Below are 57,671 nucleotides of genomic sequence, written 5' to 3'. Positions count from 1 at the left end.
CCGCGCCCCACTCTTTCACCGGAAACTCCTCTTCGGATGGGAACAATTCCTTCCATGTAGTGATGCCATAACCTTTCAAAGCTTCTTTTTCCTCATCAGAATAACTTTGCTGAATCTGTTCAGGATAATTCGTTGTATAATAGTTATCCGTTGAATCTTTGACGCCATCCCCGTAGTGAGCACCAAAAATGTAATACAAGCCTACTCCGGTTTCTTTGGTGAATGTGTTATTGTCTTTGTTTTTACGTTCCTGTACATCGGCCGGGATGGTGCGAGCACCGTCTTCCACGTTATATTGCTCGCCTTCAACGCCCCAGTTTCTCAATACTTGCCCTTCTTCAGAAGACATCCAATCCAAAAATTTAATAGCACGGACAGGATCTTCACAATCTACCGTTATGCCAATGCCATAACCGTCAAAGCCAATATTCTGGAAATCTTTACGCTGAAAGTTGTCATCTAGCGTGACCGGATAGAATCCGTAGGTCATGTCGTCTTTCCCTGCACTTTTCAAAGCATTTTCCGCATCACTGAATCCCCAGCTTGGATCAAGCAAGGATAACACGCGACCACTGGCGATTTTGGACTTATACTGGTCATCCTTCTGAACAAAACTGTCCTTGTCCAGCAAGCCTTCATTGTACATCTTGTTCAACCAGCGGAAATATTCCTTTTCATCTGAGCGTTTGTAATGCAGAACGGCTTCATATGTGTCAGGATCGATGAAATACTCGCCATCTCCCGGGCCACCCGTTGACATGGCAGCGGGGTCAGTCACCGTAATCATGCGTCTCCAGCCATCCGCACTAAGCGTTAGTGGAATCGTTGGCTGCCCATCCTCTGTTGTCGGATGCTTCTCGTAAAAGTCACGTAGCACATTTTCTAAATCGTTTAAGGTTTTGATCTCAGGATACCCGAGTTCCTTGACTACACGATGTTGAATGGCAGTACCATTCGTCGCATCAAAGCTGACCTGATCGATTGCACCATTCGTTGGAATCCAATAGATTGAAGGATCGTCATTACTATATTTCAACCGATTGAAGTGCTCACCGTAGATCTTTTTCAAGTTGGGGGCGTGTTCTTCGATCAGATCCGTCAAATCAATCATTGCCCCGGCATCAACGAGTCTGGTCAAGTTACCTTTGGGGAAAATCAAATCCGGATAATCGCCGCTGGCAGCCATCAGGGAAATGCGGTCGTTTCCGCCTCCGCTCGAAATATCGAATTCTGCATCAATACTTACACCGGTTTCTTCCGTAATTTTCTTCCCTACAGCATCCTGCATTTTGTTCCAGTTGGGACTTGCATCTGCGCCGAAGAAGGTAAATGTGATCGGGCTGTTGAGGTCACTCGTATTTGATTCGGAATTCTCTCCAGCGTTTCCGCAACCGGCGGAAACTAACACAACACTTGTTACGAGACATGCTCCTAGCATTTTTGAAATGGCTCTCATTATTTTTCTGCCCCCTAAATGATGTTAGTCGTAATAACCAATCCAGACATTACGATGGTTCACTTTGAAATAGTATACGCTTACATGTTCAACCGTTAGTAAACGACTACAATCCTGCCTACCCTATTCCATGTTTAAAGTATAAGGAAGTCTAATCACCCCAACCTTGATTATTAAGCCATGAAAATAGCATGATCTAGACATGAGTCTCAGTAAAAATGTAAAGACCAAAAAAGCGATGGTTGCCCATCGCCTCATAAAGCCAAAGCTACTTTTCAATAATATAATTCCAACGTAAATCCTAGGACCTCCCCTTCAACTTCCCGCAACAATTCCATTAGTTGGTCAGCGTAATCTCCAAGAATCTCTTTGCTTTTCTCAAAACCAATCCATTGAACAGTAAGCGGCATGCTTACAGCCCCAGTTAAGACATCCCATAGTGCGTCCAAATTGCCTCCATAGCTCTCGTCTAACTCAAGCTGGTTCTGCAAAATTTGATGAAACTCTTCCTTGCTGTGAAAGTCGTTTCCGTTAATCTGAATGATGCTCATATCATTTCCTCCGTTTATTTTAACTGTTCAAATGACTTGTAATGATCTGTCGTCTGGTAGATTAAACCGTCATTCGAGTATAGAATTCGGTCGCTTCCGCGCCGTCCTCCTGAGTAATTTATATCGGCTTCGTACCAGATCCGGCCTTTTTTGTTGGGGAGTATTCCTTCCCGGTTCCTGAACACGTCGCCGCCGATGCTTTTGCCTGGAGCGACTTCTCGCAGGTTACCTTCACTTGGTTCCCAGCCCAGTTCTCTGGCCTCTTTCTTGGTAATGTAATTTGGTGGGAGTTCATTGTGCTCCGAGATATAGTCGGCAATCTCATCAAATCCCATATCCTCCGAAACTTGAGGTGATCCAAGATCACGCAAAGACTCTGACGTACAACCTGAGAACAATAATGCAGCGAGGATGATCACTAACGTGTAAGCAAATTTTCTGAAAAACATAATCTTTTCTCCTTTTGATGTTCTTGCTCTTGCTGTCTTCCGTTTTGGTGCTATTTCGATGACAATGCTTCTAATGTTAACGATTTGTGGTAAACAAAGCAATTCTGTAAGCCTATTATGGAGTTGAAATTCAATCAATAAAAACTGTTACCCTGCTCCATTGAAGCATTATTTTTATTCTACAACAAAAAAAGCCGCTAAAATAGCGACTTTAATCGTACCACGATCATTACCATTCAACACATTCATTTAGTACATTATTTTAATTTACTCATCCAGTTCTCTAGGGCTATAACTACCTCTTCCAACTGCTTTTCTTCTGTAATTGCAGGTTGATTATCTCCTTTTTGCATGCCATATGAGCCAAATTGACCGTGATTTCCACCCTCAATACTCACATATGTCGTGTCTTCCGGAAGATTTGCTTTGGAGTTCTCCCAGTCTTCCCAGTTAAGCACTCCGTCATCCAAACCTGTAATCTGTAAGATAGACAAGTCCGTATTCTTCAAGCTCCCCCCTTCATCTGCATAGGAAGCCAAGAAAAAGACGCCTTCCAAATTCGCATTGTGCTCCGCAGCATATCGTGATGCAAATGATCCTCCCAATGAATGGCCGCCAATTACAAATGCTTCGTCAGGATGTTCCTCGATAAAGGAATCAGCCTTGTTTTGACCGAAAATCGCCAAGTTTATTGGCATGTTTGCGATATATACGCGGTGACCCTGTTCTGCCATTTCTCTGGCAAGTGGAGAATAACTTTCAGGTTCAACCAGACCGCCTGGATAAAAAATAATATTCAGTTTGGTTATCTCTGTACCCACGGGTTCAAATCGGTAACCGTCCTTAATCTTGGCGACATTAACCTGAGCATCACTTGTCATCGCCGTTTCAGCTCGCTCAGAGGGACTATACGTAACCGAATTAATATATACGTAAACGCCGGCCACGATGATAACAATGGACAAGATGGTCCACATAATTATTTTCTTCCATTTGTTAGTACGTTGTGCTGTTTTCAACCTTAAAACCACCTTAGTATGAGGATAATGATATGCCTTTTTTAACTCTTCATAATTATACTTACCGGTAAGTATAATTACAAGATGATTTTGCTTACTATCGTTATTTGTCATAAAATATTCATGGAGGGAAGTTCAATGACAGAAAAAAAACACAAACGTTTGCCTGGAAGACCCAAACATGGCAACGACGATATCTCAATTCAGCAAACCATTATTCAAACTGCTTCACAGTTATTCATGGAGTATGGCTACGAAACAGTCACGCTTCAGCAAATTGGCAAAACATGTAGCGTGTCAAAGCCAACCATTTATTATCATTTCACCAGCAAACCAGAGCTTTTTAAGGTTGCCTTTACAACGATGTTACAGAATGTGAGCCGGTTAACCTCGCATATCCTTGATCAAGCCGAGAATCTGGAGTCGGGGCTTGTTCGTCTGGCAGAGGCCAGACTGGGAAATCCACATGCGGAGATTGAAACCATGCTGAGAGAAGCTGAACCTTTTCTTGAACCAGCACAAATTCAGGATATACGCAACGCGGAGCATCAGATTCACGAAGTGTTAGCCTCCCATTTCCAACGGGCAATGGATGAAAACAGACTGCGAACGGACGATCCATTTTTCCTCGCAGAGACTTTCTCGACATTGATGTTAATGGGTAACCGGGAAGATAACCTGCATAAATATGGTTCCAACTTTTCTCTAGGCCAGAAGCTAGTAGATATTTTCATTCGCGGAGCGCAGTAAAAATTCAGGGCAACAAGGAGAGTTGACATGAATATCCCTAAAGGAACCTATGGGTTTCGATTTGCGGAAGACAAGGAGCTCCAACTGTGTGTACTGTATGCGGCTGGATGTGATTCAATAACCGATCCTTCTTATCATTGGGATGGACTCGAACGTTCGGACGGGCCTCTCCTGTTATTCCAATATACAATCTCGGGTGAAGGTGTATTTGAGTCGAATAATCGCATTCATCATGTTGCCGCAGGACAAGCTTTTTTGGCAGAAATTCCAGGGCCACATCGCTATTACTACCATTCAGCATCAAAAGAACCTTGGGAGTTTCTGTTCCTGCTGTTCAGGCCCACTCTTATTCTGCCCCATTGGCGAAAATTCCTTCGGGAAGCTGGAGAAGTTCCCTATCTTCCCGCTGATTGCACACCCATCCGACTGTTGCGGATGATCGTGACTGATGCGGCGGCAGGCAGAATCACTGATCCTATGATCGCATCATCCAGCGTATATCAGTTCATGACAGAATTGACACGATTACAGAAAACAACATTGCGCAACAGGGAGATTTGGTCTGAAAACATTCAAATAGCCGTTGAATACATAGAAAACAACTACTCCACGATGATCAGTATTGATCACCTTGCGGAGCATGTTTCCCTTTCCAAATATCACTTTATACGTCGCTTTTCCGCAAGTACGGGCTTGACGCCAGGTGTTTACCTGACCCGTGTACGTACCGAGAAAGCAATGGAACTGCTGCGCGGAACTACTCTTAGCATAGAAGTCATCGCCGAGCAAGTCGGATATTCCAGCGGAAGTTATTTTATCAAAGCCTTTCGCAGCATAACCGGCGTTACCCCAGGTGAATTTCGCAGTGGCGGAGAAAGCCTTGTGTACCGTAAATTGTTCTTCGATTAACCGCAATATTTTACTATTCCACACTCAACATTACTGTAGATATTAATAAAATCCTTTATTATGATGAATTGAGCGAGAGCAATAATTAATCCATAAAGGAGCATTCCCATGAATCATACGCTTGCAGCATCAACTCCACCACTTGGCTGGAACAGCTGGGATTGTTACGGCGCAGCCGTTACGGAAGAAGAAATTCGTGGCAACGCCGAGTACATGGCAGAACATCTTAAAGACTTCGGCTGGAGCTATATTACGGTTGACATTCAATGGTACGAGCCTTTGGCCAATTCTTCGCAATATCGTCCGTTCGTTCCACTAATCATGGATGAATATTCCCGGCTTATGCCTGCCGAGAATCGGTTTCCCTCCGCTGCAGGTGGACAGGGATTTAAGCCATTAGCCGACTACGTTCATAGTCTTGGGCTGCAATTCGGCATTCACATCATGCGTGGTATTCCACGTCAAGCTGCACATGCGGCTACTCCGATTCTGGGTACAACCGCCACTGCACGCGATATTGCTCATCCGAACTCCATCTGCCCCTGGAATACAGATATGTATGGTGTCGATAGCTCGAAAGAAGGCGCACAAGCCTACTACGATTCGCTTTTTGAACTGTATGCACAATGGGGCGTTGACTTGGTGAAGGTCGACGATATTGCTGCTTCAAGGCTCTATGACACCCATCAGCCAGAGATCGAAATGATATCCAAAGCGATTGAACGCTCTGGTCGGCCCATGGTACTGAGTCTCTCTCCTGGCCCTGCCCCGGTGGAATACTCAGAATTCTTGGCTGATCATGCCAACATGTGGCGTGTCACGGACGATTTCTGGGACCTCTGGCCGTTGTTATTGGATATGTTCGACCGCTGCCGGACGTGGCAGGGCATTCCCAAAGCAGGCTGCTGGCCAGACTGTGATATGTTGCCTTTGGGTCATATCGGTATTCGTTCTGTAGACGGTGGTGGAGCAGATCGCTGGACTCGGTTCACACCAGACGAGCAGCTGACGATGATGTCGCTGTGGAGCATCTTCCGATCCCCTCTCATCTTTGGTGGTGAACTGCGAGATAACGATGACTGGACACTATCCCTGCTAACTAATCGTGAGGTTCTGCGAATGCATCGCGAGAGTTACGGAGCCAGAGAAGCCTTACGCAAAGGAGATCTTATTGTATGGAAAGCTCAAAGTAATGAAGGCTCCTCCTACGTCGCTGTATTCAACATTGGGGAGAATCCTCTCCAAGTGGATCTGATTATTGAAGAGATTGGCCTGTCGAATATTACCGAAGGTATCGAATTGTGGAGCGGAGAAGTAGCTGATTTCACAGAGAATGCCTTACATACAACTGTGCCAACGCATGGTGTACGCCTCTATCGGTTTTCTTAAACTTACAAATGAAAGAGAGGTTTGTCATGAATAGACAGACCTCTCTTTCATTTCATGTTCATCGTCAAGATGGACCTGATTGATTCGAATTTTTAATGGTAACGACGGCTTTTCCTTTTACACGACCTTCTCCAAGATCTCGAATTGCCTGAGCCGCTTCACTTAACGTGTACTCCCGATCAACAATAGGTACGACTTGACCTGATTCTACAAGCTCTTTCCATACTTCCTGGTCCGCATGGTTTGGTTTATGGACGAGAATGATTATTTTTTTGCGTTCAAGCCCGGCAACTAACGGTGCCCACATCAGATTGACAAGGATGCGCGGCATAGGGCCTCCGATCATTACATACTTGCCACCACTCACTAATGCGCGCTTCAAAGAAAAAACCGACTGCTTGCCGATGACATCAAGAATCAGGTCGTATTGCTCTCCTCTTGCAGTGAAGTCCTCTTTTCTATAATCCAACACATGGTCAGCTCCCAAAGCCAGTAGCATATCCAGCTTCTCGTCGCTGTCAACGCCTGTCACTTCAGCTCCATGCAATTTCGCATACTGGATGGCAAATGTTCCGACTCCGCCACCGGCGCCATTAATAAGAACACGTTGCCCCTGTTGCAGCCCTCCTCGATCACGAAGGCCTTGCAACGCCAGAACGGCTGCTTGAGGGATGGCCGCTGCCTGCACAAAATTGATACCAGCAGGCTTTGATGTCAGGGCATTCTCGGCGGCACATACATATTCCGCGAATCCTCCCCAGTTGCAACCGGAAAGATCCCCGAACACTTCGTCTCCTGGTTTGAATCGTTTGGCAGAAGCTCCAACCGTAATTACCCGCCCTGCTATATCTGCCCCAAGAATCCGATATCGAGGCTGCCGAAACGCGCCGATGCGTGTAACGAAAGGTTTCCCACGAAGAAGGTCCCAATCCCAGGAATTTACCGAAGTGGCATGGATCTCAATTAACACTTCATGATCCTTGGGTACAGGGATGGGTACTGTTTCAATTCGAAGCACTTCTGGTGTTCCGTAGGTATCATACACCATCGCATTCATTGTGTGATTGCCCCACTCGCCGGGTAATTCAGCATGATTCATTTGTTCTCCCATGATCATTCTCCATTCGATAAACGTATGTGTATCCATATCCTGTATCCCGCTTAGGAAGTATTTGTTTCCATTGAAACTACGCATCCAGCCTTTCCCGTCAAACAACTGATACGTTTTACATATTCAGCGGTTTCAATAGATATAGCCGATTGTAGTAGCTGGTATAACCGAGCATTTGCCGTGGGATTGGATTAACTTGAAGAATTTTCTCAGGAATATACCTATTTTGAATAATTAAGCGGACTATAGATAGATTGTTATAGGAAACAAGCGTTTATAGAGAATTGCATTATGCCTACAATGATATGCTCCCCATATAGTAGACAGGTGAAATAATAAAAACCTGTTGCTATATGAGGAGCATATCAGTTTCTTTTTGTTTTACAATTTGTCGTCCAGCTTAGAAAGCTTCTGCGAAATCAAAATAAGTCTCCATATTATGAGTTTTGCTGATGTCTTGATTCGTCTTTGATTTCTTCACGGAATCCGGAAATGCTATGTTTACGGCGTTCGTTTTTTTCCCCGTAATCTTATGTTAGTGATACTCAGCAATGAATGAAATCTGCGCATAGTTATCATAATAATCAATGTACCCTTAAAAGCAAATTGAATCGGTAATTGGAGGCTTGGATCATCTTGCGAGAATTCATTCTTTCTCTTGTGCTCTTTGTACTTAGTGTTTGCTTTGTTATAATTATGGATCTGCTAATTGGATTGCCCTTCCATGTTTCCCTTACAAATATCATTTCTCCTTTCACATTCATGACGCCCCAGGAGTTGACCATCATTTCCCTCGTTATGCTTTATGTAATAACAAAACCGATCGTTCTTCATTTCATGGAAAAAAAGTAACTCAAACAACGTGCATCACCGACCAGATTTGAAGCGTCTCCGTAATCCACCAACCATCAATAAAACGAATGGGATAATCACTCCAAACAAAATAAAAACTGTCTGCAACGCTGCATTCCCCTCCTCTATATGTTCGGCAAAACTGCTGGTGATCATCATTGAATTAAGTAAAATGAGAAGACCCATGGGCAGAATGAGCTTTCGGTGGTCTCGGATCTGAAACACATCTGCAGCTGCCATCACTCCAGCATAAAAAAAGATAGCAACTTTAAAAAAATCTCCGATAATCAATGTCAAAACTACAAAAACGTCCAGTCTCTGAATGAACTCACCGATATTGATCAAACTTATCATATTCAACATAGGGAAAGTGGCACGTCCGACGAGATCAGTGCCGAGCACGGCGATATTCAGCGCACTGGAATAGGAGAGAATGAATCCACTAATCAATACAGCGGTGAACCCTGCTCGAACCCCCTTTTTCGATTGATTCAAATAAGGCAACAGCATAGTGAAACAAATCACTTCACTGTGAGGGAATTGTATAGTTTGTTTCAATGTTGTTTTAATCACGGGGCCCCAACCATCGCCCAATACTGGAAAAAGTCGATTCATCTCAATTGCATCGGAAAAAAGCAAGAGTACGTTGCTCAGTAGTCCGACTATCCCCAAAATAACCAAAAATATTTGGGCCGTTCTTGCCAATACTTCAATCCCTTTATTCAAGACATATGCGACTGACATGATCATAACAGCGCTGATCACAATGATCGGAGTTTGATCTAACACTGAACTGACTAGCAAATCTGCGCCATCCCGTACATCCCTTGACGCTCCATAGAGAAAGAAGAGAATATAAAGCAGCCCTAATGTCAAGCCGATCCATTTGCCCAAAATCTCTCTTATGTAACCGGTAAGTGGAAGCTTTGGATAAAGACGAAAAAGGGCGGTGTATACAAAATAAAGGAGTAATCCTCCGCCAGTCCCCAACAGTATGGCCAACCAAGCGTCTTTTTCCGACTTTATTCCCAAACTGACCACCAGCGCAGTCCCCATGTCAAACAATATAATTAATGAGAACAATTGTCCTGGACTAATTCGCGGTTTTCCCAATCTGATTCACCTCCGTTTCGACTTTGTATTATTCCCTTTTCAAACGTACTAATATTTACGATCAGATTCGAATTTTCTGCGCACCTTTGCTGCCACCAATAAGATAATCGGGATGCCCACTCCAAACATCAAAAAAACGGTAACTAATAAAATGTCTCCTTCTTCGATTTGCTCCGCAAAGTTGCCGGAAAGCATCATGGATATCAATAAAATAATGATCCCGATCGGGTGAACGAGCTTTCGATAGTCCCGAATTTGAAACATATCTGAAGCCGCCATCACTCCAGCGTAAAAAAAGATAGCGACTTTAAAAAAATCCCCGACAATTAACGTCAGCACAACAAATACATCCATTCTCTGAATAAACTCACCGATATTGATCAAGCTGACCGTATGCAACAGAGGGAAGGTGGTTCGTCCGGCAATATCAGTCCCGAGTACAGCGATATTCGTTGCACTGGAGTAACTGAGAATAAGTCCGCTAATCAACACCGCCCCAAATCCTGCCCGAATCCCCATATTTGATTGATTCATGTAAGGCAGAAGCATGGTGAAACAAATCAATTCCTCATAAGGGAACTCAATCGTTTGTTTAAAAGTCATTTTTAAAACGGGACCCCAGCCATTTCCCAAAACCGGAAGCAGTCGGTCAATCTCGATTATTCCGGAAAAAAACATGAGTAAGTTACTTGCCAGCGCCAATATCGCCAAAATGACCAAAAATATTTGGGCTGTTCTTGCTAACACTTCAATTCCTTTGTTCAGGACGTACCCAATCGACATGATCATCACAACATTGACTACTAAAACCGGAGTTTGGTCCAACACTGAACTTATAAGCAAGTCTCCCCCTTCACGCAGATCTCTTGCTGCTCCATGGATAAAAAAAAGAATGTATAATAAACCCACGGGCCAGCCGAGCCATTTGCCCAAAATCACTCGAATGTAACCGGTGAGTGGAAGCCTGGGATATAAACGATAAAGTGAGGTGTATACAAAAAATATAACCATCCCCCCTAACGAACCAAGCAGAATGGCAAGCCAGGCATCATTTTCCGCTTTTGTGGCCAGAACGCGTATGATCGCGGTTCCCATGTCAAACAATACGATCAACGTAAACAATTTTCCTGGACTGATTTTCGCTTTTTCCATGCTCTATCCACCACCACTTTACTTCTCATCCTTCTTTAGGTCGAATAAATAAGGCTTGGTTATCTCCCCTGAACGCCGTATCTGCGATTCGACTTTCACCTCTACTTCGCATGTCGTGAAAATTTTGCTCCATTCCTTCTCCATCTTCTTCCACGCCTTCGGGTTCGCCCTTTCAACCGCTTCCCCAAAACCCAGAACATCTGTCTTCAGATCTTGTGCCTTACTGATTGCCCTTACCACTTCATCCTTCACCTTTTCATTCCACTGCTGTTCCAGTTTCCTGAGCTCTTCTGATTTTGATGGATCAATCGCACACATAACTTCCCCCACAGCACCCGTTTCACGAATATTTACGTATATTAGTGGTTGTTCCCCCTTAACTACTGCTTTGATTTTGGTTTTAGAGCTAGTGATTTCAATCGCAATGGTCTCTTTTTTCTCTTTGCAGTCGAGGTTAACAATCGTATTCTTCACTTTATTGTTAATCCATGAGACCCCTCGGGCTTCACCGTTTTTTAGCCACCCCACAAGTTTGCCCTCTTTAAAAAGGGCCATACCGCTGACAACCAATTCAGCAGGAACATCGGAGCGATCCAACATCGATTTATCATGTCCGAGTTGAGTCTCTCCGTTGAGTTTTATTCCACTGATTACCGGCCCTCCTCCTTTGGTTAGTAGCCCGTGGATGACATCATTGATCTCTACTTCGTAATTCTCTGCCAATACTTTTCCTGTTGTTTTTAGTTTCCCAAGGATCGCATTGGCTGGAATATTTTCAAGTGGAGTGAGCGTTTTCAAGATCGTTTCAGCGTCTGAGTCTCTTGCGATAAAAACTCTCGTCGTTAAGCGTGGTTCAGGATCCCGTTCCATCAGATCAAATACTTCATTCATTCCTTCTCTTGCCAATTCTTCACCTATGATCAAATCCCTCACATGTTGAACATTGATCCTGCGAGGCACTTTTTTCGATGCTCTTCTGAGTGCTTCCAGTAAGTTCTTTCCTGTGCCGGAGTATACAATAACCGGTACAGTTCCACCAGCTTTATCTCCCGCGATTTCTCTGGCGTTTACAATCTGAAACGAGAAGCGGTATTCGTTTTTATCCGGTACTTTATCAACTCCCATAGCCAAGGGTAACGCCAAGTCGTTTAGCTCCCGGTAATTCCAGCAACCTGCCAGAAAAAACATGCAAATAATCATTAGAGAAAGGACCCACGTTCTGGTTATCATGACGTTTCATCCCCTCCTTCTCATGTATTATCGTTTTGATCAGATAAAAGGATCTCATCCTTGAGTAAGGAAGACTGTTTAGAGTCCATTAAATGAGGACGCGTAATCGCCGATTTAAAAGGCGAGCGCCAAATCGTATCCTTTTGGCGACTTAGACCAAACGGTGCAAATGGTGACAGATACGGGATTCCAAAAGATCGTAAACTGGCCATGTGAGCCACGAGCATAATCATGGCTATGATAATCCCGTAAAAACCCAAGATGGACGCTGCAAGTATCATAGGAAACCGAATCAATCTGGCTGCGGTAGTGAGGGTATAACCCGGTATGGCAAAACTGGCAATACCGGTTAAGGAAACGATGATTACCATCATTGCAGTCACAACACCTGCTTGGACCGCTGCTTGCCCCAATACTACGGCCCCTACGATAGCAACCGCTTGTCCTACGGCCCGAGGCATGCGAATGCCAGCCTCCCGCATAATTTCAAATGCAAGTTCCATCAGTAATGCTTCGATCAATACAGGAAACGGAACCCCTTCGCGCTGGGCCAATAAGTTAATCACCAGAGGAGTCGGAATCATTTCGTGATGATATGCAGTCACCGCAATATATATGGATGGCACCAATATCACAATAAAAAAACTTATATAGCGTATCATTCTCATAAATATAGCCAAATCGAACCTTTGGTAGTAATCCTCCGCTGATTTAAAAAATTGCGAAAAGGTAGTTGGTAAAATCAAGGCGTTTGGAGTCCCGTCAACCAACACCACAATCCGCCCCTCAAGTAAACTCCCGGCCACTACATCTGGCCGCTCCGAATTAAAAACAGTCGGAAAGGGTGTATACGTTTGATCCTGAACCAACTCTTCGATATATCCCGATTCCAGGATGGCATCGATTCTGATGTCTTTTAAGCGTCGTCTGATTTCTTCCACAAGCTGATCTCCTGCAATCCCCTTAAGGTACATGATGGCAACTTCGGTCTGTGAAATATTACCGATATGCATTGATTCTAACCAAAGATTTGGGCTTTTCATTCTCCGTCGGATTAGAGAAATATTGGTTCCAATGGATTCAGTAAAGCTATCTTTTGGACCCCGAATATTTATTTCGGTTTCGGGTGGCGATATGCTTCTTTGCTCGCCGCCGCGAAGATTTCCGATGATGCAACTGTTGAGACCATGGAATAAAATGATGATGTCTCCCGATAAAATGGCATACATCATGCTATTCCAGTCACTTTGGACTTTTACATCGCCAACGGTCAATGCCCGAGTCATGATTAAGTCAAAGAGATTCTGTGAATTATTCGAATGCAGCAATGTGTCATCAACGGAATCGATCAATAAAGAACGTGCTACAAAATCATTGATTTTCTCCTTGTCGGACACCCCTTCCATGTAGACGGCCGCAACCTTGTTTTGTAAACTACTTGTTATTTGAAACGTACGGACAATTAAATCTGGACTATTTCCAAGTTCTTGTTTGATCTGTTGTAACATTTGATCCAAGTCTTGCTGAAGCTGATGGTTCCCCTCCTGAAACCCCATCTCATGGACGATTTCTTTTTTCTTATGTTCCTTTTTAGACTGAAAGAACCATTTTGATGACATGAAGATACTCCTTTTAATTAAAGTTGCATTATTTATCATTATTCGATATTTTTAGAATATTATACAAAAAGAAATGTCGACTCATGGAAGATAATCCGGATATAGAGAGATCGGATTCCAGTGGATATTGGACTTTACATCCAGCATCTTGCCGTGCACGCCTGAGACCATGCCTACCGTATTCCATAAATCACGTATTACCATAAATCAAAAAAAAGCCGCTTAGGATAGCGACTTTCAATGTTATACCTGTATACGTAGTTAACCCTGCTCTATGAATGAAAACAAAAGATTCTTTGATTCAGTGCTAGAGTACCTTTTCCAAAAAGCTGATCGTCCGTTCATTCTTCGGATTTCCAAATATCTCTTCAGGAGTGCCCTGCTCGACAATATAACCACCGTCCATGAAGATCACACGATCAGCTACTTCACGAGCAAAACCCATCTCATGGGTAACAATCATCATCGTCATGCCTTCGCTCGCGAGGTCCTTCATAACACCGAGGACTTCTCCTACCATCTCAGGGTCAAGCGCCGACGTCGGTTCATCAAATAACATCACATCCGGGTTCATAGCAAGCGCACGAGCGATAGCAACCCGTTGTTTTTGCCCCCCCGAGAGTTGACTGGGAAAACTAGCCGCTTTATCAGACAACCCGACACGATCCAGAAGGCTAAGACCTGTTTTTCGAGCCTCTTCTGCGTTTAAAACCCCTAATTCTCTTGGTGCAAACATTATATTTTTCAATACGTTAAAATGAGGGAATAAGTTAAAATGTTGAAATACCATGCCAATATTTTCACGCGCTTTATTAATGTTGGTTTTAGGATCATTGAGATCCTGATTATCTACAATAACTCGACCAGCTGTGATATCTTCCAATTGGTTGATGCAGCGCAAGAATGTACTTTTTCCCGAACCGGAAGGCCCGATGACACAAACTACTTCTCCTTCGTTGACCGCCACATCAATTCCCTTGAGAACCTGATTTGTGCCGAAACTTTTCTTCAAACCTTCAACTTTTATTTTAGCCACGACGAACCTTCACCTCCAGATAATCAGCAATTTTGGTCAATGTGATGATGACAATCAGGTACATAACCGCAACCGTCAACCAAATGTCAAAAGAGGAGAACGTTCTTGCAATAACAATTTTACCCGATTGTGTCAACTCTACGAGACCAATAACGGACAAGATTGACGTATCCTTCAACGTGATAACCATCTGGTTAATGAAGGACGGAATCATAACCCGCACTGCCTGCGGAATAACGATCTTTATCATCGCTTTGCGATAAGGAATGCCCAATGAACGGGCAGCTTCCATCTGACCACGATCAATCGATTGAATCCCGCCTCGGATAATCTCGGTTACGTACGCCCCTGCATTCAGACTAAGTGTCAGAATAGCCGCCAGGAACAATGGCATCGTGAAGCCCATCGCCTGTGGAATCCCGAAATAGATAAAGAATGCCAGGACAATCAGCGGAATACCGCGGAAGATATCCACAAATACGGTGGCAACACCACGAAGGAATTTGTTCTGTCCCACCTTCATAAATCCGAAAACCAGACCGATGATAAACGCGAAGAACAGGGACACAATCGTGTATAAAAGTGTTTTTCCCAGACCTTTAAAAAGTGCAGGAAGAGATTTCTGGATTAACTCCCAACGCCCCAGATTTGCGACTTGGGCATTCTCTCCAACATATTCTTCGATAATGCGCTTGTACTCACCGTTAGCTTTGATATTCACAAGACCAGCATTGAACATCTCCAGAAGTTCCTGATTTTTACCCTTACTTACCGCAAATCCGTAGGAAGCCCCGTCTTCTTTGGCGGTAACGATTTTTAAACCATTATTCTGCTTTACCCCATACCTTAGAACGGGTTCATCTTCAAAACAGGCCACCGAATTACCGGTCTTTACATCATCATACATTTGATATGATTCATCGAATGGGACAACGGTAAAGCCATATTTTGAGGCGATGGACTCAGCAAAGCTGTACCCTTCTGTTCCCGTTTTTACAGCGACCTTTTTACCACGAAGATCTTCGTAACTTTTAATGGTATCATTATTGGCACTAATCCCCATAACAACGCCTGAATCATAATATGGCTCTGAGAAGTCAAATTTTGCTTTTCGCTCATCCGTAATACTCATCCCTGCGATCACACCATCGACTTGATTCGCTTCAAGTGCCTGTACAGCTGCGTTAAATCCCAGGGATTTGATTTGATACTTGAAATTTTGATCTTTGGCGATGGCATCCAGCAAATCCATGTCGATACCAACAAAATCACCATTCTCGTCTTCATATTCGAATGGAGCAAATGTGACATCAGTTCCGATAACATAGGTTTTACCGGAATCGGACGCTGCAGCAGCGTTCCCCACCCATCCTGATAGACCGCTCACCAGGAGCAGCATCAGTGAAAGTATAAAAAATGAGATCTTCGTTTTTTTCATGTGTCCTCCCCGTCTCGGTATTGTCCGAATAATCATTATTTTCTTTGGAATCGGTATTACGGTTATGCTTTTTGTCGATCTTCTGCCCATTTGATTGTTATTATTTACTGTATATTAACAATCAATGCTTTGCCTTTCCACTTGCAACATTTTCCTCCATCATTTTTTCCAACCAGTAAAAGCCCTCTTAATACTTACCCTTTAGGTAAGCTTCGCGAAACCCAATATTACATTGTGAATCTGAAAAAAGGTAAATTTACTTTAAAACGTATTATTTAAAATTTAAAACTCAAAAAAAGCCGCGATTTCCGCGACTTTTTATTGTACAGTTTTTTATAATCTATTAATTTGCTCTGGTTGTCAATACAATCTCGAACTTCGAACCACCTTCACCCGCAAATACAATAGTTCCGTTCTCAGGCAACACAATTTCGTTTTGTCCACTGACCACTGTATGATTAATGCCTACGCCCGCTTGGTCGTATACAGCAAATGCGCTGTTTGCAGACATCTTGACCGTCATTTCTTTACCTGCAACAGATGCCGGAATTGAAAACCATGTGGCATGACCATTCGCTTGAATGGTTGTCTTCGATTGTCTTCCCGTATAGATCGGTTTTATAATGTCTTGAGCAGCATAAACGTTGCCTCCAGCTGTAACGTATTCCACGCCATTTTCCTCATAGAAATTAAACTCCATCGTGTCACGGCCCGCCAATCCAGGAATTTGCAATTGGTTCACAGCTTGATTAGCTCCAACGATTTTATTCGTGTAGACATAACCCGGTAGCTCATTAAAAGTATGAATGGGAATCATCGGCATCGCTGCATTGTACAGTGTTGATGTGTATTTTTCATTGACCAACACGTAGGCTTTGCCTTCCCGTTTCTGCCATGCGGCCTTTACTTCTTCCGACAATTCATTGGTTTCAAGCTTTTCTGCCTTATATTCCGAGGAAGCAACTTGTCCAAGTCCAGGAACAGACTGATACGAGCGAGACCACAAATATGTGTTCCCATTGACTTCCTGAACGAACTTCAGCTTTTCCGTACCTGAATCATTAACAAATGAGCCATCAGTGGTGTACGTATAGGTCTGATCAGGACTGTTAGGAGACGACAGATTAGATAACGTTAATTGTCCATCATCTTTTACGTCCATCTTCATTAACATGTTTGCCCCACCCGCGTACATGCCTGTGTGCTGTGTAAGTTCCTTCGGCATGGTTGTTTTCACCGGTGCATCATGTGACTTCTCCGGCTTACGCTCTGGAATGATATTCTTCTCCTCAAGCGCGGCAAGCAACAGCTCAGTTGCCAGCAATTGATCCGTTGAGCTATGACCACCCGAAGAGGTTACGGCAGCAGCCATATTATACTCCGGAAGTACAATCAATGAGGAATGATAGGTTATTGTATTGCCACCTTTGCTTACTGCCTGGATGCCGTAATCATTAAAAGGAAACAGGTTCACGCTGTCCCAGCCTAAGCCGTAACCAATAGAAGAATCGCCTTCTTCTGGCCACATGCCTCTCTTGTATTCTTCTTGCTCCATGGCCTCTACGGATTCCTCCGAAAGAACACCTTCAACCTCACCTGTAAAGATTTTCGAGAACTGAACCAGATCTTCAGCGGTGGAATAGATGCCTCCCGAGGCAATCATATTTGTAGTCTCTAATGGGAGTTGCTCCTCATCCGAAGGGACATATGTTGCTGCCATCTGGCTGAAGTCCACAATATCCTGCGGTGTTTTGGTATGCTCCATACCAAGTGGTTCGGTTATGTACCGGTGCATGAAAGTTGTGAAGTCCATGCCGCTGACCCGCTCAACCAGAATTTCAGCTAATGTAAAACCGTCATTACTATACACCGAGTATGCGCCAGGATCGGCCTTCAGATGTTGCGTCGCCAATTGTTCCAGTAACGTATCATGGGCATAGGTATCATTATCTCCAAACAGTATTGCACTGTTACTTGACGTTCCTAGAAGTCCGGATGAATGATTCAGTAACATGCGTGGTGTAATCTGTTGGTAACGCTTGTCTTTCATTTTAAAGTCCGGAATATACTTCACGACAGGCTCATCAAGATCGATCTTGCCCTGGTCCACTAGCTTCATTACAGCGGTTGTGAGCATCATTTTGCTGGTTGAACCAATGCCATACATGGTATCTGAAGAAAGCGGGATGTTGTTTTTCAGATCATTTTTGCCTGCCTGACCGGAGATCACAATCTCGCCCTCATCCATCAGTGCGTACTGCACACTTGTCGTAGCGTATGATTCAGTGAGTACCTTGGCCTTTGCGCTTACTGCCTTTTTAGTTAGATCATACGTAGAGCTACTACCGTTACTGGTAGCGGGTGTGGCCATGGCCGACATTGGGGACATCATTGCAAACACCAAGGTTATGGCGGCGATAGAAGTTCGTTTCTTTCGTGTCAATCTCATCTTCTCCTGTCTAGTCTATGGATTAGGAATCTCTGTGTTCGTACTACCGTAGTGTAACCGAAGAAGATGAACTGTCTGTGGCTTGAATATGAATCGAATATGAACCAAGCAGGACCGACCAAAATAGGTTGGACACACGGTAAAAATCGCTTTAGTCCAGCTTTATTTTGTTTGCAAATTAAACTTTTGCTATAATGGTATATCAATCAATGGAGTGCCAATAACATGGCTAACTACATAAATAAATGCAATCCATAATTCAACATGAGTAATGGAGTTGAAGCAATGCTAAAAGTTAATCGAAATGATCAACGACCGCTCTGGCAGCAACTTTTGGATCAAGCGATTCATAATATCACAACCGGGAAATGGCAACCAGGAGAATTGCTACTCCCCTCCCGCGAACTTGCTCAATTAATTGGTGTTTCACGCTCAACCATACAGATTGTGTACGAGGAATTATTCAGTCGAGGGTATACGGTAACCTCCCGACGAGCCGGGACAAGAGTTAGTGATTGGACATATGCACCTCGTTCATCAGAAGACGTCACGATGCAAGGGCCTATTCCGCCCGAACTGCCTACACTAAACGAATCGATTGGTCATCTGCATAGTTGGTTTGGCAATAGAGACAATCGCAAAATAGAAATTGATTTTAATCCCCACGAGCCTTATCTGGATGAAAGTTTCACAAAAGCCTGGAGGCAATCCTTTTTACAAGCTTCCACTGAACCTAATTTGGATATATGGGCTTATGGCGATGCCAGAGGGTTACTGGCGTTAAGAGAGCAGATTCAACGTTATTTATCACTTGAACGAGGCATTCATATCGATGTTGATCAAATCTTGTTAACCTCAGGTGCACAACATAGCATCGATTTAATTGCCCAGGCTCTCTTAAGTGAGGGAAACAGAGTTTCGGTTGAAGATCCCGGCTTCCCTGCCGCTTGGATGGCGATGAAATACCGCCGGATGCAAGTCGATCCCGTTCCGGTTGATGAGTATGGATTATGTGTAGATCATATTCACCCACAGACAAAACTCGTATTTGTCACACCTTCTCATCAATGCGCCGTTGGTGTTATTATGTCGGAGCCACGCAGGCAACAATTGATGCACTTGGCAGCTCATCATCGATATTGGATTGTTGAGGATGATTACGATAGCGAATTTAGGTACCGTGGAGATCCACTTCCAACTATATTTAGTCAGCAACCTCAGAATACGCTTTATATGATGAGTTTTTCCAAAATGGTTGCACCAGGCATTCGACTATCCGCTATCATCGGCCCTAAAATAGCCATCGATCGCCTTACTCAAGTTCATGAATTAACCTATCGTCATCTGCCGATTATGGAACAATTAACGCTAACTCATTTTATTGAGCGTGGTCATTTTATGCGCCATATGAGAAGAGTTCGGAACATATATCGACGCAGACACGAAGTCATGACCAAAGCCATTGTTGCTTCTGGGCTAGGCTCACGATTTACATTAAGTGGTGTGGAAACGGGATTACATATGCTTCTAGAATCTGAAACGTCATTTGACGAAGAAGCGCTGACAAATGCTGCCCTTGATCAAGGTGTACGCGTGTATCCGCTTAGTAGATATTGCTTGGAGAGTCATCGAAAAGGATGGATATTAGGTTTTGCGAAAGTGGATGAGGAGCAGATTGAGGAAGGCATACATCGGCTTGCAAAGATTGTATTATGATGGAGAACATGCTCTCCAATCGGATTCGAAAGGATGTTTTTTGTAATGAAAATTTTAGTGTTAGGAGCCACCGGACGGGTTGGAAGTCATTTCGTCTCTAATGCCCTACGTTCCAATCATCATGTAACTGCACTGGTTAGAAGCCCGGAAAAGGTACAAATCAGGGATGACAATTTCGTTCTGTATCAAGGAAACGCTCTAGTCAAAGAGGATATTCATCACGCCATACAGGGTGTGGATCTCGTTGTTAGTTCCTTAAGTACCGATGGAACGACTACATTATCGCAATCCATGGGACATATTGTTGAGGCTATGGCTCAGGAGCGTATCAAAAGAATCATTACCATTGGTACGGCAGGAATATTGGAAAGTCGCACGGATCCTGGCTTGCTTCGTTTTCAATCGCCCGAGTCCAGACGCAAGTCCACGCGGGCAGCTGAAGAACATCTGGAGATGTACAACATTCTGAAGGCTTCAGAGTTAGAATGGACCATCGTGTGTCCTACCTACTTATATGATGGAGAATCTCTTGGTAAGTACCGGGTTGAGCGCGACTATTTGCCTGACGGCGGAACTTCTATATCAGTAATCGATACTGCGGAGTTTGCTTATCAGCAATTAATGTCTGATGAGTATGTACAGTCTCGTGTAGGTATAGCCTACTAGGGCGTCTCCTAAATCTCAATTAAGGTATATCTCTTCGTTCAAAAAAGTAAGTTTCAGTACAAACAAGCAAATTACGAGCCTGCAATTGTTATCCGTTAGGAACAATTGCAGGCTCTATGTGTTTCTGCTGTTGAGCTATTTAAGCCCTTCATATAGAGGAAATTGCGAAGTGATTTCAAGGACATTACCTAATATTTGATTTTTTACATCCGAGTTCTTTGGATTTTTAAAAGCAAGTGCTATCAGCTGAGCAATTTCTTTCATTTCCCTGGCTCCAAGCCCTCTTGAAGTCATAGCCGGAGTTCCAAAACGAATACCGCTTGTAACCAAAGGACTTGCCGTATCGTGAGGGATTGCATTTTTATTCGCCGTAATCCCTACTTCATCCAGTAAAGCTTCGGCTTCTTTGCCTGTAAGGCCCATAGTTCGTAAGTCAACCAACACGATATGATTATCTGTTCCTCCCGATACAAGGGTGAGCCCTTCATTCATTAAAGTTTCTGCCAATACATTGGCGTTATTCAGAACACCTTCAATATATGTTGTGAAATCGGATTGCAATGCCTCGCCTAATGCCACCGCTTTCCCCGCGATAACGTGCATGAATGGCCCACCCTGGGTTCCTGGGAATACAGCTTTGTCGATCGCCTTTGCCCAGGACTCCCGGCACAAAATGGCTCCCCCTCGTGGTCCTCGTAAGGTCTTGTGTGTGGTGGTTGAAACAAAATGGGCATGTGGTACCGGGTTAGGATGCAAACCTGCCGCAACAATTCCTGCTATATGCGCCATATCTACAAAGAAAAGAGCTCCCACTTCGGCGGCAATCTGGGCAAATAATTCAAACTCAATGGTCCGCGGGTATGCACTTCCACCTGCAACAATCATGCGTGGACGATACTTATAAGCAAGTTTACGTACTTCGTCAAAGTCAATGCGGCCCGTCTGTGCATCGACACCATATGGAACAAAATTGTAAAACCTACCTGAAAAATTAACAGTACTTCCGTGTGTTAGATGACCACCTTGGGATAGATTCATGCCAAGTATTGTGTCACCAATCTCAACCGAGGCAAAATATACTGCCATGTTGGCCTGAGAACCGGAGTGAGGCTGCACATTTGCATGTTCAGCACCAAAAAGTGCTTTAAGGCGGCTATTTGCTATCTCTTCGACTGTATCGACATGCTCACACCCGCCATAATATCTTCGCCCAGGATACCCCTCCGCATATTTATTGGTCAATACTGAACCCGTTGCTTCCATCACAGCTTGACTTACAAAATTCTCTGATGCAATCAGTTCTATCGTATCCCGCTGCCTTCCAAGCTCTTGCTGGATAGCATTTCCTACGACTTTATCTTGCTTCTCCAAATGTTTCATGAACATCTTCCTCTCAATATTACGGTTATCTATTCGTTCCCAATTGTTTTTTGGGAAATTTACTATTCATCAGTAGATGTGCCATCATTCCTGCAAACAGTCCCCAAAATGCACCACCCACACCAAGCAAAGTCACATTCGCTGCTGTCGCCAAAAACGTAATCAATGCAGTTTCACGTCCCTTAGGGTCCGTTAATGCATTGGCAAGACTGCCACCGATGGTTCCAAGTAAGGCCAATCCCGCTAATGTTGCAATAAAGGTAGCAGGAAGAATCAAAAACAGAGCAGCCAATGTTACGCCAAAAATGCCGACAAAAATATAAAAAACACCACAAGCAATACCTGCAATATACCGCTTCGTTGAATCCTCATGTGCATCTTTCCCTGTACAAATCGCTGCTGTAATAGCTGCAACATTAAAAGCATGTGATCCGAATGGGGCTGCAAGAAGCGAACCCAAACCTGTTACAGTTAAAATAGGATTGGCACTTGTCTTGAATCCATCATTACGCAGAACAAGCATTCCGGGCATATACTGCCCTGTCAAGGTAATAATGAACAGCGGTAGCGCAACGCCAAGTAAAGCATTTAACGAAAATGCTGGAACAACAAATACAGGCGATGCTACAGCCAATTGGATTGTACTGAAGTCTGTTTTCCCCATGCATATCAAATAAATCAAACCGATTGCCAATATGCCAACAATGGCGTAACGGGAAGTAAACCTTCTTAGCACGATATAGCCTGCAAACAGTACAATCACAAGCAAAGGATCTACCTTCGCCCCTCCAAAGGCCGAAATACCAAACTGTAGTAAAATACCGGCTAACAATCCGGAAGCGATGCCTGGGGGAATAAGTCGAACGAAACGTTCAAACATGCCTGACAAACCTAAAATAATAAATCCGACTGCTGAAATCATGTAAGCGCCAATAGCTTCTGGATAAGGGGTTACCGCTAATGCTGAAACGAGAAACGCCACACCCGGTGTAGACCAGGCTGTAATAATCGGTTCCTTATATCGATAACTGAGCCAAATTCCCGTTACGCCTACCCCAATCGAGATGGACCAAATCCAGGAAGCGGTCATTTCCGGGCTTAAACCTGCCACTTTTGCAGCTTGAAAAACAAGGATAAACGTACCCCCGTAATTAACAATTACGGATATTAAAGCGGCGATCACCGGAGATATCAAATCACGGCCGCGTAACGAAGGGGATGCTGTCTTCATATTTAACACTACCTCTCACTTAATCATCGATGCGTGTGTTTTCATTCCAGTAGTATTCGTCTGGTAAATACCGTGGGCCAAATACACTTGTCCCTACACGTATCATTGTAGCTCCTTCTTCAATGGCGACCTGGAAGTCACCAGACATACCCATCGATAAAATATCCATTTCTACGCGTGGAATATTTTTCTCTTTAATCTGTGTACGGATCTGGTTTAACAATCGAAAACAATGTCGTGTTTCTTCGTTTGTCGCATTCAGTTTTCCAATGGTCATTAAACCTTTCACATTTAATGTCTCGAATTGAGACAACTGTTCTACAAGCTCGACGGCTGTTTCTGGAGAGGCACCAAATTTACTTTCTTCGTAGGACGTATTAATTTGCACAAGAATATCTAAGGTCTTATTCTCTTTGAGAAGCTGGTTATGTAACGCTTGACCCAGTTTCAGACGATCTACGGAATGGATGAGAGTAACATATTTAACTACGTCCTTTACTTTATTTGTTTGCAGATGTCCGATAAAATGCCATTCCACCTGCTTGCTTTGTTCCATGAGTGGGAATTTGTCTCGGAGTTCTTGAGCTTTGTTTTCTCCAAACAGGACCTCACCTGCTTGAATAGCTATTTGTAATTTCTCTAGCGGTACAGTTTTGGTCGCGAGCAACAACTTGATGTCCTCGATGTTGCGACCTGAAGCCTGGCAGGCCAATGCCATTTGCTGTCTTACAGATTGAAGATTTTCTTCTACTAGATGTTTCATGTCAGCCACCTTCTTTCTATTCCGAACAGGAATGAATCAATGAGATTAGCTCCTCCTTATGTATTGTGAAGACTGTGTGGAACGTCATGCTAGTATAGCAACGCATGGATTGGATATACATATCCAAAAATGCTATTTTGGAACAGTCCAAAATGACAAAGTAGACATTAATTCAATTGGGGTTCCTTTAATATGCTTTTAAAAGTCAATAATCTGATTGATGTGATGCCCCCACGCTTCTTCCAAAATGAAAAAAGCCGCTAAATTAGCGGCTTGGTATAGTTCTATGTTCATGTCCAAGAAGATACATGTTTTATGATGATTTACTCATTCACATTTTCCTTCGTTACCAGCTTCAATTCAGCGGGAATCGATGACTCCACCTGCTTGCCACTGAGCACATCCAGAGCTGCTTGCAACGCCAGTTGGCCAATCAGTATAGGCTGCTGAGCGACTGTTGCCGTCAATTTCCCATCCTGAATGGATTTGATTGCATCATCATTACCATCGAATCCGATGACCGGAATGTCTTTACCTGAGCTTTGAATCGCTTCAATTGCACCAAGTGCCATCTCGTCATTATGGGCAAATACTGCCTGCACGTCAGGATTACCCTGAAGCAGATTCTCCATGACATTTAATCCTTTGGACCGATCGAAATCAGCAGACTGTTTGGAAACCACATCGAGTTGCTTGTCAGCCACTTCGTGGAAACCTTTACCCCGTTCTCTTGTTGCGGAAGCGCCAGGTACACCCTCAAGTTCAATGACTTTTGCTCCCTCACCCAGTTGTTCCACAAAATATTCAGCTGCCATGCGTCCACCTTTAACGTTATCAGATGCCACTAGTGCCGCCACTTCGCCTTTATCTGCGGAGCGATCCAGCGTGATCACAGGAATGCCCACACTATTAGCGGATTGAACCGCTGTGGAGATCGCTGCAGAGTCCGCGGGGTTAATCAGAAGTGCACTAACACCTTGCTGAATGAGATCATCCACATCATTGGTTTGTTTCGCCGAATCGTTCTGCGCATCCACCACGATGACCTGTATTCCCTGTTTTTTGGCTTCAGCCATTACCCCGTCCTTCAGTGATACAAAGAATGGATTGTTTAGTGTAGATATCGACAAACCTATTTTCTTCTGTCCGTTACTTTTGTTTGGGTTAGGTTTCGCCCATTCCGGTGGCTCCAGAGAGCACCCGGCCAGAACGATGATCATCAGCATACTTATGAGTGTTACAGTCCACTTTTTCATATTCGCTTCTCTCCTTATGCTGTTTTCTTGCGGTCCAGCAGGACAGCAATGGCAATGACGATACCTTTTACAACCATTTGATAAAATGAGTTTACTTCAAGCAAGTTCAATCCATTATTCAACACGCCGATAATCAGAACACCGATCAGTGTACCAACGATGCGTCCGCGTCCTCCAGCAAGACTTGTACCACCCAATACAACTGCTGCGATTGCATCCAGCTCGTAGGATGTACCTGCCGTTGGTTGCGCTGAATTCAAACGCGATGTCAGAATTGCACCTGCCAGAGCAGCGAGCATACCTGTCAGGGAGTAGATCATAATTTTCACGCGATTAACTTTGATACCCGAGATAATGGAAGCTTTCTCATTACCGCCGATGGCGTACGTTTTACGACCAAAAGCCGTTTTATGCAAAACAATCCACAGAATCATGAAGGTAATCAGCATCGTGATTGCAGGTACCGGAATGCCCAGCAGGTAACCGCGGCCAAACAGTTGGAACAACAGGTTATCCCCGAGTCCTGTAATTGGATTACCATTGGTGTACACCAATGTCAGTCCTCTGAATATCGTCATGGTTGCCAATGTAGCGATAAACGGAGCCATTTTACCTTTGGTAATCATTAGTCCGTTCACCATACCCATGACACCACCGAGTGCTACACCAATAATGATGGACAAGATCGGATCGAGACCAGACAACATCATATTTGCTACAAAAGCACTGGATAAAGCCAGGATTGAGCCGACCGACAGATCAATTCCACCCGTCAGGATAACAAACGTCATACCAAAGGCAATCAGCGCATTAATCGAGACTTGACGCAATAAATTCAAGATATTGAGCGGTTCCAAGAAACTTGGATTCAACACCGATACGATGAGAATAAGAATGATTAAGCCAAGCAGCGGTCCCAATTTTTGTATCACGTTTGAGAAACGGAAGCCGCTTTTAGCCGTTTTGTTTTCCTGCATTGTTGTCATATCACTGTCCCCCTGTGGCCAATGTCATAATGTGTTCTTGTGTTGCTACTTCCCTTGCAACCTCGCCACTGATGTGTCCTTCATGCACAACCGCGATTCGGTCGCTCATGCCAAGCACTTCAGGTAGCTCCGACGATACCATGATGATTGCAACACCGCGATCTGTCAGTTCATTCATCAATTCATAGATTTCGCGCTTCGCTCCGACATCCACTCCGCGTGTGGGTTCATCGAGGATAAGCACGCTTGGACCGATACCAACCCATTTCGCGATAACCACCTTCTGCTGGTTACCCCCGGATAGATTCCTTGCTGCCGTTTCGGAGGATTGTGTTTTGATCTGTAGACGTTTGATCAGTGTATCTACGAAGTCTTGTTCTTTTGAAGTTGAGATGAAACCTTTGTTTGAGAAACTGAACAGATTTGTCAACGCCATATTTTCGCGAATAGAAAAGTCTAATACCAGCCCCTCATCCTTGCGGTCTTCTGTAATAAACCCGATTCCATGTTTCACGGCATCTGCCGGTTTACGAATGTTTGCTTTTTTCCCGCGGATGAAGATTTCACCGCTATCCAACGTATCCAAGCCAAAGATGGTTCTCATGATTTCTGTTCGTCCAGAACCCATAAGTCCTGAGAAACCAAGGATTTCCCCCGCTCTCACAGTGAAGTTAATATTCTCGAACAACCCTTTGCTGCTTGCATTCCTTACTTCCAGAACAACTTCACCATAAGAAGGATTCCGGACAGGGTACCGCTCGGTAAGTTCACGACCTACCATTTTCCGAACCACTTCATCAAAACTTGTCTGTGGAATGGTCTGCGTGTCTACCGTTCTTCCGTCACGCATGATGGTAATCCGGTCACAGATCGTGAATATCTCCTCCATTCGGTGAGAAATATACACGATGGATACACCTTCCTTTTTCAGCGAGCTGATTACACCAAACAGCTTCTGAATCTCGCGTTCCGTAAGTGCTGCTGTTGGCTCGTCCATAATGATGACCTTGGCATCAGTCATTAGTGCTTTGGCAATCTCGATCATCTGTTGCTGCCCGACAGAGCACTCTCCCGCAGGACGTTCCATTGGTATGTCTACAGAAAGTTTAGCGAACTGTTCTTTGGCGAGCGCTTTCATTTGTCTTGTATTAAGCAACCCGATGGATGATGTCAGTTCCTTTCCAATAAAGAGATTATCCAGCACAGTCATTTCAGGCCATACGTTCAGCTCCTGATGTATGAAAGTGATACCCAGTTTCTCGGCTTCCTTTGGACTTGCAAAATAGTTTTCTTCTCCGTCTATGGTGATGGTTCCCTGATCACGCTGATGAAGACCAATCAGAATGTTCATCATTGTGGATTTGCCGGCTCCATTCTCCCCCATTAGGGCATGAACTTCACCATCCTTTAGTTCAAAATCCACTCCGCTCAGCACCTGGTTCGTTCCAAACGCTTTATGAATGTCTTGCATCTGAATGTGCATTACGCAACCTCCTTTTAACCGAAATGGACTCCCGATTGTAAAATGCAATTGGCATAGGGTGTGGCTTCACCTGTGCGGATGACCGCTTTCACCTGCCGGGTTAATGCTTTGAATTGTTCGTGGCTGACGGAAGCATCGATTGCTTCTACTCCGAATTTCTCTGTAATGAATTGCATGGCTACGGGATTGCCTTCCCAAATCTCTTCAGCGACAATGACTTTCTCAATGACCATATCTTCAGCGATCGCTTCCACCACTTCGCGAAAACTTGGTGTTCCCAGTTTGAGGGCCAGATCGATTTTGAGTACCCCGTCCGGTACCGGCAGACCTGCATCCGCAATTGCAATCATGTCCGTATGGCCCAGATCAGACAAAATCTTGGAAATGTGACTATTCAACATGCCATTTCTTTTCATTACAAGTTCTCCTCTACTTCATCACGCGTCGGCATGCCGCCCTGCGCTCCGAACTTGGTGACGGACAACGATGCAGCCCGATTGGCGAAGCGTATACTCTCTTGCAACGCTTTTCCTTCAGCCAAAGCAACTGCAAATGCGGCGTTGAACGTATCCCCTGCCCCCGTAGTATCAACAGCCTCAACTTTATAAGTTGGGACTAGAATTTCGTCAGTGCCATCAAAGTAACGTACACCTTTACTGCCCTCCGTGATGAACAACTTGTTAGGATACTGACGTAATGCCTGTGCCGGACTCATGCCCTGAAACAAAATCTCAGCTTCATGCTCGTTCGGTGTGATATATGCAGCGTTGTCGATCACTTCTTGCGGCAATGTTCTCGCCGGAGCGGGATTAAGCAGCAGCGGTGTTCCGAATTCTGCACACAATGCACTCACATGCACAACCGTTTCCTCCGGGATTTCCTGCTGAATTAATACGATATCTGCATCGCGGATCACTTCAGCTGCTTCATCGACATATGCAGGAGTGACTTCCCGATTCGCCGCTTCAACCACTACGATACTATTATCACCTTCTGCCAGAATGATATGAGCCGTTCCACTTTCTAAATGTGTAACCGGTTTCACATTTTGCGTATTTACAGCATTTGCTCTAAAGTTCTCTACAATATCTTTGCCAAAAACATCGTCGCCTACCCGGCCGATCATCGCAACCTCGGCACCCAATCGTGCAGCAGCAACAGCCTGATTGGCTCCCTTACCGCCAGGAACCGTTTTGAAGCTATCGCCAAGAACGGTTTCACCCGCCCCCGGCCGTCTTGACGAAGTAACAACCAGATCCATCGAACTGCTTCCAATTACACATATTTTAGCCATCTGATCTCACCTTTCTCGTAGTGCCCCGTTCGATGAAACTCACGGGCAACTGTATGTTTTTATTCTCTATTGCAGCTTGTTCGACAAGCTGGATAAGTAATCCCGCTGCTTCTCTTCCCATCTCGTATGCTGGCTGATGGATGGTGGACAATGCCGGCGATAACAGGCTGCTCATCGGAATATCATCGAAACCAATCACTTGTACGTCATCAGGAACCTTTCTTCCGATTCGTGATGCCTCATGCAGTACTGCCATGGCTGCGATGTCATTGCTGGCAATGACCCCATCTGTGTCCGCATATTTACTGAATAATTCTTCAGCCCATACACTTGCCTCATTAATTGAAAATGAGGTCGTCTGGATTACCCGGTAGTCTAACCCAGCATCACGGATGACTTCAATCGCTCCTTCAAAACGGTCTTGAGCGGGTCTGATCTGTGACGGTCCCTGCATAACTGTGATCCGGCGACTGCCGCGTTTGATGATCTCCCTTGCAGCTAGTCTTCCACCTTCCCTGCCATCCGCATACACGGATGGTCGATCCAGTGAAGTTCTATCCAGAAACACAACGGGAATCTTCAGTTTTTCATATATTGAAGAATGAGGATAGTTCGTTGAAGAAATCACACCGACCACGTTGTTCTGGATAAACGTCTGGATGTAATCCTGCTCCTTCCGTTCATCCTCATCACTATTTCCGAATATCAGTCTGTAATCCTGTTCCTGCATCCGGTCCTCTACCCCGCGGGCCAACTGCGGGAAGTAAGGGTTGGCAATATCCGGCAACAACAGGCCAATCAGTTTGGACTTGCGCTTATATAATGAGCGGGCCACTTCATTCGGCGAAAAGTTAAGCGCCTTCACAGCATCTTCTACTTTCTTGCGTGTGTCCGCATGAACATAACCTCTATCGTTAATGACCCTGGATACGGTGGCAACAGATACGCCAGCCAGTTGAGCTACGTCTTTAATTGTTGTCATAAGTTGCTCTCCTCTATGTGTAACCGGTTACAGACATTAAATTATCATATTATTTTCAATTTGACAAGCGTTTTCAATCTGGAAATTTTTCCAAGTGTACATGAATGTGCACTGGAATCCATCTATATCATGGTTTCTTCCTGGCCTGGAGAGCGGTTTATTAATTATCATTACAAAGATTAGCGATATGTGATATGGTCAGGGAGGATATTAATAGATTCATACATACATATGTGCATGAAATGTGAGGAGAAGATCGAAAGTGATAGAGAGAAATACCCTTGAGAAACAGAGTAAATTTAGTGATCCCATTTTTGTTATGCTCGTGGCAAGCCTGTGTTGCTTGTTATGGGGAAGCGCGTACCCATCCATCAAACTTGGATATATCGCATTTAACATTCTGCCGGAAGATATTGCTTCCAAGTATGTATTTGCAGGATATCGATTTACACTGGCGGGCTTGCTGCTCTTGCTCCTGTCTCGTATCGTTAGAAAACAGAAGCTCCAATTAACCAGGCCTCAGTGGACAGGCCTTATCATGTTAGGTATATTGCAAACCGGTTTGCAATATATGTTTTTCTACGTTGGCGTAGCCAATACGACGGGTGTCAAAGGCTCCATTATGAACGCAACGACGACCTTTTTCAGTGTTGTTCTGGCCCATTTCATCTATAAAAACGACAAATTAAGCAAAAACAAAATCGTTGGCTGCTTGCTCGGATTTGTTGGCGTAATCATCGTAAACTTCCATACGGATCTGCTAGCTTTTTCCTTTTCATTCACAGGTGAAGGGTTCGTGATTATAGCAGCACTTGTTTTTTCCGTTACAGCCCTCTATGCAAAACGTCTCACCGCTACGATCGATGTTCTGATCATAACAGGTGTCAGCCTGTTCGTTGGGGGACTGGTACTTACACTTTTAGGTCTATCACTCGGCGGTCGGGTTACTCATTTCACCTTGGAATCCACCAGTAACTTGATCTACCTGGCCTTACTGTCATCCGTCGCATTTTGTCTATGGAATATGCTTCTCAAGTACAACAAGGTCGGAAGAGTGTCTGTTTATAACTTTCTAATCCCTGTGTTTGGAGCTTTATTATCAGCATTATTCCTGGGGGAAACGATTCTGGAACTGAAAAATCTGGCTGCATTGTTGTTTGTATCGGTCGGCATTTATTTAGTCAATCGTGTACGTTCTGTGCAAAGCTCTAATAACACTCCAATAAAATAGACTACCCGTCCACTTCCATGGATAACAAAAAAAGCCGCTAATTAGCGGCTTTTCGTGTAAGTCCGTATACGATATCATTTACAGACAGGAGTAAACCACATTACGTAAGCGTCGTTGAACGTATGGTTCCTGACTATTCAGCAGGTGCTGTGCATACATGACCGTAAGTTCTGAATCCGGATCAATAATAGCCATACAACCAGCAGCGCCGCTCCATCCAAATTCGCCAATTGGACTCAGTGAGCCGCTTCCTGCTTTGGAGATATGTGTGCGAACACCCAGTCCATAGCCGTATCCATACATATGATCCCAGGAATAATCAGCACGAGTCATCTCGTTCAGGTGGTCCGTTCGCATCAGTTCTACTGAAGCTTGTGACAGAATGCGCACACCTTCGGGACTCGTACCATGCCCAGTAAGCGCGTTCAGAAAACGTGCATAATCGCTAACGGTTGATAACAACCCTGCACCGCCGCTTTCCAGCTCCGTACCCACACGGAATCCATTGCCGTCCAAACGTACAGCCTTTTCAAGCTCATCATTGTAAGCATACTGTGGAATCAGGCGCTTCTGCTGCTCATCGTTCAGATTGAATGCTGTGTCGTTCATGCCAAGTGGTCCGGTGATTTCGTCCCGTAGATACGTACCAAAGCGTTTGCCACTTACCACTTCCACCAAGGCTCCCAGCACATCATGACACATGCTGTAATTCCAGTGTGTCCCTGGTTCAAACAGCAACGATTCTTTGGCAAGCGCTCTCGCGAAATCACGTGTTGGCAATGTTCCATCGGTGCTTTTTACAGCTTCTTGAATGCTTGGACAACCAACGTCATACGAGAACCCGGCAGTCATGGTGAACAAATCACGTACTGTAATGGCTCTTGTCGCCTTTTCCAGTCGGATCTCCCCGTTCGGCATCGTTTTCTTTACCGTCATCTCAGCGTACTCTGGCAGATAATCAGACAAGGGATCACTTAACAGCATTGCCCCTTTCTCCACCAGTTGCAGCCCTGCCACGCAGGTCATAATTTTGGTCATGGAATATAGATTGAAGATCGCTCCATCACCGATAGGTGTTTTCTCTTCCAGATTGGCGTATCCATTACGATAATGGAAAACGGTATCATTTCGATGCATCACCAGCACCTCTGCCCACGGTATACGCCAGGATGTAATGCGGTCAATAAATAAAGAAAGTGGTTTAAAATCCATTTTTCCCCGTCCTTCTATGTAAGATCGTTTATCATTTTGCGATGTGGTCCATATTAATTCCACAATCGACATATTATTAATATACGACCTTTTCCAACGATTGACCACCACCTATACAATTACAATACATATTCTTTGTTTATCACACTGCTGCGCACGAATAAGCCGATCCAGGAAAGGATCGGCTTATGTTGTAACGTTTTAGGCTTCGCCGCGTTTGTTCTCAACCGATTTCATACGGTTTTGATCATCTGATACCCGGTCAACACTGAACTCTTGACCAGCTTCAACCTCACCATGACCTGAAATATTCCGCGAAAAATTAGTGAACTGTCTTTTTTGCTCATCCAGCTCGTGTTTTTGCTTCAAAAGCTCTTGCGGGTCTTGTTTTGTCACTATGCTAACCTCCCATACATGAAATCATGCATTGTATTCGCACTATAGAAGTTTTCCATTATAGGGCTGTGCTTATGCATGAAGTACCGATTCCTTTCATAATATGAGTCCATACATTCACCAACATGATATAGAACCTGTGTGACATAAAGGAGAGAACAACAGATGAAGCGGATCCTCTTGTCCTACCCTCTTAGTGTAAATACTCCCGTTTATAAAGATAACCCTCCTGTTGAGATTCAACAGCAGTCCAGCATAGATCAAGGAGATCTGTATAACCAATTTATCATCACATCTCTCAACCATACTGGAACTCATATTGACGGACCTTGGCATTTCAATCCACAAGGTCTAAAAATAAACGAGATTCCAATAGACTACTTTATCTTTACTCATCCAACAATCCTCGATATTCCCAAAGGTGATAATGAACTTATTACAAAAGCTGACCTGGAGCCGTATGAACACCAGATCGCTGGCTCTGATCTACTGATCATACGCACAGGTTTTGGTAAGTTTCGATCATCTGACCCTGTTCGTTATAGTGATCATAACCCAGGGTTTGCAGCAGATGCTGCAAGTTACCTGATGGTTTTTGATTCATTGCGAGCAGTTGGGATGGATATGGTCTCTTCAGGCTCTGTGATTCATGTGGATGAAGCTATCGCTTTTCATCAAATTATGCTCGGGAAAGGTCGGGTTGATGGCAAGTTCATTCTACTTATAGAGGATATGAATTTAAACCATGATTTATCTGGAATTGAAAAGGTCTATGCTGTGCCATTGTATATTGAAGGTGTTGACAGTAGCTTCAGTACAGTTTTTACGGAGGCTTGATTTATTTTATATACACAGGGTATACAAAAACGCGCTGGCAAGAGTATTCCTCCTGTCAGCGCGTTTTTGTATGTTAGTGAATATCTTTCTTTTTGAAATTACCACCTCTGACTTCAGCTACATCATATACAACTACAAAGGCAGTTGGGTCAATTTCGTGAATGATATCTTTAATTTTACTCTCTTCCATCCGGTTAATGACACAAGTGATTTCCTTGAATTGCTCATTAGAGTAGCCACCGTAAGCCTCGGTATACGTTGCTCCACGGCCTAAACGGTCCCGAATGGTTTCAACCATAATCTCAGGTTGATTCGTAATAATTTTAAACGTTTTGGAGCCGCTCAAGCCCTCTTCAACAATATGTATTACTTTAGAAGCAATAAAATACGCAAGTCCTGACAAGATCGCGCCTTGCAGACCAAACACGGTAGAAACGACAATAAATACAAACATGTTGAGGAACAGAATGAGATCACTGGTTCCAAAAGGTACTTTGCGCGAAAGGAGTACAGCCAGCATATCTATGCCATCCAATGCCCCGCCATTACGTAATGCAAGTCCCATACCAAAACCGATGATAATCCCGCCGACAACCGTAACAAGCAAGGTATCACCTTCAATGATGGTTGGTACATGGTGCATCAGACTGGTGCTGATTGCGAGTGAAGCAATACCGATGATCGAATATAACGCAAAGCTTTTTCCGATTTGCTTGTACCCGAGCCACACAAATGGAATGTTAATAATCCCGATGAGCATCCCCAGTGGTAATCCGAACAGCTGTGATCCTACGATACTCAGACCTGTGACACCACCATCTGAGACATTATTTGGGATCAATATGGCTTCCAGGCCATATGCCGTTATAAATCCCCCAATGATAATCAATAATACTTTGGAGAGGATCTTTAACTTGTTTGACTTTTGTTTTCTGTTTTGATGCATTGCATTTCCCCCTTGATGAACAACCGATAAAAAACAGTCTATAATAAAAATCACTGTTTTGGCAATAGAACGTCACGGGTGTGTGTTACATCATTGTCCGATGAACGTTCGATACGAAGAAATTTTATGCTCAAGCATCTCATCGGCTGTGTTAAGTATATGCATCTGTTTTTGGATCGACTTTTTATGCTCCTCCAGCAGCTTCAAACGATCTAACGCTGTATGCTCCCCTTCCTGAAATAAGGATGCATACTTCTTAATGGTAGCAATGGGCATCTGGGTCTCTTTTAGTTTGATCACAAATTGCAGCCACTTCAGGTGTGACTCGTTGTATCGCCTGTCTCCACTGGCATCTCGGAGAGGAGTTACAATCTGTTCCTTCTCATAATAACGCAACGTATGTGCACTAATATGGAGTAATTCTGCCACTTCACCAATGGTATGCATGGTTAACCTCCCCTTCATTTTCCCGCTTGACTTAGAGTAAGCTCTAATCAGTATAATCAACTCGTGGTCACATCACAATAAAAAATGAAATCAGATCCAGGAGGAATTCCCATGAAATACACAGTGATTACCGGTGCCAGTTCGGGCATTGGATATGAAGCGGCATTAGCTTTTGCAGCTCGTGGCAAAAATATGATCCTGGCAGCACGCAGAACCGATGAATTAGACAAATTAAAAGCAAAAGTAGCTGAAATCAATTCTGATCTGGATGTTGTCATTCGTACAGTGGATCTGTCCATTGCCGCTAATGTGCATGAATTCTATGAAGGTCTTCAGGCTTATTCCATTGAGACGTGGATTAACAACGCCGGATTCGGGAATTTTGCTTCCGTGGGCGAACAACACCTGCCCAAGATGGAGCAGATGCTTCATCTAAATATAGAAGCTCTTACGATTCTTTCTTCCCTGTATGTACGTGATTATGCAGATGTCGATGGTACACAGATCATTAATATCTCCTCTGGTGGAGGATATACGATTGTAGCCGATGCTGTAACCTACTGTGCAACCAAGTTCTATGTAAGTGCCTTTACGGAAGGACTTGCGCAGGAGTTGAAAGGTAAGAACGCAGCGATGCAAGCCAAAGTTCTCGCACCGGCTGCAACCGAGACGGAATTTGCGAAACATTCCTTTAATGTAGACGAGTTTGAATATGAAGGCAGAGTTCCCAAATTCCATACGGCGGAACAAATGGCTGGATTTTTGCTGGAGTTGTATGACAGTGAAAGTGTAGTCGGCATTGTGGATGGGTTGACGTATGATTTTGGACTAAGAGAACCGATCTTTCCATATGCTGCGAGAGCAGCCTCAAAACCACAAAATTAATCCGAAACTGAATTCGAAGCTAAGTCGGCTCAATACCAGTAAACATTCATCTAACCTCACTGATAAACATCATTAAATGTAATCGTTAAACATCAGTTAACGTTAAAAAGGGAACCTGTCTCCAGGTTCCCTTCTTTGTATTTATAATCAATGCTTTATATTCAATTCTTAATTGAATGCTTACTATATAATGAAGTAATTATGCCAGCCTCATTTTGAAATCCTGATATCCGAATTCACGGACAACTTCGCAATCGCCGTCTTTTCTTTTGACTGCAATCGCTGGAAGCGGCATGCCGTTGAACGTATTGGTTTTCACCATGGAGTAAATCGCCATGTCCTCGAATACCAGACGATCGCCTTCTTGCAAAGGCTGGTCGAATGAATAATCCCCAATCACGTCACCAGACAGACAGGTTTGTCCACCTAGGCGATACAGATGAGCCTTCTCACCCACTTCTCCCGAACCGATCAGCGGCGGGCGATATGGCATTTCCAGCACATCCGGCATATGGCATGTAGCTGAAGTATCCAGAATGGCAATGTCCATACCGTTCTTATGGAAGTCCAGCACAGAAGTCACCAGATAACCCGCATTCAGCGCAACAGCTTCTCCCGGCTCCAGATATACTTCCAGACCATAGTCGTTCTGCATACGCTTGATACATGCTTCCAGTCTTGGAATATCATAATCTTCACGTGTGATATGGTGCCCACCACCGAAGTTGATCCATTCCATCTGCGGCAACCATTGTCCGAACTTCTCAACAACTGCATTCAGCGTAGTCTCCAGATCGTCGGAGTTTTGCTGACACAGTGTGTGGAAGTGCAGTCCGGAGACACCTTCCAACAGGTCTGCATCGAAATCCTCCAGTTTCGCGCCAAAACGCGAACCCGGAGAACACGGATCGTAGATCTCATGTCCTTCTTGGGTAGAGCATTCAGGGTTGACGCGCAAGCCGACCTTACGGCCAGCTTGAAGCGCCTTATCCTTGAATTTTGCAAGCTGCGAAAATGAATTGAAAATAATGTGGTCGCAGATGGAGAGAATCTCGTCGATCTCTTCTGCGCGGTATGCTGGAGCAAAGACATGATTCTCTTTGCCCATTTCCTCATGGCCCAGACGCGCTTCATACAAACCGCTCGCCGTTGCACCGCTCAGGTATTCTCCAATCAGCGGATACATCGCAGTCATGGAAAATGCTTTTTGAGCGAGCACGATTTTGGCACCTGTACGCTGCATAACACCGTTCAGGATTTTCAGGTTTCTCTCGATAAGCGCCTCGTCAACAACAAAACATGGTGTCGGTAATTGCTCGAACCGCATTTTAACGAACAAGCTCCGATTCTTTAACTTCTTCTGGCAGCTCATCAACGAGTACCGGGTTGAAGTCTTCTACCCATGGGAGACCCCATTTGTTCAACTCTTCCATGAATGGATCTGGGTTGAACTCTTCTACATTATATACGCCTGGTTTGTTCCATTTGCCTGTCATGACCATTGCTGCACCGATCATAGCTGGAACGCCTGTTGTGTACGAGATTGCTTGGGAACCCACTTCTTTGTAGCACTCTTGGTGATCACAGATATTGTATACATAATATGTTTTGTCTTGACCATCTTTTTTGCCTTTGAAAATACAACCGATGTTTGTTTTACCAACAGTACGTGGTCCAAGGGATGCTGGATCAGGCAGTACTGCTTTCAGGAATTGCAGTGGAATAATTTGTTTACCTTCATATTCAATAGGCTCGATTGAAGTCATGCCTACATTTTCAAGAGCTTTCAAGTGAGTCAGGTAGCTTTGACCAAATGTCATGAAGAAACGGATACGTTTCAGACCTGGCATGTTTTTTGCCAAAGATTCCAATTCCTCATGGTACAGCAGGTACATGTCTTTCTCGCCAACTTCTTTGAAGTCGTAGACACGTTTGATTTCCATCGGTTTTGTTTCGATCCATTCACCATTCTCCCAGTACTTTCCGTTCGCAGATACTTCGCGAATGTTGATCTCAGGGTTGAAGTTGGTTGCGAACGGATAGCCATGGTCGCCGCCATTGCAGTCCAGAATGTCGATGTACTCAATTTCGTCAAAGTAGTGCTTCAGGGCATAAGCGGAGAATACGCCAGTCACGCCTGGGTCAAATCCACTACCGAGCAATGCAGTGATGCCTGCTTGTTCAAAACGCTCTTTGTAATCCCATTGCCAGCTGTATTCAAACTTCGCTGTATCATGTGGCTCATAGTTTGCTGTGTCCATGTAATTTGTTTTAGTTGCAAGACAAGCATCCATGATTGTCAGATCTTGATACGGCAAAGCAAGGTTCATAACGATATCCGGTTTAACTTCGTTGATCAGAGCGATCAGTTCGTCAACATTGTCAGCATCAACTTGTGCTGTTGTAATTTTTGTTTTTCCGCCGTCCAGCTTGGCTTTGAGTTCATCACATTTGGATTTTGTACGACTCGCGATACAGATTTCCTCAAAAACTTCGCTGTTTTGAACGCATTTGTGTACTGCCACGGAAGCAACGCCGCCGGCGCCGATGATTAGTGCTTTTCCCATTTTACATTCTCCTATCCCAATATGTATTTTTTTTAATTGGTTTAATACGGTGACAACAACAAGACAACAAAAAAAGCAAGGTGAAAAATGCCCGCAATCGCGCATCATCACACTTGCTTATCGATATACATCATAAAAAAGACGTGAAGTCTCCATGACCAAAAAAGTTCACAAGAACTCCTTTGGGGGAAAGCTCCTTCATGTATATCAATATTGGATCAGAGTCTATATAGCAAATAATTCGCCTTTACCACTCTTATTGACCGTTTCACAAGTTGATGTGCAATTGCACTGGTTGTAAAGTAACCAACTTATAAAATTTGAGCTTTGAACTCAATCAATAAAGCAACGTAAGTTGCCAATCGGCGTTTGACCCGGCTGTCCGTATGGCCTTAACTTCCTGGTGAAGTGGTCAAAATTATCTGCTGGAAAGCTCTAATTCATATTGATAAATCAACTTCCCAAAATCACAGGTCTTACACTATCAGACGTTGAAAAAAAAATCAAGCAATAATTAAAAATTAATTTTTTGTCCGAACAAGGACCAAGAATGAAATGGATATCCTTCGAATACTTTCAAGCCTTCTGCGCCCAGTAATTCCTCCACTATCTCAGGCTTTTGAGGACTTTTCTTAAATACTTCTTCACAGCGATCATAATGTTGTTTCCAGCAATTTCCGCTAATTGATCATGTGCCGCTTATGCATAAAAAATTCATCTTTATTCATAATGTTTACCTCCACAACAAAATTTATGTATTGAATTTTATGTTTTGCATTAGGCATGTTCACTCCATTAAATTGCTTCTTGTGCATACCATTTAATCATCATTATAAATAAAGAGTATGACGACAATTCGTCATACTCCAGTGAGTCACACTAAGTGTATCTATTAAAATTTTACCGGCAATGATGCCAATCCCTCAGATAATAGAGAGTAGTGCCAATGAATCTCTTCGGGAGGAACACTAAGCTGAAGACCAGGAAGTCGACTTAATAGCGTAGTAAATGCTACGTCTCCCTCAACCCGGGCCAGTGGGGCTCCAAGACACATATGGATCCCATGTCCAAAGGCCAGATGTCGTTTTATTTTGCGCTCAAGATCCAGTTCTTCAGGTTGGTCAAACTGTAACTCATCCCGATTGGCTGATTTCAAAAGAGGAATCACAACATCTCCTTTTTGGATCGGTTGACCATCCAGTTCTGTGTCCTGCGTTGCATAACGAGGGCCTGAAGAAGTCGCGGGCCCGTTGAATCGTAGCAACTCCTCAACCGCAGAAGGAACCAGATTCAAATTTTGTTTAAGTTGTTCCAGTTGTTCGGGATGTGTCAGAAGAAGATAAGAGCCGGTTGCAATCAGATTGGAAGTTGTCTCATGTCCAGCAAATATTAATAACGTGATCATGGATATTAATTCATCTTCATTCAATCGATCACCCTCCTCCTCAATCGCAATTAATTGACTGATGAGGTCATCTGAAGGTTCCACTCGTTTGTTCGCCACAAGCTGAGCCGTGTATTCTGCGAATGATCGCAAGTGCTGCTCTACTTCAGGGTCTTGTTTACCGAAACCGAGACCTTTGGCAATGGCTTCAGACCATACATGGATCTGAGGTCGGTCTTCCTGAGGTACTCCGAGCATTTCGGATATGACGTTAATTGGGAAAGGGTAGGCATAGTCTTTTACAAGATCCATCTCTCCCTTCCCTTCAACTTGGTTAATCAATTCATCGGCGATTTCCTGGACGCGTGGACGCATGCTTTCCATATACCTTGGGGTGAACGCTTTGGAAACCAGGCTACGGAGTCTACGATGATCCGGTTCATCAACAAAGAGCATCGACTTTCCGGTAAAAAAGGTCTGGGGTTCCGATGAACCAAGCTCGTCTGAGAGATTCTTTCGAATATCATTGCCACGATCAATAGAGTTCATATCTACCGTAAATCGGGAGTGATCTTTTAACACTTCCATGGCTACATCCATCCGAGTTATAATCCAGGTTTGCTCTGCTCCACCCATTGGATTGGGAACAGGAACAACGGAGCCTCTGGATCGCATCTGTCCAAAGATGGCAAATTGATCTTTAACATTTTCTTCACTAAACAAATTGAACTCTGATTTTTCCGATGTTTGGTTATTATTCATTGAAATCTTCCTTTCGTAGTGAAGTTATTGAAATCTATGGAAATATATGTGCATTTTCATTATATACTAGTCGTATATTTAATTTCAAATCAAAGAGTTAATTGGACAAAAATCACTATCATTACAACTTTTTAAGTATATACGGTTAGTATAATAACAGTCATTTTAAAAATGAAAAAGAGGTCGGCTTTTGGGCCAACCTCCAAATTAATTACGGTGCTTCACAAGTTCCAAATACCACCAACAGAGTTCAGTCAGCCTATTCGCTTCGGAGTGAAAGGCACTGGATTTATACTCTTTATGAAATGCCTGAAGCACGACTTCAATCACAGGAATATTTAAATCCCCTTTATCCTGTAACAACGCCAAAAGTCCCTTGGAAAGTTGCTTTAATGATGCAGATTCCTTGGATTGTTGAACAAGCTTGTTGAACTCATCCAATTCCTCCAACAGCTTGTCGATATCGAGACCATGATCACGGTTACGCTCATCGGCATTCAGAAAATAAAGAGACTGAACGTCAAAAATATGTTCATTTCTTTGGTGCATTGTTCTTAATATCACTTCGATGTACGTTAATACTTTTGGAACAACTTCGCTCCAAACCGGTTTTTTCGTATTTAGACTTCTCGAGGTGTTGGCAATCTGATGCAGTATGCCATAGCACAATATTGCACCTTCGTTGGCATATAAGCTGATGTCTTTTCCGTACACCTGAATCAAGCGTGTAGACAGCCAGTTTAGATGCACTTTAGCCAGTTTCGCTGAGTTGATCTCTCCGGCGTAAAAACCAGTCCAATACAATTCCCACACTCGCTCTTTGTCAGGTCCAGACATGGGAATGGCAATCTGATCAACGAGCAGGTCATAATCCGATGTATAGTGATTTTGTTCAAGCTCTTTACGAATGAAAACATCCTCTTGCATACGCTGATCAATAATCGAATATAAACAGTCTTCTTTGGAACTGAAAAATTTGTAGAATGTGCCTTTGGATACACCTGATTGATCCAGGATCATCTGGATTGTTGTATTTGCATAGCTATGCTCTAAAAATAGTGCAAGTGCTGTTTCCAATAAACTTTGTTTACGACTACTCATGTCTCGTTATCGCCCCAAGTTTTTCTATTGATTTTAACATTCATTCCTCAGGAGTTGAAGTATTGATTCGCACTATAGCCGTCATATAAAATAATTGCACAATGAGTAAATTTGCACAATGGGCAACTTGTTGTTATGATAAACCTCACAAAGTGCATATTCAGTAAGTGTGCTCTTCTTAAAAAGAATTAAACCATAGTCATTGGTGTTGGAGGTGAACGCATAAGCGGAGAATAATGATTAAAAGAAACTTGCGACATTTGAAGAAAGAAGCCACTGAAAAAGCACTTGCTGGTGCTGCATTTGAACTTACCCTTGAACATGGGCTTGATGGCTTTACGGTCGAAGATATCGTGCATCAGGTGGGTTGTTCACGTAGAACATTTGCAAACTACTTCACATGTAAAGAGGAAGCCGTAGCAAGAGGTGCAATATCCGTTCAGAATACAACGGAACTCGAAGAGTTACTTACCGAAATGCCCGACAACGTCTCCTTGCTTGACGTACTGTATAACCTGATCAAGATGCAGCTTACAACAGAACTAATTGGAAGGCTTCATCAGCTGCTCTCACTATCCCAGACTTATCCTGTGCTTGAACCGCATTACCTTGGAGCCATGCACCGGATGCAGACGCAGGCACAAGATACCTTATTAGACTTATCTAACGGGAAATATGACGAGATCTATACTTATCTTCTGATTAACGCACTATATGGATCGATACTGCCATTAATTGATGGAAGACTCAATGTGTTGCTGCCCGGACAAGTCATTACTGAAGATACCAAGCCCGGCGCTTTAACCTTCGATCAATTTTTGGAAACCACGTTTAATCATTTACGGGCAGGATTCGAACATGCCAACCATCCACATTCATCATAGAGGGAGTGTAAATTAGAGAAATGTCTACATTATTATACAGAGTGGGGAAAACCGCTTTTAGCAAACCTGCAACCTTCATCATTGGCTGGGTTTTAATTCTGGGAATTGTCATCTCCATGATCAGCATCAATGGTATTCACATCAGTTCTGAAATGAAGATTGAAGGCAAAGAGTCGCAGAAGGTTTTGGATCAATTGGCAAAAGAACTGCCAGCCGCCTCCGGCGGTCAAGGAAGTGTTGTGTTCAAAGCTCCAGACAACGAGCGTTTGGATACGCCTGAACGTTTGGCGGCCATGATGAAAGGTGTTAATGAAGTTTACGGATTAGACAAAGTCATTAACCCTGCGGACTATGCAGCTGAAGCGGGTAATTCGGGTGCTCAGGCGGAAATGGCTCAGAATGCTCAGGCTACTGATACGGCGCAATCCGCAACAACCACGGCTCCTCCCTATGGACCTTTGATGGTGGATGGTGTTCCTGTACCTGGAATGCTGATCTCTTCGGACGGCAGCATTGCACTGTTCCAGTTCCAATTTACAATTGAGCAGTCTGCCATAACACAGGATGTATTTGATTCCGTTATTCAATCTGTTATGACGGTAGAGCAAGGAACCAATATTAAGGTGCTGCCGGGCGAAACGCTCAAAACGGTATCGATTGGAGTCGGCTCGGCAGAGATTGTCGGACTGGTCATTGCTGTCATTGTATTGCTGATCACCCTTGGCTCCGTTGTTGCAGCAGGTCTACCTCTGATCACTGCACTCCTCGGTGTTGCCATTGGAGTTGGTGGTGCGTTCTCCATCTCCAAATTCATTGAAATGCCTAGTGTCACTTCCGTCCTAGCTCTCATGGTTGGATTGGCTGTCGGAATCGATTACGCTCTCTTCATTGTTAATCGTCAACGTCGAATGATTATTGATCAGGGCTTGAGTGCAAAAGAAGCAACAGCAAGAGCCATTGGCACATCGGGCAGCGCAGTATTTTTTGCCGGATTAACCGTCATTATTGCACTGTGCGGTATGCTTGTCATCGGTCTCACATTCTTGTCTACGATGGCTTTGGTCGCAGCTGCCACCGTACTCATCAACGTATTCGTTGCTTTAACCCTGTTGCCAGCTTTACTCGGATTGGTAGGAGAACGCATCTGTTCCTCCAAAGCTCGTGAGAAAAGCACGAAACATCCTAAATCTACTAGCCGCGGAGTCGCGGACAGATGGGTGAAATTCGTTATCAAAAATCGTTGGGCTACCATTATCGCCATCATCGTCATTCTTGGTTTTGCCGCGACGCCGATTACCAAAATGGAAATGGGTATCCCTGGCGCTTCCTCAGCGAATCTGGATACAACAGCAAGACAAAGCTATGATGCCATCTCCAAAGGCTTCGGAGAAGGATTTAACGGGCCACTTATTCTGGTCGCAGAGCCTAATCAATCATCCGCAAAAGTTACACCGGAACTCTTGGGCGGTCTGGTGATGGAACTCCAAGGACAGAATAACGTTGCACAAGTCACACCGCTTGGTATGACAGAAGATTTAGCTATTTTCAGTCTCATTCCAAAAACGGGTCCTAACGATAATCTCACTAAAACACTGGTCACTGATCTACGCGCGGCTGATTCCAGCATCGCACAGACCTATGATGTGAAACTTGGAGTTACTGGACTTACAGCTGTAAACATCGATATGTCAGCCAAACTGGCGCAGGTGTTCCCTATTTATGTAGGTATCATAATCTTGCTCTCGCTGATCATCCTGTTACTCGTTTTCCGTTCGATCATCGTTCCCATCAAAGCAACGATTGGTTTCCTGCTTAGTATCCTGGCTACATTCGGGATCACAACTGCTGTATTCCAATGGGGCTGGCTGCATTCGCTCTTTGGTTTCGATACAGGCGGCCCGCTGCTGAGCTTTATGCCGATCATCGTGACAGGTATCCTGTATGGCCTGGCGATGGACTATCAAGTCTTCCTTGTTAGCTCCATGCGGGAATCCTATGTGCATGGTCATCGTGGGACCGAATCCGTTGTTCATGGATACAATCAGGTAAGTCGCGTGGTTGTTGCCGCAGCAGTGATTATGGTCTCTGTATTTGCAGGATTTATCTTCACTGATGATGTCATGATCAAGCAGATTGGTTTCACTTTGGCTGTAGGCATTCTGATTGATGCTTTCATCATCCGTATGGGCTTGGTCCCTGCCATCATGGCTATTTTCGGAGACAAAGCTTGGGCACTTCCAAAATGGCTGGATCGCATTCTGCCAAACCTGGATGTTGAAGGCGAGAAGCTGATTGCTTCCCTGAATGCTGAAGAGCATGCCAACACGAAGTCTGGATTAAAATAATCATTCCACTACAATCATAATGGTAATACCACGTTTACTCATCACGACTACATTCACCAATACAAAGACCTCCTCTGTTTTTATAAACAGGAGGTCTTTTTTCTTTTTCACATTTTATGCGGTTATGTCTTCAATATGGATAGTATAGGACGGGGATTTAGAAGCATTAACAAACGCCGCAAATAACTTTTGACTATAGTCATCTACTTTGTAGCTGTACTCTGGATGCCATTGCACTGCCAAAACAAATGAACGGTTTGGCATGACCACGGATTCGATGAGTCCATCTTCAGCGACAGCCACGGCAGTTAACTTATCCGACAACATTTTGATTCCCTGATGGTGATAACTGTTCACTTTTATCGTATCTGTTAGCAAAATATCGTATAGGATATTATTTTTCTCAATATGTACATTATGTACAAGATTCGTATACGGCGGACTTTGCTTGTGATTAACGATCTTGTTCCCATGAAGTTGAAGGCTAGTCGGAATGTCTTGATATAACGTTCCACCCAACATAACGTTAAATAGTTGTAGTCCACGGCATATGCCAAAGGCAGGCTTATTAAGCTCAATTACCTTTTGTAATAATATCGACTCCATCATATCGCGTTCAATACATAACTCTCCACAGGTAACCTCTGCATGCTCATGATACAGCTCAGGATTGAGATCATGTCCCCCGGTGAACAGGAACCCATCGAACTGATTAGCCAGCGTTGCTATGATCTCGGTATCTGTTGTCAAAGGCAGCATAATTGGAATCCCACCTGCTCCTTCTATGGCGTTCATATAATCAGGAAGCATCCAGTAACTTTTTTTGTCTGTATCATACAAAGGCAGAACACCGATCATCGGCTTTTTCATGGGTTCCCCTCCTATCTTTTCATTCATTTTATCAGATCTCTTCATATACAAATTCACTGAATTATTGCATTATCCTACCTCTATCATCTGTGAACCCGTTTCGTCCTGAATGCTGGAAAACTAAAAAGACAAACAGAGCCGCATAACAGCGACTTTGTTTGTAGTTCATATACTATATATACGCATTCATGCGTTTAGTCTAGACAGCATCTCATCTAAGCTGCTTTTACAGTGGTTACTTCGTCTGAATTCACTAGGATGGAACGCTGGCATATCAGGGTAACGACAAAAGCCAGCAAGGCAAGCATTACAGCAACTGGAGGCACCCACTGGAGACCACCCATATTAACGGCAACTCCCCCGACACCAGAGCCTAGCGCTATACCTACATTGGCCGCCACAGGCAGGAGTGTAGATGCAAATGCTTTGGACCCCGGCGCGATCGCTCCTGACACATCAAACAAATATAACTGGGATGCCGCGCTCATGGAGGATGACAGACATCCAATCAGGAACAGAAACGCCAAGCCGAGCCACACATTAGAAACGGTAAAACTCATGCCGAGGAACAGGATGGCTTGGATGACAAAAAGCCGCTTGAGCTTGGGCAGGAAGTCACCCTTGGCTATTTTGGCACCAATCCAGTTACTCAGGATGCTACAGGCTCCATAGATCAGGAGTATGGCACTAATCCATTGTACTGGCACACCCATCGTCTCACTCAGGAGTGGCGTAATGTAAGTAAAAACGACGAAAATACAGCTGTTTCCCAGTACAGGGATCAGACAGGCCAGCAATATCCGTGGTTTTAAAAAGAGAGACATCTGATCACTGAACGAACCTGCAATCGTTGTTGTTTGGCGTGGCAGAATACGGAACATGAACATCAACGGCACAACACCTATGCATGCCGTAACAACAAACGTCATGGACCAGCTCAGATGTTGTCCGATAAATGTACCGAGCGGAACACCTAGCACATTTGCGATTGAAAATCCGCCCAAAATCCAGGCGATAGCTTCCCCTCTTCGCTCCCGGTTCACTGCGTCGCTTACAATCGAGATCGAGAGCGATATCGTAAGTCCACAAGCAACGGCTGACACAATGCGAATGGTCATCAACGAAGAGAACGTTGTTGAGAACACGGTCAATAGATTTAATGCCAACACGATTGCAAATCCAATCAATATGGAACTTCTTCTGGATATTTTGGCTAAGAAAGCCACAGCAAATGGTGTACCCCCTGCGTATGCAATCGCAAAACCGGAGACAAGCATACCCGCGGCAGCAAGTGATACTTTCATGTAACTTTCAATTTCCTTCAACACACCCACGATAACATACTCGGTTGTTCCCAGTACAAAGCTAACAAGCGTAAGCGTTAAAATAAGTAGGTTCTCTCTATTTCTAGTCATAAATCAATACTCACTAATCCTTTCTATTGTTGCAAGCGCTTCAATTCTGTCTACGATCATTAATTCATGTATTTTCTGCTTTCCCATCCCTTCACTTTCGATATATAGTACATTTTGGATAGTGAAATTGTACTGTCAGATATACCATGCCGACAATCAAGGTTGTTGTGGTTTTATTGCAAAACATTATATATGTTGTCATTTCAACACAGACTTTCATTACTGATCCTGAAGGGAAGACATAGATGAATACACACCATGAATCCGGCCAACGGCATCCAAATCGAGATTGCACCATTATTTATGTAGGAAAACTGGCCGATAATCCCCATTGGAGTTTTCCGACGCATAAACATGACGATCTGCATGAGATTATCTACGTAACTGAAGGCAAAGGATTGTTCACCATTGACGGCACCAAACATTGGGCTCAAAAAGGGGACATGCTCATTTATAACAAGGGTACTCTTCACGAGGAGAAGTCCAATCCTGAATTCCCGTTATCCACCTTTTATTGCGGCTTTCGTTTTGCAGAAGGCACCCAAACCCTTGAGGATTGGGTCATTCCTCCCTCTAACATTCCGATCATTCGAGCAAACCGATATTCCGATGAGCTCCATTCGTTAATGCAGACTCTCTTCAATGAATTTTCGATTCGGGAACATGGTTATGAGTCTATCTCTGGGCATGTCCTGAAAGCTATACTTCTGATCATCGATCGGCAGTCCCGTCAACAGCTTCCTAGTGGGGAGATCGTTGAGAGCAATTCCCTTGCTGAGAGCATTAAAGACTATTTGGATACCAACTATCGGCAAAACATTAAACTCAAAGAATTGGCAGATCAATTTCATATCGATTTTTATTACTTAATTCATATGTATAAAAATCACTATGGCACTTCTCCCTATCATTACCTGATTCAACGAAGAATGGGGGAAGCTACCCGATTATTAGTATCAACCAACAAAAAAATATGGGAAATCGCCAAACTGGTCGGTTACGATAACCCCAATTACTTTACGATTTTATTTACCAAAACGGTTGGTGAATCACCACGAAGTTTCCGAAAAAAGAATCAAAAGGATATGTTTGGGGATGAGGCATCACATTCTTACTAATCCCTCCACACGCAAAAAGACGCTCCATTTGGAGAGCGCCTTTTGCTTAACACGTTTCCTTACATTTACTTACTTCTACTCTAGAGCTTAAACCGGCGAACCAACTCTTGCATGTTCTCAGCTGTTTTGGATAGCTGTGCAGAGGATGCCGATATCTCCTCCATTGCCGCCATTTGCTCTTGGGCTGCTGCTGAAGTTGTCTGAGCACTGTCAGCCGATACTTTAGAGATATGACTCATCGCGGCAACTGTAGCCGAAACTTCTTCCGTACTGGCTGACAACTGTTCGGAGACAGCGGAAATATCCTGAATTTGATCCACGATATGCGTTGTATATTGTTCAATGTTCGATATGGTTGCAGAAGCTTCTTGGCTGATCCGCATTCCCTCACCAACTTGATTGCGAACTTTATCATTCATAAGGGACGTGGATTTTGCAATCAGATCAAGCATTTTGCCAATGGTAGCGCCAATGTCATCCGCACTTTGTTTGGATTGCATGGATAACGTACGCACCTCACCAGCAACGACAGCAAAACCTTTACCGTGTTCTCCTGCTCTTGATGCTTCAATAGAGGCATTCAGTGATAGAAGGTTGGTTTGCCGAGAGATATCCGCAATCGCTTCATTCATTCGATTGGCTTCGGCGGACAGACTGGACAGCTCATTAATCAATGCCGAGGTTTCTTCAACAGCTCCCAGAATATGTTCCATTTGTTCTCCGACCTGGTTTATGGTTTTTCCGCCATTAGCAACAGCGCGCTCCGTCTCTTCAGCCGAATCCACAATCGCACTCGCAGATTCTGCAATTGTACTGATGCCTCTCGCCATCTCTTCTACGGCATTTGCGGTTTGTTCCGAATTTTCCGCCCCAACGATAGCTGATTCCGCAGTCTGGTGCATGGTTTCCGCCACATGTTGAACCGATTGGGTGGTTTGTTCTGTACTTTCCTGAATCATTTGGGAAGAGTGGCTTAACAACGATGACGTCTGATGAAGTTCAGCAACCACCGATTGAAGGGAGATGGTCATTTGGTCAAAATCATTTGCCAATATACCAAATTCGTTTTCTGTTTTAAGGTTAACCCGTTCAGACAGATTCCCTTCGCTTACGCTGCGGGTTGCCTTTCTCAGTTTTTGCATAGGTACAATAAAAGATCTCAGAATGAAGAAAATAATTACACCAGCAATCAATACAGATATAGTAATGACCGTTAGACTCGATACCATGATGGGTTTCGCTGCGGCAATAAAGTCTTCATGGCCCATCAAAGCAATGACATTCCACCCCGTCAAAGCATTAACACCGTTATAAACCTCTAGATCATACGCCAAATCTGTTCTGACAAATTGAGAAAATGCCATCGGCTCATCGGAACTTGAAGCCGTATTTGGGTGAACTGGAATTCCCTCGATGAGCGCCCCGCCGAGTTCTCCTCCCCCACCTTTTACAATGGCACCAGACCAAGCTGCGATGGTTCGATTGGAGTCAACTACAATCAGACTTCCATTGCCTCCTACATCAACATATGATAACGCTTTTGCTAATGGCTCCAGATCAAGTTTAATACTTGCTACACCATGTTCATCTGAAAGAGCTTTTGAAATCTCTACATAAATCTTCCCGGATGCCGGATCATTCATAATACTCGAAAAATAGAGTGATCCATTGTTACTTTCACCATTGGTGTACCATTCTGTGCTGCGTGGATCATATGTTGCATCCTCTAATGCTGAAGAAGATATAACACTGCCTTGGTCGCTGCCTACGGTTATGGCAAGAATATCAGGGTATGTATCAGCTAACTGGTCGATTCCTACTTGTATTGCTTCGTTGTTCGCCTGACTGGGAGCGGAGCCATACATACTGTCTATGTAACTCAATAATGCTGCTTTTTCCCCTACCAGATTGTTAATATGCTGTCCGGTCATCGTTAATATGGTATTGATGGGCTCTGTCATTTTTTGTTGCACTTGATCTTTGGCACTATGATACGAGAAATATCCAATAAGTGCAGTGGGGATAATAAGTACCGCAAGGAAAGCTGCAATGAGTCTGGTGCTCATTAATCGTAAACTGGCTCCTCCTTTCTTATAAAATGACCTTTTTTTCTTTTTCTTTTCCAAAGTGAATCTTCCTCTCTTTATCCATTTTTGGTAGAATCAATCGGCCAGTAAACGCAAAAAAACCCATATATATGCACACCCAAAGAAACTTTGAGCATGTATATACATAGGTATTGCCTGAATGAATTCAGTAACAAGCCGTATTTGTTAGTATTATAGCATAAGTAAAAAGGGTTTGTTAACTATGATTGGGTCTTTATACCAGACATCTGTTGTTTATAGTCCGTAGGACTTAGCCCCGTATACTCTTTGAACACCTTCGAGAAATAGTGCTGGTCGCTAAATGACAGTAAATCGGAAACCTCCTTAAACTTCATGTCGGGTTGACTTTCCATCAGTCTGCACGCCTCCTGAATGCGAAGCCGGGTGTAATACTGAACAAACGTAATTTGTGTTGCATTTTTGATTACTCTGCTGACATACGACGGGCTAACGTGAAACTTCATGGCAATGTCGTTGATAGATAATTGAGAGTATTTATTTAGTTTTACGTAATCGTCAATCTGTTCGAACAAGATCGCCTTGCTTTTTCGAACGTGGGATTGCAGCATATCGAAGCACTGTCCCGTCCATTCCGTCAGTTCCCGGCAAAAATCGGCATAGGACTGTGCCTGGGCGAATTGTCTTGACCGAAGCTCCAGACCCAATCTCATGCCCGACCCCTGTTCCTCGTACAGATGAGCAAACGTGTCTACAATCAATCCAATAAACCGATCCACCTCGGTTATATGTACATTTTTCTCCGCCCATCGATTCAGCAATTCGGATAGCTTGAAAGCAAACCGTTCTTTCTGCCGAGCCTGTATCATCTGTACAAAAGCAGATTCCTGCACCGGATCCAGACAGCCTGTCTCAGATCTGGCCATAGACACCGGATTCCCGGTATCCAACACTATTCCTTGTTTCAACCGTTGCTGCTCAGACAAAATGGACGACATGCGGTGATAGAGCTCCGGCAGATTACCAGACTCAGCGAATAGAAGTTGTCCTCCAATGATTGCATCGATGTCATGCGCAACCAAATGCCGTCGCATCGATTCAAGACATTCATGTACGGAAGAGTACACCTCAAGTGCACTCTTGTTGACAAAAGCGATAAATTGATATGAAGTTTGACTGGAGTAAACACGACAAGGATGGAATGCAAAAAAATCCTGAACTAAACCCTCAAGTTCCACCTGCACCCAACGTTCATGCCCTGCGGTAAAAGGCTGTCTGCTCATAATGATCATCATCTGGCTGAATAAAGGCGGAAACTCCTCCCCTTGTTTGGGCGTAGTCTCACACTGGGGATGAATGATTTCCTGCAAATCCAGCAGTTCCTTGGACATCTGTTGATCAAGTTGGTCAATTACCCGACTCATGACTTCTTCAAGCGCCTCTCGCTCGACAGGTTTTAACAAATAGTCAAACACTTGCAGGTTCAATGCTTTTCTTGTGTATTCAAAATCGCTATAACCGCTAATCAAGATGACCTTCAGATCCGGGTTGGCAATTTTGGCTTGCTCAATCAGGGACAGCCCATCCATTTTCGGCATTCGTATATCGGTCAACAGCAGATCAATCGGTTCCTGCTTTAACGCTGCCAAGGCTTCTTCTCCATTCGTTGCCGTAGCCGCTACACGAATCGGGAAGCTCAGCGTCTCCAAGAGCATTTTAATATTACGTAATATCGGTTTGCTATCCTCAACGATCATAACGTTATACATCGCCTATACCTCCTTGCTAGTAAAAATCCTTCGTCAGTGAGCCGATGATTTGAATCGTTGCTCCATGTTGCTCATCCGCATGATTGTTAAATATATTAATAAAGAGCCGGTTGTTATACATTAGTTTGAGTCGATTGACACTATTGATAATCCCCATGTTACCAAGGGCTGTTCCACGATTGGCAGTCTGGTTCATTCCGGAACCCGATGCCTGAATATTGGCTAAAATCTCCTGGATCTTATCCGGTGGAAAGCCCTCTCCGTTATCTTTGATCTCCAAAGCCCATAATCCGTTATATTGCTTCACGGTAATCTGGATACGCCAAGGCGGCGCGGTGTTGGCAAAGGCATGTTCAATGCAGTTTTCCACAAACGGCTGAATGACCAACCGCGGCAACCGGATTTCGTTCGCCAGCTCGTCTGCACGGATGTCCCACTCCAGATCCTCTTCGTACTTTTGTTTTACAAGGGACAGATAATGTCTCGTATGTTGAAGCTCCTCAGCCAAAGTCACATGCGCGTATGGTGAAGAGACAATATAACGTAGACTGTCCGAAAGATGTTTGCACATATCCGATACAACTTTGGTCTTCCCCTCTTGGGCGGCAATACTGATCAGGTATAAGACATTATGAATAAAATGAGGTGCAATCTGGGCTTGCAGCGCAGAATTACGCGCCTTTACTTCTTCATGAAGCGCCGATTTTTCCCGGTCAATGGATTGCTGCAGCCTCTCCATCAGATCCTGAAAGGCTTCATTCAGCAATAAGAGATCGTTATTCTTCGGCGATTCATCCACTTTCAAATTCATATTGCTGTAGTTCATGCGCCAGATCTGACCGCGTAGCTTGCGGATAGGCAACAGCAGATTACGTGTCGACAGGAAGATATACACAAATGAAACCAGCATCAGTGCTGTAATCAGCAGAATGGACATCGTCTGAACCGAATGGATCGAACCTAGAACAGATTTTTTGGGAGTAATGATATACGTGATCCAGCCTGTACTGGGTGAAGTGGAATGCGTGACATAATTGTCGTCTTTGTCCACATCGAGTCCCTCGTCTGCTGCAGGCTTTGTCCAATTGGTAAATGTCACACCCGCTTCCGAACCTGTCATCTGCTCGCCTTGTTCATTCAGAATATAGACATCGCCTGCTGTGATACCTTCCGTAAGGTTCTGTATATATGCCTGTTCCATCTGAATGCTAAGATAACCGTACACCTTGCCGTTCTGATCATTAATCGTGCGCACAAAGGAGATCGTATCGTCTTGGCGCAGCAGAACAAAACCACTTTCCGTCCAATCTCGTCCGATCTGACTACTCTCCATCATGGTGTTCAGGATTGCTGGCGGATTGCCCGAACCCAGATATGACGTCAGGAGAACACCGTGATTGTCATAGATGGACATGTCCTTGATATTCATACTCGGCCCGATGGCCTGAAACATAATATCTTTGATGATCCGAATCTGTTTCAGCCTTTCATAATTACTATGTGCTGAGGAGCTCTTGTCCATGGCTGCAAATATATTTTTGCTGGATAATATTCGCTGCGACATCTGGTTCTGTTGCTCCACGTAGAGATCAACTTGCTCTCTTACCTTCGTAGCTGTCACGAGCGTATCCTGCTCCGTTTTCAGTTTGAGCGGGCGGACAACGATCACATTCACATAAACGATAAAACAGCCCAGCACGAACAAAAGCAGAGCCAGAAACGTCAAAAATACCTTTGTCTGCAAACTGAATTGAGTTGCTTTATGTATGAGCTTTGCCATTCTCAGAGATGCCCTCCTGTTCTGACATGATGTGAAATCCCTTATATTCATGTCTACTCTATCACGGTATTTCATGAAATGATAGCGATTTCAAGTTCAGGATTTTACACATCAACGTTCAAGCACAGACATGTACCGGGGCGAGAAAAGAATCTATAATCGGACTTGTAAACGGATTCACTAAACGTTTTAGAGGGGGATTTGCATTGAAAACAATAAAAAGAAAAAAGGCGATTTCCATTATTCTGGCCAGTTTATTAACGGTCTCGTTAACCGCTTGTGGATCAGGAGGTACGGATTCCGGAACAGCTGCTGGCGGGGACAGCAAGAGTGGCAAAGTCACATTGGAGCTGGCCATCTCTAAAAGTTCTCAGGACTCTGCTTTCATCCAGCAGGACATTCTTGATGCATTCGAAAAACAAACGAACATTCGTGTCAATTTGCAGCTGATTCCAGCGGAACAAACGACAACTGTACTGCAAACCAAACTGGCTGTAGATGAAACGCCTGACATTATTCAGTACAATCTGGCGAGCGCAGTCACAGACCTGAACCTTGAACGTAACTTCGAGATTCTGGATAACGAGCCTTGGGCGAGCAGAATTGTGAACAAAGATGTCCTCTCTTCTGGTGGCCATCTCTACAGCTTCCATGTCAGCCAAGATACAGGGATGCAAGGGGTCGTGTATAACAAACAAATCTTTGAAGAACTCGGGTTGTCGATTCCAACCAACTACGAAGAATTCCTGGCGATCTGTGAAAAAATCAAAGCAAGTGGTATTACGCCTGTATTCATGCCTTACAAAGATGCCTGGGCTGCCAACATCTGGCCTGCTGCAGCTTTTGCCGATTTTGTAGCCAAAAATGAACCGACTTTTTTTGATGAGTTGAACAGCAATAAGAAAAAATGGTCTGATATCCCGGAATTCAAAACATTCCTGGAACAACAATATGAAATTTACACCAAAGGTTACACCAACACGGATGTGCTTAGCGACAGCTATGACATGGCCGTAGGTAAATTCCTGAACAAGGAAGTTGCCATGATGTTTATGGGCGATTGGTTAATCGAAGGCGTGGCCGAGCAAGATCCAAATATGGAACTGGGCGTATTCCCGATTCCATCGTCGGATAATGCGAGTCTGGGTGCAAGTCCATTGGGTGGGCAATTGTTCATTCCGAAGAAATCCAAACATTTGGATGAAGCCAAACAGTTTCTGGACTATATCGCTTCCAAGGATGTCGCACAACAGATCGTCGATTCCAAAGGGTACGTATCTAATTTCAGTGACGTTACTACACCGGAACTGCCAGCCTACAAACAGGATATTGTAGACAACTATATTACGCCGAAGAAAACCGTGCTAACAACGGATGCATACATGCTGGTTGATCGCAGCGAACTGTACCGATTGTTGCAGGATCAATTTGCAGGTGGTTTGTCACCGGAAGAAGTACTGAAATCCTGGGATGAGAAGTTCAGTCAGCTGATGCAGGATAAAGGTGTAGAAGGTTTCTAAAGAGTGAAATACAAGGCAGCATAACAGGATCGACCGTTATGCTGCCTGGCTATAACGGAGTGTGAGACATGAAAAGGACTAAAAATCTGTACTCGTATTACATGATATTTCCCGCACTGATTATCTACTCCATCTTTTTTGTTGTACCTGCTCTCGCCGCTTTCTATTATTCATTCACAGATTGGCGGCTGGATCGGCTGGAGCTGAAGTTCATCGGGTGGGAGAACTTCCAGAAAATTTTCTCGGACAAAACGCTTATTCTGGCGCTGAAAAACACGGCGATATTTGCAATCGTCACCGTCGTTGGCAAAAATGTCATCGGCCTATTGCTGGCTGTAGGGCTTAACATGCGATTAAGAACAAAGAACCTGCTGCGCGCGATCTTCTACTCCCCTTCCATTCTCAGCATCCTTGTGATCAGCATTCTGTTCACTCCCATGTTGCGTACCGAAGGTACAATCAACAATTTGTTGGAATCTGTAGGATTACATTCGTTAAGCCAAGCTTGGCTGACCAACCCATCCATTGTGATCTGGACGATTGCCATCGTCTCGATCTGGCAGAGTGCCGGGTTCCAGATGGCCATCTATCTGGCGGGCCTGCAGTCCATTTCTCAAGAGTATTACGAGGCAGCCAAGATTGATGGCGCAAGCTCGTGGAGAAGTTTTTTCAAAATCACACTGCCGCTCTTGCTGCCAGCCATTAACATTAACCTGATGCTGACATTAATCGGTGGACTCAAAGTATTCTCCGAAGTATATGTCATGACAGGTGGTGGCCCGGGTAACGCTTCACAGGTCGTGGGTACGATCATTCTCCGATCTTTCGGTGAAGGCAACTGGGGACTTGGAACCGCGGTCAACACCCTTCTGTTCGTCGTCGTTACCATTATCGCTATACCGCTATTGATCTTCATGCGGCGTAAGGAGGTTACGGAATAACATGGGCTATACACGCAAACTCGCCATCCGCAACTATATCGTGGAAGGTTTCCTGATCCTGGCCTCACTTATCGTTCTGTTGCCGCTTGTAATTCTGATCTTTGGTTCATTCAAAACCAGCGCCGAAGTGCTTAGCTTCTCCCTGAGTTTTCCGGAAACATGGCAGTTCTCGAACTATGTTCGTGTCTTCCAGGAAGGCGGTCTGTCGCGAGCGTTCTTCAACAGCATTTTGATTACTGGTGTATCTTCCATTATTAATATCGTTGCCTCTTCGGCAGCGGCATTCATTCTGGCACGTCGGGAAACCAAACTATCCGGCACGATCTACATGTATTTCTTCATGGGACTGATTGCGCCAATGTCGATTATTACGACCATACGGGTTGTACAGGGATTGGGATTCTACGGCAGCATCACAAGTGTTATCCTGATCTACGCCGCGTTAAATACAGCCTTCAGTGTATTCTTGTATAGTGGATTCATCAAAACCATTCCACGAGCGCTGGACGAAGTGGCATTTCTGGAAGGAGCAAGTGTGTTCGGGGTGTTCTTCCGCATCGTCACACCGCTCATCCTGCCCGTTAACGCAACGGTAGCGATCATGGTGTTCATGTCCGTTTGGAATGACATCACAATTCCGGTATATTTCCTGACAGACAGTTCCACATGGACGATGCCACTGTCGATCTACAATTTCTACGGCAAATATAGCCGGGACTGGAACCTGATCTTCGCCAATCTCGTGCTTACTTCACTGCCTGTATTCATCCTGTATCTATTCGGGCAAAAATATATTGTCAGCGGCCTTACTGCCGGTGCAGTTAAAGGTTAAACCTTATATCCTCACCGTTCTTGAGGGAATGAAATTGGAGGATTCATGACGTACTTAACCCCCGCCAGATCTGGTGGGGGTTG

General features: G+C 44.1%; 49 protein-coding genes and 1 pseudogene (1 of these 50 running past the window's edge). 15 read left to right on the top strand and 35 right to left on the bottom strand.

Features of this window, described 5'->3' with window-relative positions; genetic code table 11:
* From AC6CIF_RS26935 to AC6CIF_RS26920, 4 genes are all read right to left on the bottom strand, one after another.
* On the bottom strand, nt 1-1,456 hold the 5' portion of the coding sequence (locus AC6CIF_RS26935) for an ABC transporter substrate-binding protein (RefSeq protein ID WP_498202215.1). Its footprint begins 239 nt before the window's first position; only the first 1,456 of its 1,695 coding nucleotides appear in the window; the start codon lies at nt 1,454-1,456; its stop codon lies off the left edge, out of view.
* A 275-nt stretch (nt 1,457-1,731) separates the two neighbouring features.
* A complete protein-coding gene (locus tag AC6CIF_RS26930; RefSeq protein ID WP_498202214.1) occupies nt 1,732-2,007 on the bottom strand; it encodes a barstar family protein in 276 nt (91 codons plus the stop codon).
* A 14-nt stretch (nt 2,008-2,021) separates the two neighbouring features.
* On the bottom strand, nt 2,022-2,456 hold the full coding sequence (locus AC6CIF_RS26925; protein WP_498202212.1) for a ribonuclease domain-containing protein: 435 nt from the start codon (nt 2,454-2,456) through the stop codon (nt 2,022-2,024).
* Nucleotides 2,457-2,713: 257 nt separating this feature from the next.
* Complete coding sequence (locus AC6CIF_RS26920; protein ID WP_498202211.1) at nt 2,714-3,475, bottom strand: alpha/beta hydrolase; 762 nt, start codon at nt 3,473-3,475, stop codon at nt 2,714-2,716.
* 138 nt (nt 3,476-3,613) lie between these two features.
* Between AC6CIF_RS26920 and AC6CIF_RS26915 the strand changes: the two genes are divergently transcribed.
* From AC6CIF_RS26915 to AC6CIF_RS26905, 3 genes are all read left to right on the top strand, one after another.
* Nucleotides 3,614-4,225, top strand: a complete 612-nt coding sequence (locus AC6CIF_RS26915; protein ID WP_498202210.1) for a TetR/AcrR family transcriptional regulator — start codon at nt 3,614-3,616, stop codon at nt 4,223-4,225.
* Nucleotides 4,226-4,252: 27 nt separating this feature from the next.
* Nucleotides 4,253-5,134: a helix-turn-helix domain-containing protein gene (locus AC6CIF_RS26910; RefSeq protein ID WP_498202209.1), complete on the top strand. Its 882-nt coding sequence runs from the start codon at nt 4,253-4,255 to the stop codon at nt 5,132-5,134.
* A gap of 108 nt (nt 5,135-5,242) precedes the next feature.
* Nucleotides 5,243-6,523 carry a glycoside hydrolase family 27 protein gene (locus AC6CIF_RS26905; RefSeq protein ID WP_498202208.1) on the top strand — a complete coding sequence of 427 codons (1,281 nt, stop codon included), beginning with the start codon at nt 5,243-5,245 and terminating at the stop codon, nt 6,521-6,523.
* 64 nt (nt 6,524-6,587) lie between these two features.
* Here AC6CIF_RS26905 and AC6CIF_RS26900 read toward each other — a convergent pair whose 3' ends face one another.
* Both AC6CIF_RS26900 and AC6CIF_RS26895 read right to left on the bottom strand, forming a co-directional pair.
* Nucleotides 6,588-7,670 carry an NAD(P)-dependent alcohol dehydrogenase gene (locus AC6CIF_RS26900; RefSeq protein WP_498202207.1) on the bottom strand — a complete coding sequence of 361 codons (1,083 nt, stop codon included), beginning with the start codon at nt 7,668-7,670 and terminating at the stop codon, nt 6,588-6,590.
* Between the two features lie 401 nt (nt 7,671-8,071).
* Nucleotides 8,072-8,146 (bottom strand): annotated as a pseudogene (locus AC6CIF_RS26895) (small acid-soluble spore protein Tlp); the annotation flags it as partial.
* A gap of 106 nt (nt 8,147-8,252) precedes the next feature.
* Between AC6CIF_RS26895 and AC6CIF_RS26890 the strand changes: the two are divergent.
* Complete coding sequence (locus AC6CIF_RS26890; protein ID WP_498202206.1) at nt 8,253-8,486, top strand: YczF family membrane protein; 234 nt, start codon at nt 8,253-8,255, stop codon at nt 8,484-8,486.
* Nucleotides 8,487-8,501: 15 nt separating this feature from the next.
* Here the strand turns inward: AC6CIF_RS26890 and AC6CIF_RS26885 are convergent, their stop codons facing one another.
* The 7 genes from AC6CIF_RS26885 to AC6CIF_RS26855 all read right to left on the bottom strand — a co-directional run bounded on the left by AC6CIF_RS26885 (nt 8,502) and on the right by AC6CIF_RS26855 (nt 18,523).
* Nucleotides 8,502-9,599: a GerAB/ArcD/ProY family transporter gene (locus AC6CIF_RS26885; protein WP_498202205.1), complete on the bottom strand. Its 1,098-nt coding sequence runs from the start codon at nt 9,597-9,599 to the stop codon at nt 8,502-8,504.
* Nucleotides 9,600-9,647: 48 nt separating this feature from the next.
* Nucleotides 9,648-10,751, bottom strand: a complete 1,104-nt coding sequence (locus tag AC6CIF_RS26880; RefSeq protein ID WP_498202204.1) for a GerAB/ArcD/ProY family transporter — start codon at nt 10,749-10,751, stop codon at nt 9,648-9,650.
* A gap of 18 nt (nt 10,752-10,769) precedes the next feature.
* Entirely contained in the window at nt 10,770-11,981 is a 1,212-nt protein-coding gene (locus tag AC6CIF_RS26875; RefSeq protein ID WP_498202203.1) for a Ger(x)C family spore germination protein, read from the bottom strand.
* Nucleotides 11,982-12,001: 20 nt separating this feature from the next.
* A complete protein-coding gene (locus AC6CIF_RS26870; protein WP_498202202.1) occupies nt 12,002-13,600 on the bottom strand; it encodes a spore germination protein in 1,599 nt (532 codons plus the stop codon).
* Between the two features lie 307 nt (nt 13,601-13,907).
* Nucleotides 13,908-14,636: an amino acid ABC transporter ATP-binding protein gene (locus AC6CIF_RS26865; protein ID WP_307412833.1), complete on the bottom strand. Its 729-nt coding sequence runs from the start codon at nt 14,634-14,636 to the stop codon at nt 13,908-13,910.
* On the bottom strand, nt 14,629-16,074 hold the full coding sequence (locus AC6CIF_RS26860) for an amino acid ABC transporter substrate-binding protein/permease (protein ID WP_498202201.1): 1,446 nt from the start codon (nt 16,072-16,074) through the stop codon (nt 14,629-14,631). Before AC6CIF_RS26860 ends, AC6CIF_RS26865 begins: the two co-directional genes overlap by 8 nt.
* A gap of 343 nt (nt 16,075-16,417) precedes the next feature.
* Nucleotides 16,418-18,523 (bottom strand): serine hydrolase domain-containing protein, encoded by a 2,106-nt coding sequence (locus AC6CIF_RS26855; RefSeq protein WP_498202200.1) that lies wholly within the window; start codon nt 18,521-18,523, stop codon nt 16,418-16,420.
* Nucleotides 18,524-18,808: 285 nt separating this feature from the next.
* Here AC6CIF_RS26855 and pdxR point away from each other — a divergent pair, with 285 nt between their 5' ends.
* Both pdxR and AC6CIF_RS26845 read left to right on the top strand, forming a co-directional pair.
* Nucleotides 18,809-20,239, top strand: coding sequence for a MocR-like pyridoxine biosynthesis transcription factor PdxR (gene pdxR, locus AC6CIF_RS26850; protein ID WP_498202199.1), 1,431 nt, complete (start codon nt 18,809-18,811; stop codon nt 20,237-20,239).
* A 45-nt stretch (nt 20,240-20,284) separates the two neighbouring features.
* The gene (locus AC6CIF_RS26845) at nt 20,285-20,905 is read left to right on the top strand and encodes an NAD(P)-dependent oxidoreductase (RefSeq protein WP_498202198.1); all 621 of its coding nucleotides are present in this window, start codon (nt 20,285-20,287) and stop codon (nt 20,903-20,905) included.
* 135 nt (nt 20,906-21,040) lie between these two features.
* Here AC6CIF_RS26845 and glyA read toward each other — a convergent pair whose 3' ends face one another.
* The 9 genes from glyA to AC6CIF_RS26800 all read right to left on the bottom strand — a co-directional run bounded on the left by glyA (nt 21,041) and on the right by AC6CIF_RS26800 (nt 30,280).
* Nucleotides 21,041-22,285 (bottom strand): serine hydroxymethyltransferase, encoded by a 1,245-nt coding sequence (gene glyA / locus AC6CIF_RS26840; protein WP_498202197.1) that lies wholly within the window; start codon nt 22,283-22,285, stop codon nt 21,041-21,043.
* 25 nt (nt 22,286-22,310) lie between these two features.
* Nucleotides 22,311-23,516, bottom strand: coding sequence for a benzoate/H(+) symporter BenE family transporter (locus tag AC6CIF_RS26835; RefSeq protein WP_498202196.1), 1,206 nt, complete (start codon nt 23,514-23,516; stop codon nt 22,311-22,313).
* A 19-nt stretch (nt 23,517-23,535) separates the two neighbouring features.
* Nucleotides 23,536-24,279, bottom strand: a complete 744-nt coding sequence (locus tag AC6CIF_RS26830) for a YggS family pyridoxal phosphate-dependent enzyme (RefSeq protein WP_498202195.1) — start codon at nt 24,277-24,279, stop codon at nt 23,536-23,538.
* Nucleotides 24,280-24,602: 323 nt separating this feature from the next.
* The gene (rbsB, locus tag AC6CIF_RS26825; RefSeq protein WP_036615972.1) at nt 24,603-25,535 is read right to left on the bottom strand and encodes a ribose ABC transporter substrate-binding protein RbsB; all 933 of its coding nucleotides are present in this window, start codon (nt 25,533-25,535) and stop codon (nt 24,603-24,605) included.
* Nucleotides 25,536-25,549: 14 nt separating this feature from the next.
* Entirely contained in the window at nt 25,550-26,512 is a 963-nt protein-coding gene (locus AC6CIF_RS26820; protein ID WP_370511443.1) for an ABC transporter permease subunit, read from the bottom strand.
* Nucleotides 26,513-26,522: 10 nt separating this feature from the next.
* Nucleotides 26,523-28,004 (bottom strand): sugar ABC transporter ATP-binding protein, encoded by a 1,482-nt coding sequence (locus tag AC6CIF_RS26815; protein WP_498202194.1) that lies wholly within the window; start codon nt 28,002-28,004, stop codon nt 26,523-26,525.
* Nucleotides 28,005-28,018: 14 nt separating this feature from the next.
* On the bottom strand, nt 28,019-28,420 hold the full coding sequence (gene rbsD, locus AC6CIF_RS26810) for a D-ribose pyranase (protein ID WP_498202193.1): 402 nt from the start codon (nt 28,418-28,420) through the stop codon (nt 28,019-28,021).
* Nucleotides 28,420-29,298, bottom strand: coding sequence for a ribokinase (gene rbsK / locus AC6CIF_RS26805; protein WP_498202192.1), 879 nt, complete (start codon nt 29,296-29,298; stop codon nt 28,420-28,422). Before rbsK ends, rbsD begins: the two co-directional genes overlap by 1 nt.
* Nucleotides 29,291-30,280, bottom strand: coding sequence for a LacI family DNA-binding transcriptional regulator (locus tag AC6CIF_RS26800; protein ID WP_498202190.1), 990 nt, complete (start codon nt 30,278-30,280; stop codon nt 29,291-29,293). Before AC6CIF_RS26800 ends, rbsK begins: the two co-directional genes overlap by 8 nt.
* A gap of 262 nt (nt 30,281-30,542) precedes the next feature.
* Between AC6CIF_RS26800 and AC6CIF_RS26795 the strand changes: the two genes are divergently transcribed.
* A complete protein-coding gene (locus tag AC6CIF_RS26795; protein WP_498202189.1) occupies nt 30,543-31,511 on the top strand; it encodes a DMT family transporter in 969 nt (322 codons plus the stop codon).
* 78 nt (nt 31,512-31,589) lie between these two features.
* Here AC6CIF_RS26795 and AC6CIF_RS26790 read toward each other — a convergent pair whose 3' ends face one another.
* Together AC6CIF_RS26790 and AC6CIF_RS26785 are read right to left on the bottom strand one after the other, a co-directional pair.
* The gene (locus tag AC6CIF_RS26790) at nt 31,590-32,723 is read right to left on the bottom strand and encodes a serine hydrolase domain-containing protein (RefSeq protein ID WP_498202188.1); all 1,134 of its coding nucleotides are present in this window, start codon (nt 32,721-32,723) and stop codon (nt 31,590-31,592) included.
* Between the two features lie 201 nt (nt 32,724-32,924).
* Nucleotides 32,925-33,119: a hypothetical protein gene (locus tag AC6CIF_RS26785; RefSeq protein ID WP_221819359.1), complete on the bottom strand. Its 195-nt coding sequence runs from the start codon at nt 33,117-33,119 to the stop codon at nt 32,925-32,927.
* Nucleotides 33,120-33,284: 165 nt separating this feature from the next.
* Between AC6CIF_RS26785 and AC6CIF_RS26780 the strand changes: the two genes are divergently transcribed.
* Nucleotides 33,285-33,956 (top strand): cyclase family protein, encoded by a 672-nt coding sequence (locus tag AC6CIF_RS26780; protein ID WP_498202187.1) that lies wholly within the window; start codon nt 33,285-33,287, stop codon nt 33,954-33,956.
* Between the two features lie 73 nt (nt 33,957-34,029).
* On the opposite strand, the gene AC6CIF_RS26775 is transcribed toward AC6CIF_RS26780, so the two are convergent.
* Both AC6CIF_RS26775 and AC6CIF_RS26770 read right to left on the bottom strand, forming a co-directional pair.
* Nucleotides 34,030-34,902: a YitT family protein gene (locus AC6CIF_RS26775; protein WP_036670902.1), complete on the bottom strand. Its 873-nt coding sequence runs from the start codon at nt 34,900-34,902 to the stop codon at nt 34,030-34,032.
* Between the two features lie 90 nt (nt 34,903-34,992).
* On the bottom strand, nt 34,993-35,349 hold the full coding sequence (locus tag AC6CIF_RS26770; protein ID WP_498202186.1) for a MerR family transcriptional regulator: 357 nt from the start codon (nt 35,347-35,349) through the stop codon (nt 34,993-34,995).
* Nucleotides 35,350-35,460: 111 nt separating this feature from the next.
* Here AC6CIF_RS26770 and AC6CIF_RS26765 point away from each other — a divergent pair, with 111 nt between their 5' ends.
* Entirely contained in the window at nt 35,461-36,234 is a 774-nt protein-coding gene (locus AC6CIF_RS26765; RefSeq protein WP_498202185.1) for an SDR family NAD(P)-dependent oxidoreductase, read from the top strand.
* A 199-nt stretch (nt 36,235-36,433) separates the two neighbouring features.
* On the opposite strand, the gene nspC is transcribed toward AC6CIF_RS26765, so the two are convergent.
* From nspC to AC6CIF_RS26745, 4 genes are all read right to left on the bottom strand, one after another.
* Complete coding sequence (gene nspC, locus AC6CIF_RS26760; protein WP_340020348.1) at nt 36,434-37,561, bottom strand: carboxynorspermidine decarboxylase; 1,128 nt, start codon at nt 37,559-37,561, stop codon at nt 36,434-36,436.
* Between the two features lies 1 nt (nt 37,562).
* The gene (locus tag AC6CIF_RS26755) at nt 37,563-38,801 is read right to left on the bottom strand and encodes a saccharopine dehydrogenase family protein (protein ID WP_211083176.1); all 1,239 of its coding nucleotides are present in this window, start codon (nt 38,799-38,801) and stop codon (nt 37,563-37,565) included.
* A gap of 892 nt (nt 38,802-39,693) precedes the next feature.
* The gene (locus AC6CIF_RS26750) at nt 39,694-40,947 is read right to left on the bottom strand and encodes a cytochrome P450 family protein (RefSeq protein WP_498202184.1); all 1,254 of its coding nucleotides are present in this window, start codon (nt 40,945-40,947) and stop codon (nt 39,694-39,696) included.
* 207 nt (nt 40,948-41,154) lie between these two features.
* Nucleotides 41,155-42,048, bottom strand: a complete 894-nt coding sequence (locus AC6CIF_RS26745; protein WP_498202183.1) for a TetR/AcrR family transcriptional regulator — start codon at nt 42,046-42,048, stop codon at nt 41,155-41,157.
* A gap of 236 nt (nt 42,049-42,284) precedes the next feature.
* On the opposite strand from AC6CIF_RS26745, the gene AC6CIF_RS26740 reads away from it, so the two are divergent.
* A complete protein-coding gene (locus tag AC6CIF_RS26740; RefSeq protein WP_091030612.1) occupies nt 42,285-42,932 on the top strand; it encodes a TetR/AcrR family transcriptional regulator in 648 nt (215 codons plus the stop codon).
* A 20-nt stretch (nt 42,933-42,952) separates the two neighbouring features.
* Nucleotides 42,953-45,277 (top strand): MMPL family transporter, encoded by a 2,325-nt coding sequence (locus AC6CIF_RS26735; RefSeq protein WP_498202182.1) that lies wholly within the window; start codon nt 42,953-42,955, stop codon nt 45,275-45,277.
* A gap of 114 nt (nt 45,278-45,391) precedes the next feature.
* Here the strand turns inward: AC6CIF_RS26735 and AC6CIF_RS26730 are convergent, their stop codons facing one another.
* Nucleotides 45,392-46,147: a gamma-glutamyl-gamma-aminobutyrate hydrolase family protein gene (locus AC6CIF_RS26730; RefSeq protein ID WP_498202181.1), complete on the bottom strand. Its 756-nt coding sequence runs from the start codon at nt 46,145-46,147 to the stop codon at nt 45,392-45,394.
* A 215-nt stretch (nt 46,148-46,362) separates the two neighbouring features.
* Nucleotides 46,363-47,562 (bottom strand): MFS transporter, encoded by a 1,200-nt coding sequence (locus AC6CIF_RS26725; RefSeq protein ID WP_498202180.1) that lies wholly within the window; start codon nt 47,560-47,562, stop codon nt 46,363-46,365.
* A gap of 245 nt (nt 47,563-47,807) precedes the next feature.
* Here AC6CIF_RS26725 and AC6CIF_RS26720 point away from each other — a divergent pair, with 245 nt between their 5' ends.
* On the top strand, nt 47,808-48,680 hold the full coding sequence (locus tag AC6CIF_RS26720; RefSeq protein WP_498202179.1) for a helix-turn-helix transcriptional regulator: 873 nt from the start codon (nt 47,808-47,810) through the stop codon (nt 48,678-48,680).
* A gap of 80 nt (nt 48,681-48,760) precedes the next feature.
* Here the strand turns inward: AC6CIF_RS26720 and AC6CIF_RS26715 are convergent, their stop codons facing one another.
* From AC6CIF_RS26715 to AC6CIF_RS26705, 3 genes are all read right to left on the bottom strand, one after another.
* Entirely contained in the window at nt 48,761-50,746 is a 1,986-nt protein-coding gene (locus AC6CIF_RS26715; protein WP_498202178.1) for a methyl-accepting chemotaxis protein, read from the bottom strand.
* 242 nt (nt 50,747-50,988) lie between these two features.
* Nucleotides 50,989-52,515 (bottom strand): response regulator, encoded by a 1,527-nt coding sequence (locus AC6CIF_RS26710; RefSeq protein WP_498202177.1) that lies wholly within the window; start codon nt 52,513-52,515, stop codon nt 50,989-50,991.
* Nucleotides 52,516-52,531: 16 nt separating this feature from the next.
* A complete protein-coding gene (locus AC6CIF_RS26705; RefSeq protein ID WP_498202176.1) occupies nt 52,532-54,295 on the bottom strand; it encodes a sensor histidine kinase in 1,764 nt (587 codons plus the stop codon).
* A gap of 206 nt (nt 54,296-54,501) precedes the next feature.
* Between AC6CIF_RS26705 and AC6CIF_RS26700 the strand changes: the two genes are divergently transcribed.
* The 3 genes from AC6CIF_RS26700 to AC6CIF_RS26690 all read left to right on the top strand — a co-directional run bounded on the left by AC6CIF_RS26700 (nt 54,502) and on the right by AC6CIF_RS26690 (nt 57,588).
* Nucleotides 54,502-55,815, top strand: a complete 1,314-nt coding sequence (locus AC6CIF_RS26700) for an ABC transporter substrate-binding protein (protein WP_498202175.1) — start codon at nt 54,502-54,504, stop codon at nt 55,813-55,815.
* Between the two features lie 68 nt (nt 55,816-55,883).
* Nucleotides 55,884-56,756 carry a carbohydrate ABC transporter permease gene (locus AC6CIF_RS26695; RefSeq protein ID WP_498202174.1) on the top strand — a complete coding sequence of 291 codons (873 nt, stop codon included), beginning with the start codon at nt 55,884-55,886 and terminating at the stop codon, nt 56,754-56,756.
* A 1-nt stretch (nt 56,757) separates the two neighbouring features.
* Nucleotides 56,758-57,588, top strand: coding sequence for a carbohydrate ABC transporter permease (locus tag AC6CIF_RS26690; RefSeq protein ID WP_017688542.1), 831 nt, complete (start codon nt 56,758-56,760; stop codon nt 57,586-57,588).
* Nucleotides 57,589-57,671: the final 83 nt, after the last annotated feature.

It is taken from the genome of Paenibacillus sp. GQ49 (genome assembly GCF_059759055.1).
The sequence above is the reverse complement of the archived record's forward strand: the minus strand, read 5'-3'. Positions and strand labels throughout refer to the sequence as shown.

Bases quoted from the DNA above. Each gene is read 5' to 3' on its own strand.
- AC6CIF_RS26930 (WP_498202214.1), bottom strand. From the start codon at position 2,007: ATGAGCATCATTCAGATTAACGGAAACGACTTTCACAGCAAGGAAGAG.
- AC6CIF_RS26925 (WP_498202212.1), bottom strand. From the start codon at position 2,456: ATGTTTTTCAGAAAATTTGCTTACACGTTAGTGATCATCCTCGCTGCA.
- AC6CIF_RS26915 (WP_498202210.1), top strand. From the start codon at position 3,614: ATGACAGAAAAAAAACACAAACGTTTGCCTGGAAGACCCAAACATGGC.
- AC6CIF_RS26910 (WP_498202209.1), top strand. From the start codon at position 4,253: ATGAATATCCCTAAAGGAACCTATGGGTTTCGATTTGCGGAAGACAAG.
- AC6CIF_RS26905 (WP_498202208.1), top strand. From the start codon at position 5,243: ATGAATCATACGCTTGCAGCATCAACTCCACCACTTGGCTGGAACAGC.
- AC6CIF_RS26900 (WP_498202207.1), bottom strand. From the start codon at position 7,670: ATGGATACACATACGTTTATCGAATGGAGAATGATCATGGGAGAACAA.
- AC6CIF_RS26880 (WP_498202204.1), bottom strand. From the start codon at position 10,751: ATGGAAAAAGCGAAAATCAGTCCAGGAAAATTGTTTACGTTGATCGTA.
- AC6CIF_RS26875 (WP_498202203.1), bottom strand. From the start codon at position 11,981: ATGATAACCAGAACGTGGGTCCTTTCTCTAATGATTATTTGCATGTTT.
- AC6CIF_RS26870 (WP_498202202.1), bottom strand. From the start codon at position 13,600: ATGTCATCAAAATGGTTCTTTCAGTCTAAAAAGGAACATAAGAAAAAA.
- AC6CIF_RS26860 (WP_498202201.1), bottom strand. From the start codon at position 16,074: ATGAAAAAAACGAAGATCTCATTTTTTATACTTTCACTGATGCTGCTC.
- AC6CIF_RS26855 (WP_498202200.1), bottom strand. From the start codon at position 18,523: ATGAGATTGACACGAAAGAAACGAACTTCTATCGCCGCCATAACCTTG.
- pdxR (WP_498202199.1), top strand. From the start codon at position 18,809: ATGCTAAAAGTTAATCGAAATGATCAACGACCGCTCTGGCAGCAACTT.
- AC6CIF_RS26845 (WP_498202198.1), top strand. From the start codon at position 20,285: ATGAAAATTTTAGTGTTAGGAGCCACCGGACGGGTTGGAAGTCATTTC.
- glyA (WP_498202197.1), bottom strand. From the start codon at position 22,285: ATGAAACATTTGGAGAAGCAAGATAAAGTCGTAGGAAATGCTATCCAG.
- AC6CIF_RS26835 (WP_498202196.1), bottom strand. From the start codon at position 23,516: ATGAAGACAGCATCCCCTTCGTTACGCGGCCGTGATTTGATATCTCCG.
- AC6CIF_RS26830 (WP_498202195.1), bottom strand. From the start codon at position 24,279: ATGAAACATCTAGTAGAAGAAAATCTTCAATCTGTAAGACAGCAAATG.
- rbsB (WP_036615972.1), bottom strand. From the start codon at position 25,535: ATGAAAAAGTGGACTGTAACACTCATAAGTATGCTGATGATCATCGTT.
- AC6CIF_RS26820 (WP_370511443.1), bottom strand. From the start codon at position 26,512: ATGCAGGAAAACAAAACGGCTAAAAGCGGCTTCCGTTTCTCAAACGTG.
- AC6CIF_RS26815 (WP_498202194.1), bottom strand. From the start codon at position 28,004: ATGCACATTCAGATGCAAGACATTCATAAAGCGTTTGGAACGAACCAG.
- rbsD (WP_498202193.1), bottom strand. From the start codon at position 28,420: ATGAAAAGAAATGGCATGTTGAATAGTCACATTTCCAAGATTTTGTCT.
- rbsK (WP_498202192.1), bottom strand. From the start codon at position 29,298: ATGGCTAAAATATGTGTAATTGGAAGCAGTTCGATGGATCTGGTTGTT.
- AC6CIF_RS26800 (WP_498202190.1), bottom strand. From the start codon at position 30,280: ATGACAACAATTAAAGACGTAGCTCAACTGGCTGGCGTATCTGTTGCC.
- AC6CIF_RS26790 (WP_498202188.1), bottom strand. From the start codon at position 32,723: ATGGATTTTAAACCACTTTCTTTATTTATTGACCGCATTACATCCTGG.
- AC6CIF_RS26780 (WP_498202187.1), top strand. From the start codon at position 33,285: ATGAAGCGGATCCTCTTGTCCTACCCTCTTAGTGTAAATACTCCCGTT.
- AC6CIF_RS26775 (WP_036670902.1), bottom strand. From the start codon at position 34,902: ATGCATCAAAACAGAAAACAAAAGTCAAACAAGTTAAAGATCCTCTCC.
- AC6CIF_RS26770 (WP_498202186.1), bottom strand. From the start codon at position 35,349: ATGCATACCATTGGTGAAGTGGCAGAATTACTCCATATTAGTGCACAT.
- AC6CIF_RS26765 (WP_498202185.1), top strand. From the start codon at position 35,461: ATGAAATACACAGTGATTACCGGTGCCAGTTCGGGCATTGGATATGAA.
- nspC (WP_340020348.1), bottom strand. From the start codon at position 37,561: ATGCGGTTCGAGCAATTACCGACACCATGTTTTGTTGTTGACGAGGCG.
- AC6CIF_RS26755 (WP_211083176.1), bottom strand. From the start codon at position 38,801: ATGGGAAAAGCACTAATCATCGGCGCCGGCGGCGTTGCTTCCGTGGCA.
- AC6CIF_RS26750 (WP_498202184.1), bottom strand. From the start codon at position 40,947: ATGAATAATAACCAAACATCGGAAAAATCAGAGTTCAATTTGTTTAGT.
- AC6CIF_RS26745 (WP_498202183.1), bottom strand. From the start codon at position 42,048: ATGAGTAGTCGTAAACAAAGTTTATTGGAAACAGCACTTGCACTATTT.
- AC6CIF_RS26740 (WP_091030612.1), top strand. From the start codon at position 42,285: ATGATTAAAAGAAACTTGCGACATTTGAAGAAAGAAGCCACTGAAAAA.
- AC6CIF_RS26735 (WP_498202182.1), top strand. From the start codon at position 42,953: ATGTCTACATTATTATACAGAGTGGGGAAAACCGCTTTTAGCAAACCT.
- AC6CIF_RS26730 (WP_498202181.1), bottom strand. From the start codon at position 46,147: ATGAAAAAGCCGATGATCGGTGTTCTGCCTTTGTATGATACAGACAAA.
- AC6CIF_RS26725 (WP_498202180.1), bottom strand. From the start codon at position 47,562: ATGACTAGAAATAGAGAGAACCTACTTATTTTAACGCTTACGCTTGTT.
- AC6CIF_RS26720 (WP_498202179.1), top strand. From the start codon at position 47,808: ATGAATACACACCATGAATCCGGCCAACGGCATCCAAATCGAGATTGC.
- AC6CIF_RS26715 (WP_498202178.1), bottom strand. From the start codon at position 50,746: ATGAGCACCAGACTCATTGCAGCTTTCCTTGCGGTACTTATTATCCCC.
- AC6CIF_RS26710 (WP_498202177.1), bottom strand. From the start codon at position 52,515: ATGTATAACGTTATGATCGTTGAGGATAGCAAACCGATATTACGTAAT.
- AC6CIF_RS26705 (WP_498202176.1), bottom strand. From the start codon at position 54,295: ATGGCAAAGCTCATACATAAAGCAACTCAATTCAGTTTGCAGACAAAG.
- AC6CIF_RS26695 (WP_498202174.1), top strand. From the start codon at position 55,884: ATGAAAAGGACTAAAAATCTGTACTCGTATTACATGATATTTCCCGCA.
- AC6CIF_RS26690 (WP_017688542.1), top strand. From the start codon at position 56,758: ATGGGCTATACACGCAAACTCGCCATCCGCAACTATATCGTGGAAGGT.